The organism is Micromonospora sp. NBRC 107095 (genome assembly GCF_030269705.1).
In the GTDB taxonomy this organism is placed as follows: domain Bacteria; phylum Actinomycetota; class Actinomycetes; order Mycobacteriales; family Micromonosporaceae; genus Micromonospora; species Micromonospora parva.
In genome coordinates, this window is sequence record NZ_BSTU01000003.1 from 344759 (window position 1) to 399993 (window position 55235).

General features: G+C 70.4%; 55 protein-coding genes, 1 tRNA gene, 1 other RNA gene and 4 pseudogenes (2 of these 61 running past the window's edge). 23 read left to right on the forward strand and 38 right to left on the reverse strand.

Going from position 1 to position 55235, the window contains the following annotated elements:
* Positions 1–167, reverse strand: partial view of a YciI family protein gene (locus QSK15_RS18340; protein ID WP_285795388.1) — the 5' end (the start) only. Its footprint begins 175 nt before the window's first position; the window shows 167 of its 342 coding nt (coding positions 1–167); it begins with the start codon at positions 165–167; its stop codon lies beyond the left edge, outside the window.
* A 235-nt stretch (positions 168–402) separates the two neighbouring features.
* Here QSK15_RS18340 and QSK15_RS18345 point away from each other — a divergent pair, with 235 nt between their 5' ends.
* The 3 genes from QSK15_RS18345 to QSK15_RS18355 all read left to right on the forward strand — a co-directional run bounded on the left by QSK15_RS18345 (position 403) and on the right by QSK15_RS18355 (position 4209).
* Positions 403–873, forward strand: a complete 471-nt coding sequence (locus QSK15_RS18345; protein WP_285795389.1) for a hypothetical protein — start codon at positions 403–405, stop codon at positions 871–873.
* Positions 874–920: 47 nt separating this feature from the next.
* Positions 921–1277: a hypothetical protein gene (locus QSK15_RS18350; RefSeq protein ID WP_285795390.1), complete on the forward strand. Its 357-nt coding sequence runs from the start codon at positions 921–923 to the stop codon at positions 1275–1277.
* Between the two features lie 136 nt (positions 1278–1413).
* The gene (locus QSK15_RS18355) at positions 1414–4209 is read left to right on the forward strand and encodes a TIM-barrel domain-containing protein (protein ID WP_285795391.1); all 2796 of its coding nucleotides are present in this window, start codon (positions 1414–1416) and stop codon (positions 4207–4209) included.
* A gap of 12 nt (positions 4210–4221) precedes the next feature.
* Here the strand turns inward: QSK15_RS18355 and QSK15_RS18360 are convergent, their stop codons facing one another.
* The 3 genes from QSK15_RS18360 to QSK15_RS18370 form a co-directional block, all read right to left on the reverse strand.
* Positions 4222–5562, reverse strand: coding sequence for an MFS transporter (locus QSK15_RS18360; RefSeq protein ID WP_352232187.1), 1341 nt, complete (start codon positions 5560–5562; stop codon positions 4222–4224).
* A 258-nt stretch (positions 5563–5820) separates the two neighbouring features.
* Positions 5821–6096 carry a hypothetical protein gene (locus QSK15_RS18365; RefSeq protein ID WP_285795393.1) on the reverse strand — a complete coding sequence of 92 codons (276 nt, stop codon included), beginning with the start codon at positions 6094–6096 and terminating at the stop codon, positions 5821–5823.
* Entirely contained in the window at positions 6093–6368 is a 276-nt protein-coding gene (locus QSK15_RS18370; protein ID WP_285795394.1) for a hypothetical protein, read from the reverse strand. Before QSK15_RS18370 ends, QSK15_RS18365 begins: the two co-directional genes overlap by 4 nt.
* 242 nt (positions 6369–6610) lie before the next feature.
* Here QSK15_RS18370 and QSK15_RS18375 point away from each other — a divergent pair, with 242 nt between their 5' ends.
* Both QSK15_RS18375 and QSK15_RS18380 read left to right on the forward strand, forming a co-directional pair.
* Positions 6611–7417: a helix-turn-helix domain-containing protein gene (locus tag QSK15_RS18375; RefSeq protein WP_285795395.1), complete on the forward strand. Its 807-nt coding sequence runs from the start codon at positions 6611–6613 to the stop codon at positions 7415–7417.
* Positions 7404–7595: a DUF397 domain-containing protein gene (locus QSK15_RS18380; protein ID WP_285795396.1), complete on the forward strand. Its 192-nt coding sequence runs from the start codon at positions 7404–7406 to the stop codon at positions 7593–7595. Before QSK15_RS18375 ends, QSK15_RS18380 begins: the two co-directional genes overlap by 14 nt.
* Before the next feature lie 295 nt (positions 7596–7890).
* Here QSK15_RS18380 and QSK15_RS18385 read toward each other — a convergent pair whose 3' ends face one another.
* Both QSK15_RS18385 and QSK15_RS18390 read right to left on the reverse strand, forming a co-directional pair.
* Complete coding sequence (locus QSK15_RS18385; protein WP_285795397.1) at positions 7891–8601, reverse strand: SDR family oxidoreductase; 711 nt, start codon at positions 8599–8601, stop codon at positions 7891–7893.
* Positions 8602–8674: 73 nt separating this feature from the next.
* Positions 8675–9661 carry an aldo/keto reductase gene (locus QSK15_RS18390; RefSeq protein ID WP_285795398.1) on the reverse strand — a complete coding sequence of 329 codons (987 nt, stop codon included), beginning with the start codon at positions 9659–9661 and terminating at the stop codon, positions 8675–8677.
* Between the two features lie 128 nt (positions 9662–9789).
* On the opposite strand from QSK15_RS18390, the gene QSK15_RS18395 reads away from it, so the two are divergent.
* Entirely contained in the window at positions 9790–10638 is an 849-nt protein-coding gene (locus QSK15_RS18395) for a helix-turn-helix transcriptional regulator (protein WP_285795399.1), read from the forward strand.
* A 168-nt stretch (positions 10639–10806) separates the two neighbouring features.
* Here QSK15_RS18395 and QSK15_RS18400 read toward each other — a convergent pair whose 3' ends face one another.
* From QSK15_RS18400 to QSK15_RS18410, 3 genes and pseudogenes are all read right to left on the reverse strand, one after another.
* Positions 10807–11145: an Imm51 family immunity protein gene (locus QSK15_RS18400; protein WP_285795400.1), complete on the reverse strand. Its 339-nt coding sequence runs from the start codon at positions 11143–11145 to the stop codon at positions 10807–10809.
* A gap of 53 nt (positions 11146–11198) precedes the next feature.
* The gene (locus QSK15_RS18405) at positions 11199–12083 is read right to left on the reverse strand and encodes a tyrosine-type recombinase/integrase (protein WP_352232190.1); all 885 of its coding nucleotides are present in this window, start codon (positions 12081–12083) and stop codon (positions 11199–11201) included.
* A 10-nt stretch (positions 12084–12093) separates the two neighbouring features.
* Positions 12094–13509 (reverse strand): annotated as a pseudogene (locus QSK15_RS18410) (replication initiator); the annotation flags it as partial.
* A 95-nt stretch (positions 13510–13604) separates the two neighbouring features.
* Here QSK15_RS18410 and QSK15_RS18415 point away from each other — a divergent pair.
* Positions 13605–13958, forward strand: coding sequence for a hypothetical protein (locus tag QSK15_RS18415; RefSeq protein WP_285795402.1), 354 nt, complete (start codon positions 13605–13607; stop codon positions 13956–13958).
* A 23-nt stretch (positions 13959–13981) separates the two neighbouring features.
* Here the strand turns inward: QSK15_RS18415 and QSK15_RS18420 are convergent, their stop codons facing one another.
* Positions 13982–14287 (reverse strand): hypothetical protein, encoded by a 306-nt coding sequence (locus tag QSK15_RS18420; RefSeq protein WP_285795667.1) that lies wholly within the window; start codon positions 14285–14287, stop codon positions 13982–13984.
* Positions 14288–14325: 38 nt separating this feature from the next.
* On the opposite strand from QSK15_RS18420, the pseudogene QSK15_RS18425 reads away from it, so the two are divergent.
* Positions 14326–14599 (forward strand): annotated as a pseudogene (locus tag QSK15_RS18425) (HAD family hydrolase); the annotation flags it as partial.
* Between the two features lie 1257 nt (positions 14600–15856).
* Here the strand turns inward: QSK15_RS18425 and QSK15_RS18430 are convergent.
* Positions 15857–16678 carry a hypothetical protein gene (locus tag QSK15_RS18430; RefSeq protein WP_285795403.1) on the reverse strand — a complete coding sequence of 274 codons (822 nt, stop codon included), beginning with the start codon at positions 16676–16678 and terminating at the stop codon, positions 15857–15859.
* A 1058-nt stretch (positions 16679–17736) separates the two neighbouring features.
* On the opposite strand from QSK15_RS18430, the gene QSK15_RS18435 reads away from it, so the two are divergent.
* Entirely contained in the window at positions 17737–18126 is a 390-nt protein-coding gene (locus QSK15_RS18435) for a hypothetical protein (protein WP_285795404.1), read from the forward strand.
* Between the two features lie 205 nt (positions 18127–18331).
* Here QSK15_RS18435 and rnpB read toward each other — a convergent pair.
* An RNA gene (gene rnpB, locus QSK15_RS18440) (RNase P RNA component class A) lies at positions 18332–18747 on the reverse strand.
* A gap of 126 nt (positions 18748–18873) precedes the next feature.
* Between rnpB and QSK15_RS18445 the strand changes: the two genes are divergently transcribed.
* On the forward strand, positions 18874–19635 hold the full coding sequence (locus QSK15_RS18445) for a sulfite exporter TauE/SafE family protein (protein WP_285795405.1): 762 nt from the start codon (positions 18874–18876) through the stop codon (positions 19633–19635).
* Positions 19636–19891: 256 nt separating this feature from the next.
* Here the strand turns inward: QSK15_RS18445 and QSK15_RS18450 are convergent, their stop codons facing one another.
* Positions 19892–21124 (reverse strand): MFS transporter, encoded by a 1233-nt coding sequence (locus tag QSK15_RS18450; RefSeq protein WP_285795406.1) that lies wholly within the window; start codon positions 21122–21124, stop codon positions 19892–19894.
* A 54-nt stretch (positions 21125–21178) separates the two neighbouring features.
* Here QSK15_RS18450 and QSK15_RS18455 point away from each other — a divergent pair, with 54 nt between their 5' ends.
* On the forward strand, positions 21179–21640 hold the full coding sequence (locus tag QSK15_RS18455) for a MarR family winged helix-turn-helix transcriptional regulator (RefSeq protein ID WP_210859848.1): 462 nt from the start codon (positions 21179–21181) through the stop codon (positions 21638–21640).
* 403 nt (positions 21641–22043) lie between these two features.
* Here the strand turns inward: QSK15_RS18455 and mctP are convergent, their stop codons facing one another.
* Positions 22044–23693 (reverse strand): monocarboxylate uptake permease MctP, encoded by a 1650-nt coding sequence (gene mctP / locus QSK15_RS18460; protein WP_285795407.1) that lies wholly within the window; start codon positions 23691–23693, stop codon positions 22044–22046.
* Complete coding sequence (locus QSK15_RS18465) at positions 23693–23938, reverse strand: DUF3311 domain-containing protein (RefSeq protein ID WP_285795408.1); 246 nt, start codon at positions 23936–23938, stop codon at positions 23693–23695. Before QSK15_RS18465 ends, mctP begins: the two co-directional genes overlap by 1 nt.
* Before the next feature lie 202 nt (positions 23939–24140).
* On the opposite strand from QSK15_RS18465, the gene QSK15_RS18470 reads away from it, so the two are divergent.
* From QSK15_RS18470 to QSK15_RS18490, 5 genes are all read left to right on the forward strand, one after another.
* Positions 24141–24443, forward strand: a complete 303-nt coding sequence (locus QSK15_RS18470) for a hypothetical protein (protein ID WP_285795409.1) — start codon at positions 24141–24143, stop codon at positions 24441–24443.
* 66 nt (positions 24444–24509) lie between these two features.
* A complete protein-coding gene (locus QSK15_RS18475) occupies positions 24510–25241 on the forward strand; it encodes a hypothetical protein (protein ID WP_285795410.1) in 732 nt (243 codons plus the stop codon).
* Positions 25238–25651 carry a YbaB/EbfC family nucleoid-associated protein gene (locus QSK15_RS18480; protein WP_285795411.1) on the forward strand — a complete coding sequence of 138 codons (414 nt, stop codon included), beginning with the start codon at positions 25238–25240 and terminating at the stop codon, positions 25649–25651. The genes QSK15_RS18475 and QSK15_RS18480 overlap by 4 nt, the downstream gene beginning before the upstream one ends.
* Positions 25651–26022: a YbaB/EbfC family nucleoid-associated protein gene (locus QSK15_RS18485; RefSeq protein ID WP_285795412.1), complete on the forward strand. Its 372-nt coding sequence runs from the start codon at positions 25651–25653 to the stop codon at positions 26020–26022. Before QSK15_RS18480 ends, QSK15_RS18485 begins: the two co-directional genes overlap by 1 nt.
* The gene (locus QSK15_RS18490; RefSeq protein WP_285795413.1) at positions 26019–26261 is read left to right on the forward strand and encodes a hypothetical protein; all 243 of its coding nucleotides are present in this window, start codon (positions 26019–26021) and stop codon (positions 26259–26261) included. The genes QSK15_RS18485 and QSK15_RS18490 overlap by 4 nt, the downstream gene beginning before the upstream one ends.
* A 17-nt stretch (positions 26262–26278) precedes the next feature.
* Here QSK15_RS18490 and QSK15_RS18495 read toward each other — a convergent pair whose 3' ends face one another.
* From QSK15_RS18495 to QSK15_RS18515, 5 genes are all read right to left on the reverse strand, one after another.
* The gene (locus QSK15_RS18495) at positions 26279–27454 is read right to left on the reverse strand and encodes a bifunctional RNase H/acid phosphatase (RefSeq protein WP_285795414.1); all 1176 of its coding nucleotides are present in this window, start codon (positions 27452–27454) and stop codon (positions 26279–26281) included.
* Between the two features lie 3 nt (positions 27455–27457).
* A complete protein-coding gene (locus tag QSK15_RS18500) occupies positions 27458–28195 on the reverse strand; it encodes a zinc ribbon domain-containing protein (RefSeq protein WP_285795415.1) in 738 nt (245 codons plus the stop codon).
* The gene (locus tag QSK15_RS18505) at positions 28185–29021 is read right to left on the reverse strand and encodes a Nif3-like dinuclear metal center hexameric protein (RefSeq protein WP_502889630.1); all 837 of its coding nucleotides are present in this window, start codon (positions 29019–29021) and stop codon (positions 28185–28187) included. The genes QSK15_RS18500 and QSK15_RS18505 overlap by 11 nt, the downstream gene beginning before the upstream one ends.
* A gap of 106 nt (positions 29022–29127) precedes the next feature.
* Positions 29128–29700, reverse strand: coding sequence for a flavoprotein (locus QSK15_RS18510; protein WP_030330214.1), 573 nt, complete (start codon positions 29698–29700; stop codon positions 29128–29130).
* 16 nt (positions 29701–29716) lie between these two features.
* Entirely contained in the window at positions 29717–30946 is a 1230-nt protein-coding gene (locus QSK15_RS18515; protein WP_279519045.1) for a helix-turn-helix domain-containing protein, read from the reverse strand.
* 248 nt (positions 30947–31194) lie between these two features.
* Here QSK15_RS18515 and QSK15_RS18520 point away from each other — a divergent pair, with 248 nt between their 5' ends.
* A complete protein-coding gene (locus QSK15_RS18520; RefSeq protein ID WP_285795652.1) occupies positions 31195–31866 on the forward strand; it encodes a bifunctional DNA primase/polymerase in 672 nt (223 codons plus the stop codon).
* Positions 31867–32156: 290 nt separating this feature from the next.
* On the opposite strand, the gene QSK15_RS18525 is transcribed toward QSK15_RS18520, so the two are convergent.
* From QSK15_RS18525 to QSK15_RS18545, 5 genes are read right to left on the reverse strand one after another with little or no spacing between them, the layout of a single operon-like run.
* Complete coding sequence (locus QSK15_RS18525) at positions 32157–32879, reverse strand: FAD:protein FMN transferase (protein ID WP_285795653.1); 723 nt, start codon at positions 32877–32879, stop codon at positions 32157–32159.
* A 49-nt stretch (positions 32880–32928) separates the two neighbouring features.
* Positions 32929–33531: an FMN-binding protein gene (locus tag QSK15_RS18530; RefSeq protein WP_285795417.1), complete on the reverse strand. Its 603-nt coding sequence runs from the start codon at positions 33529–33531 to the stop codon at positions 32929–32931.
* Positions 33532–33544: 13 nt separating this feature from the next.
* Positions 33545–34963 carry a ferredoxin reductase family protein gene (locus tag QSK15_RS18535; protein ID WP_285795418.1) on the reverse strand — a complete coding sequence of 473 codons (1419 nt, stop codon included), beginning with the start codon at positions 34961–34963 and terminating at the stop codon, positions 33545–33547.
* On the reverse strand, positions 34960–36342 hold the full coding sequence (locus tag QSK15_RS18540) for a DUF1501 domain-containing protein (RefSeq protein WP_285795419.1): 1383 nt from the start codon (positions 36340–36342) through the stop codon (positions 34960–34962). The genes QSK15_RS18535 and QSK15_RS18540 overlap by 4 nt, the downstream gene beginning before the upstream one ends.
* An 8-nt stretch (positions 36343–36350) precedes the next feature.
* Positions 36351–38429, reverse strand: coding sequence for a DUF1800 domain-containing protein (locus tag QSK15_RS18545; protein ID WP_285795420.1), 2079 nt, complete (start codon positions 38427–38429; stop codon positions 36351–36353).
* A 430-nt stretch (positions 38430–38859) separates the two neighbouring features.
* Between QSK15_RS18545 and QSK15_RS18550 the strand changes: the two genes are divergently transcribed.
* Positions 38860–39117 carry a DUF3040 domain-containing protein gene (locus QSK15_RS18550; RefSeq protein WP_030330224.1) on the forward strand — a complete coding sequence of 86 codons (258 nt, stop codon included), beginning with the start codon at positions 38860–38862 and terminating at the stop codon, positions 39115–39117.
* Between the two features lie 25 nt (positions 39118–39142).
* Here the strand turns inward: QSK15_RS18550 and QSK15_RS18555 are convergent, their stop codons facing one another.
* The 3 genes and pseudogenes from QSK15_RS18555 to QSK15_RS32620 all read right to left on the reverse strand — a co-directional run.
* Complete coding sequence (locus tag QSK15_RS18555; RefSeq protein WP_285795421.1) at positions 39143–40072, reverse strand: SWIM zinc finger family protein; 930 nt, start codon at positions 40070–40072, stop codon at positions 39143–39145.
* A pseudogene (locus tag QSK15_RS18560) lies at positions 40069–42861 on the reverse strand (DEAD/DEAH box helicase); the annotation flags it as partial. The pseudogene QSK15_RS18560 and the gene QSK15_RS18555, both read right to left, overlap by 4 nt.
* 122 nt (positions 42862–42983) lie before the next feature.
* Positions 42984–43476: pseudogene (locus QSK15_RS32620) on the reverse strand (ATP-dependent helicase); the annotation flags it as partial.
* Between the two features lie 184 nt (positions 43477–43660).
* Between QSK15_RS32620 and QSK15_RS18565 the strand changes: the two are divergent.
* Positions 43661–44533: a carbohydrate kinase family protein gene (locus QSK15_RS18565; protein WP_285795422.1), complete on the forward strand. Its 873-nt coding sequence runs from the start codon at positions 43661–43663 to the stop codon at positions 44531–44533.
* 39 nt (positions 44534–44572) lie between these two features.
* Here the strand turns inward: QSK15_RS18565 and QSK15_RS18570 are convergent, their stop codons facing one another.
* The gene (locus tag QSK15_RS18570) at positions 44573–45091 is read right to left on the reverse strand and encodes a DinB family protein (protein WP_285795423.1); all 519 of its coding nucleotides are present in this window, start codon (positions 45089–45091) and stop codon (positions 44573–44575) included.
* 82 nt (positions 45092–45173) lie between these two features.
* Here QSK15_RS18570 and QSK15_RS18575 point away from each other — a divergent pair, with 82 nt between their 5' ends.
* On the forward strand, positions 45174–45380 hold the full coding sequence (locus QSK15_RS18575; RefSeq protein ID WP_030330229.1) for a DUF8847 domain-containing protein: 207 nt from the start codon (positions 45174–45176) through the stop codon (positions 45378–45380).
* An 8-nt stretch (positions 45381–45388) separates the two neighbouring features.
* Here the strand turns inward: QSK15_RS18575 and QSK15_RS18580 are convergent, their stop codons facing one another.
* The 3 genes from QSK15_RS18580 to QSK15_RS18590 form a co-directional block, all read right to left on the reverse strand.
* On the reverse strand, positions 45389–46531 hold the full coding sequence (locus tag QSK15_RS18580; protein WP_030330230.1) for a polysaccharide pyruvyl transferase family protein: 1143 nt from the start codon (positions 46529–46531) through the stop codon (positions 45389–45391).
* Positions 46532–46625: 94 nt separating this feature from the next.
* Positions 46626–47105 carry a GNAT family N-acetyltransferase gene (locus QSK15_RS18585; protein WP_285795424.1) on the reverse strand — a complete coding sequence of 160 codons (480 nt, stop codon included), beginning with the start codon at positions 47103–47105 and terminating at the stop codon, positions 46626–46628.
* Positions 47106–47192: 87 nt separating this feature from the next.
* Positions 47193–47819 (reverse strand): HAD-IA family hydrolase, encoded by a 627-nt coding sequence (locus QSK15_RS18590; protein WP_285795425.1) that lies wholly within the window; start codon positions 47817–47819, stop codon positions 47193–47195.
* Positions 47820–48056: 237 nt separating this feature from the next.
* Between QSK15_RS18590 and QSK15_RS18595 the strand changes: the two genes are divergently transcribed.
* A complete protein-coding gene (locus QSK15_RS18595) occupies positions 48057–48800 on the forward strand; it encodes an SDR family NAD(P)-dependent oxidoreductase (RefSeq protein ID WP_285795426.1) in 744 nt (247 codons plus the stop codon).
* 64 nt (positions 48801–48864) lie between these two features.
* Here the strand turns inward: QSK15_RS18595 and QSK15_RS18600 are convergent, their stop codons facing one another.
* On the reverse strand, positions 48865–49413 hold the full coding sequence (locus QSK15_RS18600) for a hypothetical protein (RefSeq protein ID WP_285795427.1): 549 nt from the start codon (positions 49411–49413) through the stop codon (positions 48865–48867).
* A 285-nt stretch (positions 49414–49698) separates the two neighbouring features.
* On the opposite strand from QSK15_RS18600, the gene QSK15_RS18605 reads away from it, so the two are divergent.
* Positions 49699–50148 carry a hypothetical protein gene (locus QSK15_RS18605; protein WP_285795428.1) on the forward strand — a complete coding sequence of 150 codons (450 nt, stop codon included), beginning with the start codon at positions 49699–49701 and terminating at the stop codon, positions 50146–50148.
* Positions 50149–50227: 79 nt separating this feature from the next.
* On the opposite strand, the gene QSK15_RS18610 is transcribed toward QSK15_RS18605, so the two are convergent.
* The 5 genes from QSK15_RS18610 to QSK15_RS18630 all read right to left on the reverse strand — a co-directional run bounded on the left by QSK15_RS18610 (position 50228) and on the right by QSK15_RS18630 (position 54408).
* A tRNA-Val gene (locus tag QSK15_RS18610) sits at positions 50228–50299 on the reverse strand.
* 76 nt (positions 50300–50375) lie between these two features.
* Entirely contained in the window at positions 50376–50840 is a 465-nt protein-coding gene (locus tag QSK15_RS18615) for a peroxiredoxin (protein ID WP_285795429.1), read from the reverse strand.
* Between the two features lie 88 nt (positions 50841–50928).
* The gene (locus QSK15_RS18620; protein WP_030330240.1) at positions 50929–51366 is read right to left on the reverse strand and encodes a DUF3052 domain-containing protein; all 438 of its coding nucleotides are present in this window, start codon (positions 51364–51366) and stop codon (positions 50929–50931) included.
* A gap of 111 nt (positions 51367–51477) precedes the next feature.
* A complete protein-coding gene (locus QSK15_RS18625) occupies positions 51478–53952 on the reverse strand; it encodes a thiamine pyrophosphate-dependent enzyme (RefSeq protein ID WP_285795430.1) in 2475 nt (824 codons plus the stop codon).
* A gap of 51 nt (positions 53953–54003) precedes the next feature.
* Positions 54004–54408: a MarR family winged helix-turn-helix transcriptional regulator gene (locus QSK15_RS18630; protein WP_285795655.1), complete on the reverse strand. Its 405-nt coding sequence runs from the start codon at positions 54406–54408 to the stop codon at positions 54004–54006.
* A gap of 277 nt (positions 54409–54685) precedes the next feature.
* Between QSK15_RS18630 and QSK15_RS18635 the strand changes: the two genes are divergently transcribed.
* Positions 54686–55235, forward strand: the 5' portion of a protein-coding gene (locus QSK15_RS18635) for an alkaline phosphatase D family protein (RefSeq protein ID WP_285795431.1). The gene runs 1097 nt beyond the window's last position; 550 of the gene's 1647 nt are visible here — the first part of the coding sequence; the start codon lies at positions 54686–54688; its stop codon lies beyond the right edge, outside the window.

The window sequence follows — 55235 nt, forward strand, 5'->3', positions numbered from 1 at the left end:
GTGGCGGTCTCCGGCGGCATCAGGTAGGCGTGGTGAGTGATCGTGTCGTGGTGGTCGGCGAACCACTGCTGCACGCGGGCGTAGGCCCGGTTGCGCTCGGGTTCGTCCATGGCGGCCAGGTCGGCGGCGAACTGTGGTGTGTCGACGAACATCAGCACGTACTTCATCGTTCCTCCAGCAGCGGTCTCCGGGACGAGGCGGGTGAAGCGCCTCCACCAACCAGACGACCAGCGAGGGCCCTCATCCGACAACCAGCCGAACCTGTTCCCGGGTACGTGTCAACGACCGGCGCGGCACTGTGGTGACCACCCCGTTCCGGCAGCGGTTGGCCTCCGTCGTCATGAACGCGGGGAGAGCGAATCCCGGTTGCGGCGGGACCGGTGGCGGCGAAACCATCGCCGTGTGGATGTGGTGGTGCAGTGGGTTCACACGTCGTGGACCAAGCGGTCGCGCGGCGGAGCCGAGGCCGCCCGGCGTAACGCCGTACCGGTGTCGTTCGTCCTGCCGGTACGCACGGCGCCGTTCGTCCAGGAGATCGTGCTGACGGAGGCCGATGGGTTCGCGCCTCGCGAGGGGGCGACGCGCCCGCCGTACCGGAGCGAGATGCGTCTCAAGAGGGTGGATGGCGGGCTTCAGGTTGAGCTGATAGCGGCGGACTGGGGTGTGCCACGCCGTCACCGCCGGCCTCCCACTGTGCTACTTGCCCGCGGCGAATGGCTGCGCTGGCACATCAACTACCGCTTCACCGGGATGAACGGCGGGGCCATGTTCTACCGCCTGGACACGCTCAACCTGGCGCACGGCGCGGTCCCGGCCGACACCTTCCTCGGCGAGCCGCCTCGGTTCATCGACGAGCGCGCGCACATCTGGTAGCCACCATCGCCGGGCCTCCGCCAGCGCACCCGGCGTACCATCCGGCGGTGATTTCGGAATCCTTCGATGCCCGGGGTGGGCTCACCTACGTGGACCGCCTCGACTTCACCCGGGGCAACCCCCTCAGAGCCGTCCGTCGACTGGCCTGGCCGACGGTGAAGCTGCACGCCGACGACAGCACAGTGACCTTCACGTGGCGTACCGGATCAGACACCCTGGAACACTTCTGGGTGACCGCGCTGGCGCACCGCCCACTCCACGGACGGTTCCCGCTGCCGGCGACGGCTGTCTCCTTCGAGGTCGAGGGGCGCGACGAGGTCCTGCTGTTCTGGACTCCCCGCGCGGGCGCGGTCCTGCGGGCACTCGAAAAGCTGGGCTGGGACGCCGAAGACGCCACCCCCTAGACCCCGTACGTGTCGAGTTGCTGGCCCGGGCGGGAAAGAGAGAAGGGACACCCTCTGACGCATGTTGACAGCCGTTTCGGGCGAGTGACAGCGTTGTCATCGACTCATTTCCTCCATATGAGACGAGGAGCGCATCTTGCTCTATCGGAACTCACCGCGTCGACGGGCGACGGCAGCCGCCGCGGCCGGCATTCTCGTCACCGGGCTGGCGCTCGCTCCGTCCGCGCCGGCCCAGGCCGGCCGCGACAAGCCGAAAGACGGGACCGTGCGGTCGGGCAACGCACGTTTCGAGGTGCTGTCCCCAACCCTGATCCGCACCGAGTACCAGAAGGACGGCAGGTTCACCGACGCCGCCACCTTCAACGCCATCGGGCGCGACGACTTCCCCCGTACGCGTTTCACCCAGCACGTCGAGCACGGCTGGCTCACCATCGACACCGGCGCGATGACGCTGCGCTACCAGGTCGGTTCGGGGGCGTTCACCGCCGACAACCTCACCGTGCAGCTCAAGGCCGGCAAGCAGCTCGTGCAGGGCCAGCCCTGGGCCGGCCACACCGCCCCGGCCTGCGCGTTCGGCGCGCTCTGCGAGGCCGAGTCGCTACAACTGAACGGCCCCGGTGTGGCCACCGACCACCAGGGACACACCGGGCGCGGCTTCGCGGCCGGTTTCGCCTCGTCCGGCGACTCGGCCACGTTCGCCCTCGACGCGGCGGAATCCGGCACCAAGCAGCTCACCGTCCGCTACGCCAACAGCACCGGCGGCGACGGCCAGAACGTGGCCCGCACCCTGACCGTTCAGGTCGACGGCGACACCGGCCGCATGCTGACCCTGCCGCCCACCACGAACTGGGACACCTGGGCCCTGGCCAGCGTGCCGGTCGACCTCACCGCGGGCCGCCACGAGATCAGCATCGTGCGGGGTCCCAACGACTCCGGCAATGTGAACATCGACAGCCTCGCGGTGGTCAACCCGGGTGCGGCGTACCCGGCACCGGCCGCGCCCCAGCCGCAGTCGCTGCGGTTCGGCACCCTGGGCGAAGCCGAGACCGGCGCGCTGACCGGCGGCGCGAGGCCCGCGAACGACCACAACGGCGCTTCCGGTACGGGATTCCTGGCCGGCCTGGAAAACACCACGTCCGCCGTCGCGCTCACCGTGACGGACGTCCCGGCCGCCGGCGACTACCAGCTGCAGATCCGCTACGCCAACGGCCAGGCCGGTGCCCAGCCGAGCCAGGCGCGCACCATGTCGGTCACCGCCGGGACGGCGGCACCGGTCACGGCGACCCTTGCGCCGACCAGCGGGTGGGACCACTGGAACACCGCTTCCGTGCCGGTCCACCTCGACCGCGGCACCACCACCGTGACCCTGGGATGCCCCACCGACGCCAGCTGCAACGTCAACGTCGACACCGTCGCCGTCACGAGCAAGGACTCCCCGCTGCTCGCCCCGCACGCGCCGCTCGGCGGCTACCGCCGCGGCCTGGACGGCGTGACCGGTGCCGCGCTCACCGCCCCGGGCCTGCTCTACCAGGACGGCTGGTACCTGCTCGACGACTCGGCCTCGGCCCTGCGCACCACCAAGCCCCGGCCCGCCCCCGAACAGGACGGCTACGTCTTCGCGTACGGGCAGGACTTCACCCGTGGCCTCAAGGACCTGTCGACCCTGACCGGGCCCACGAAGCTGCTGCCCCAGTGGGCGTACGGGGTGTGGTACTCCGAGTACTACGACCGCACCGCCACCGAGTTCCAGGACCTGGTGAACCGGGCCAAGGCCGAGGGTGTGCCGCTGGACGTGCTCGTCCTCGACACCGACGTCAAGGCCCCGGACAAGTGGAATGGCTGGAGCATCGACCCCACCCGCATCCCCGACCCGAAGGCGTTCTTCGCCTGGGCGAAGAAGCAGGGCCTGCACACCGGCATCAACATCCACCCGAGCATCCTCGGTTCGGACCCGAAGTTCGCCCAGGCGCAGGCCACCGCGAAGGGCAAGCTGCAACGCGTCGGCTGCAACGGCGGCCCGGACTGCTACACGTTCGACTTCGGCGACCCGGACCAGCTCAAGGCCTATATGCAGCTCCACGACGGGATGATTCCGAAGGGCAGCAAGGGCCTCGACCTGTGGTGGCTGGACTGGTGCTGCGACAACACCAGGTCGTCGCTCGCCGGGGTGACCGGTGACGCGTGGATCAACCAGCAGTACGCCGACAAGACCGGCTTCGCGTTCTCCCGCGCGTACGGCTCGTTGCAGGCCGGTGGTTACAGCAGCCCCACCCCCGTGGCGACCGGCCCGTGGGCCGACAAGCGCACCACGCTGCACTTCACCGGCGACACCACCAGCGACTGGTCGACCCTCCAGATGGAGGTCGGCTACACCCCGGGCGAGTCGGCAGCGACCGGGCTCGCCGCCGTCAGCCACGACATCGGCGGGCACACCGGCGGCCTCCAGGAACCGGGCACCGAGCCGGGCAGTACCAAGCTGCCCGACGACCTCTACGCCCGGTGGGTCCAGTTCGGCACGTTCCAACCGATCGACCGGCTGCACTCCAACCACAGCGACCGGCTGCCCTGGCAGTACGGTCCGGCGGCCAACGCGTCGGCCAAGAAGTTCCTGAACCTGCGCAAGGAACTGCAGCCCTACACCTACGCCGCCGCCAAGGAGGCCACCCGCACGGGCACGCCCATCGTCCGCTCCATGTACCTGGCGTACCCGAAGGAACAGGCCGCGTACGCCACCGCCGGATCCCAGTACCTGTACGGCCCGGACTACCTGGTGGCACCGGTGACGACGCCCGGCACCACCGCCACCACGTCGGTGTGGTTCCCACCGGGCAACACCTGGACCGACATCTTCACCGGGAAGACGTACCGGGGCGGCACCACGCAGAACATCACCACCACCCTGGACACCATGCCGGTGTTCAAGAAGCACTGACGGCCGCCAGCCTTACGGGGCTGGCTTCCACGGATCCGGACATCGGCCGGGTGGGGCAACCCACCCGGCCGATGGCCGTCCAAGGGTGCTGTCATCTTCGACGCGTTCCTGATGCTCAGCGAGGCCACGGCCGCGTTGGCGGCCCAGTATGCGGAGCGCGGGGATCGTGACCAGATTCAGTGCGAGCACAACGAGGAACGGCGCGCTGTGGTGGAGCGTGAACAGTGTGCCGAAGAGGATGGGGCCACCGATCTCGGCTGCCATGAACGAGTACTGCCACACGGCCAGGTAGTCGCCCCGTTCCGCCTCGGGTGCCATGTTGCTGACGATGGCGACCGATGTCGGCGCATGGAGGATCTCGGCGAGACTGAACACGAGGACCGCCGCAGCGAGAGGAGCGACCGCGAACGGAAGCGCGGAGGATGCCGCGAACGCCAGCAGCGCGCAGCCCGCAACCCATGCGACGGCCGCGGTCCGCAGCACGGCGAACGGTTCGCGGCGACCCGCTTGGCGGGCGCCGATGATGCCGAAGCCAGAGATGAGCAGCGCGTTCCCGACCAGCACGACGGAGCTGACCCATCCCGGGCCGTCCAGCGCCGTGTTCATGACCACCGGCACAGTCAGGCCCAGGAGGAGCGTCGAGATCGCGAAGACGACGTTTGTCGAAAGCAGACCGAGAAAACGCCCGTCACGCAGCACCGTCCCCTGCGCGTGCGATGCGCCGGGGATCCGTGCGCGCGCTCGCGACCGTGCGACAGGCAGCATGAGCAGGACGGATACCGCCAGACAGCCGGCGGCGAGGAGGGCGAGCACGATATAGACCCGCGTGCCCGGAATCGTGAGCGCGATGCCGGTGATGATCCCGCCTGCCGCAATCCCCGCGGTGCGGGCGATGTTCGCCATCGCGAACCAGTGCTGCTGCCTGGGCCCGTACTGCGCGTGATCAGCGAGGGCCGCGAAGATCGTCGACCAGAACAGCCGACCGCCGATCGACATGATCGCAGTGACGGCGAAGACGCTCAGCGGGTCTCGGGCGACGGCATAGCCGAGGTAGGCGAGCGCCTGAATGCCTTGCGCGATGAGTACGAGTCGGCGTGCGCCGTATCTGTCGGCCAACCGGCCGGCCACGGCGGGCACCGGCACGGACGTGAAACCCGCGAGCCCCACGAGAACGCCGAGCATGCTCAGGCGGATGTCGGTGAGCTCGACGAAGAACACCAGTGAGAGCGGTAGGAACAGTCCGCTTCCGATGGATACGAACACAAGCGAAGCAGTGAGCGACGCGTCAACAGCACGGCGCCCGGAGTGGACAGACATTGAAGACCTTCGCGGCAGAGGTGAACAGGGCAGCATCCATCGCCCGCGCGCCTCGAAGACCCGCGGGAGCTAGCCCTGTCTCACGTCCATCGCGACCTTCACGGCCATGACTGTACCCGCGCGCACGCCACTGAACGTCCGCGCCCGATACGTGCCCTGAGCAGGCGCTTCGTTCGGCAGGTACCCGCTCAGTGCGTCGCCAATGGAAGAAGAGCAGGCGGCCGATGTAGTGCGCCGCAGCTTCACCAGGTCATCGGACTCCGAGCAAAGCGCCTGTCGCGCTCACCCAGGACCTCAAGCCCGACCGGACCGGCGAGGCCGCCGGGCCAGGGACAACCGCCCGAGGAACCTAGCGTGCATCGCAGGCAGGTTCGGGCGCAGCCCCAGGCCGTACGCGTCGTCGATCGCGTCGTGCATCGACGCGGCCAGGTAGAACGCCAAGGCGATGGAGCAGCCGTAAAATTCGGCGGCGAGGGCGAGTTGAGCCGGGGTGCACGGCCAGGGTGCGGCACAGTTGCGGCACAGCCACGCCGGACGCATCGGCAGGTGCGGGCGAGGGCGGGCGGTCATCCGACGTGCACCCGGGCTCGCCGGCGTTGGGCCGGCAAGGCCTGCATCCGCACGCCCGCTCGTCGCACGTACAACTCGCGCCGCGCCACGGCGTCGCCTGCCGCGTTGAGCTGGTAGCCCTCGACCCAGACCCATCCGTCGTACGTGTGCCGCTCGGGCAACTCGCGGATGACGCGTACGAAGATCGGGCGCAGGAACTGCACGCTCGCCGCGGTGGTCAGACAGACCACGTCCCCGGCCTTCAGGAGCTTTTCGGGTTTGTCGTCGGGCACGGTCTCCCCCTTCTTGCCGTTAGGAAGGGGCCGCTCCCGTGAGTGCTCGCCCGTCAGGAGCGGCCCCGCTGCGAGCGCGACCGCCGGGTCTCGTGATCCTCACCAACCGCGCCGCCTGGTGACACTCTGCTGTGGAGACCACTACGCTCGGAAGGTGCTTCCGTCGTCCGGGCTGACCTGGCCTAACGGGGTCCCGACGTGTGGCACCTCGGGTAGTCGATCTCCGATTTGAGGAGCGTTGAATGGCTGACGTGCCGAGCCCTCTCGCGGACTTCATCGTGAGCGAAATCCGCCGCGCTCGCGGAGCGTCCGGAATGACGCAAGAGTCGTTCGGCCGGGCAGCGGGCTTCAGCGCCTCACACGTCAGCGCCGTGGAGAGCGGTACCCGAGCACTGACGATGGACTTCATCAAGGGCGCCGACCGGGCGCTGAACAACGGCGGGCTCTTCGAGCGCCTGGCGACGAAGCTCGGCGCTCCGTCGTGGTTCCTGCCCTGGCTGGATGCTGAGCGCGAGGCGACACAGCTTCGCTATTTCGAGCCGAACCTGATTCCCGGGCTGCTACAGGTGGAGCACTACGCCCGCATCGTCCTGCGAACAGTCGAAAGCCTCACCGATGACGAGGTTGAGCAGCGCGTGCAGGGGCGCATGAGCCGGCAGGCGATTCTGACCGGCGAGCGTCGGCCGCAATTTGTCGCCGTGCTGGACGAAGTCGCGATCCGGCGAACGGGTGATGGTCTGGGCGGGGTCATGGCCCAGCAGGTCGCCCATCTGGTCGCGATGGCCGAACTCCCCCACGTTCACGTCCACGTCATCCCGATCGCCAGCGGCCTGCACATCGGGCTGTCCGGACCGTTCGCGCTGGCCCGGTCCAGCGAGGGCGTCTGGGTGGGACACCTCGAAAACCAGCTTGGCGGGGACGTCATCGACAAGGACGATGAGGTGGCTACGCTTCAGGCAAGGTGGGAGAGCGTCCGAAACGAGGCTCTACCGCGCCGGCAGTCCATCGACCTGCTGAAGGAAGTTGAGAGCCATCATGGACCTCAGTAACGCCCGGTGGCGCAAGTCCACCCGCAGCGGCGCGAGCGGCGGCAACTGCGTCGAGGTGGCAAGCAACCTGCCCGGTGTTGTGGCCGTCCGCGACTCGAAGGACGTCGCCGGACCAGCACTGGCCTTCTCCCCGGCCGCCTGGGCCGCGTTCGTCGCCCAGGTCACCGAGCGGCCGTAGCGCCCGCACCCGAGGCGGAGCGGGCATGGGGTGCATTGGGTTGGCCTGCCACTTGGCGCACTGTCAAGATCCCTATGCAGTTGAGGGACGCCTCGCGCACATCGACCAGGCCCGCCGACTGCGGTTCTCGTAGCGGCGGCAGCCACCGCCTCGTCTTGGGTCCACACGACCGTCGAGACTCGGCGGTGGCTGCTGCAGCGTCTACGGACAAACGACACCGTCGCCGCAGTTCACAACAGACCTCTTGCTGGAATGTTGCGCCGCCTCACATCCCTGACGGCACGAGCTGGTGGTGTCAGCTGAAGAGGGCGGTGGAGATGTCGGCGTAGAAGAGGGCCGGGTCGCGGGAGAGCGAGGCCTTGACGTTGGCGGTGGGACTGTCGGCGATTACTTCGAGCTTGCCCGCCTCCAGGCCGTCCAGAGCCAGGGCGACCACCTCGTGGGGTGGGAGTTTGGGGATGTCGTAGGCGGCCATCATGTCGGTGTCGGCTATCGCCAGGGCCAGGGCGGTGACCTGGGTTTTCTGGTCGGCCAGCTCAAGTCTGATCCCGTTGGTGAGAGACCATTCGGCGGCTTTGGAAGCGGCGTAGCCATTGCTGGCAGGGGCGAAGGTGTACCAGCTCAGCGCTGAGATGACGTTCAGAATGGCACCCCCGCCGAGCCGGGGAGCGAAGGCGCGGATGACGTTGAGGGTGCCCCAGAAGTTGGTGTCGAACTCGCGGCGGATGTTTTCCGTGGAGGGGCCGAGCAGGGGCGCGTTCGTGGAGATGCCGGCGTTGTTGATGAGGATGTCGAGTTCGCCCACCTCGGCTGCCGCGGCCTCGATGGACGTCGGGTCGGTGATGTCCAGGTGAAGGGGAACGGCGCCGGGGATGTCGATGCTCTCGGGCCGGCGGGCGGTGGCGTAGACGGTGGTGGCACCGCGGGCGAGCAGCGCCTCGGCGAAGGCCTTGCCGAGTCCACGGTTGGCACCTGTCACGAGGGCTTTCGTACCGTTGATCTGCATGCTCCCCACGCTAAAACCTCACGTTAATGTCAGAGGCAAATATCTGCGAGGTGGGTCACTGTGCGGGTAGGCACTAGTTGCCGACGCCGAGGCTCGACATGAACGCCGCCGGGTAACGGTCACCGCGCGCGGCACCCTTCGGCACGGCCGCCTCGATCTCTTCGAGATCATCGGCCGACAGCTCCACGTCCAGCGCCGGCAACGCCTCGGCCAGTCGCTGCCGGGTACGCGCGCCGACCAGCGGCACGATGGACGGGTCCTGCGCTGCCACCCACGCGATCGCCAACTGCGCCACCATGCACCCCTTCGCGTCGGCGACCCGGCGCAACGCCTCCACCAGGGCGAGGTTGTGCGACGCGTTCTCCGCGGAGAAGCGGGGACTGCGGTTACGCGGATCGTCCGCCCGCCCCGGCACCCAGTTCCCCGAGAGCAGGCCACGGCCCAGCACCCCGTACGCGGTCAGCCCGATGCCCAACTCCCGCAGCGTGGGCAGCACATCGGCCTCGACCGCCCGCGACAGCAGCGAATATTCAATCTGAAGATCAGCGATCGGATGTACGGCGTGCGCCCGCCGGACGGTCTCCGCGTCAACCTCGGAGAGCCCCACGTACCGCACGTAACCGGCGTCGATCATCTCCTTGATCGCGCCGATCGTGTCCTCGATCGGCACCGACCGGTCCAGCCGCGCCGGCCGGTAGATGTCCACGTGGTCGACGCCCAGCCGGGTCAGCGAGTAGCTCAGGAAGTTCCGCACCGAAGCCGGGCGGGAGTCCTGACCGGCGAACCGCATGCCCGGCCCCACCTGCTGCCCGAACTTCACACTCAGCAGGTAGCTGTCCCGGTCGCGTCCCCGCAACGCCTCCGACAGCAGCAGCTCGTTGTGCCCCATGCCATAGAAATCACCGGTGTCGACCAGCGTGACCCCCGCGTCCAGCGCGGCCCGTACGGTGGCGATGCTCTCCTCGCGATCGGCCGGGCCGTACGTGCCCGACATGCTCATCGCCCCCAGCCCCACCGCGGAAACCGTGGGACCCGTGTTGCCCAGAGTGCGTGTCTGCATCGAAACTCTCCCTCATCGGTCGATGTCGGCTCCACCCTGCGCCGCTTTCCGGCCCGCCGGCAGCGGAGCGCTTATCGTGGGAGCGCCGCTCCCTGGCTCGGTGCACAGTCCCGGGGCAGCATGGAGGCATGCAGCGTGAGCAGCTCGCCGACTTCCTGCGGCGCCGGCGCGAGGCCATCCGCCCCGCCGAGGTCGGCATCGCCGACGGTCCCCGCCGCCGCACCGCCGGCCTGCGCCGCGAGGAGGTCGCCATGCTCGCCGGCATGTCTGTCGACTACGTCGTCCGTCTTGAGCAGGGCCGCAGCAGCCAGCCGTCGACCCAGCTGCTGGGTGCCCTGGCCCGGGCCCTGCGCCTGACCGACGACGAGCGAAGCCACCTGTTCCACCTGGCCGGCCACCAGCCGCCGCCCGCCGACGGCATCGCCCGCCTGGCCCGGGCCGGCCTGGTCCGCCTGCTCGACCTGGTGGGCGACACTCCCGCCATGGTCCTGTCCGACCTCGGCGAGGTTCTGGCGCAGAACCGCATGTCGATCCTGCTCACCGGCGACCACACCGGGCTGACCGGCGACCGCCGCTACGTCGCCTACCGCTACTTCACCGACCCGGTCATCCGCGACCTCCACGGCCCCGAGGAATGGCAACGCCACGCCCGCCAGCAGGTCGCCGACCTACGCGCGGTGGCCGGCCGGAGGCCCGGCGACCCGGCCGTGACCGGCCTGATCGAACGGTTGCGGGCGGCGAGCGACGACTTCCGGCGGCTGTGGGCCGAACACGAGGTGGCGGTGCGCCGGGCCGACCGCAAGACGTTCCTGCACCCGCGCGTGGGTCGCATCACCATGGACTGCGAAACCCTGGTCACCCCCGACCTTGGCCAGCAACTGCTGGTGCTGACCCCGGCCGACGCCGAGGCCCGGGAGAAGCTTGAGCTGCTGCGCGTGCTGGGGGTCGAGGAGTTCCCGGCCGCCGTGCCGCACTGACCCTGTCGCACCCAGGCGGCTTGGTGGGCGACGGACGAGTCGACCTGTACGCCGGATTATGAACGTGAGATGTGCCCTGAGCAGGGGTTTCGTTCCTCTGGCACCCGCTCAGGGCGTCGCCAGGGCGTCCGGGCCGTGCGGGGGTGGGTCAGGCCGGCCTCTTGACCCTCAGTCGTCGAACTCGAAGCCGCTCGCCTCGGCGTCCCTGATCAGCCGCCGCATGCGTTCGCCGTCGGTGGCGACCGCGTTCATCCGCGCTTCCAACTCTTCCAGCGCCCCTCGGTCGGTGCCGTGGGCGCAGAACGTGCCGCCCTCGGAGGCATAGACGAATCGACCATTGAGCGACTGATCCTCAGTGCTGACGAGAACCTGCGCCACGCCTTCCCAGAAGTACCCGTTGGGCTCGTGACCGAGTTCTTCGACCAGGTCGTCAACCGGCGTTGTCCCCGCGTTCAGCAGCAAAGAATACTCACCGGGCGTTGTCTCGATCATGAGAAGCAAGGTCATCGGGGAAGAATGGCAGCCGTCGGTAGCCGGCGACAAGAATCGCGTCGTCGCTCTCACGATCGCGCCCCCGCATCTCCTGACCCGGGCTCGAATAGGCGGTCGATGGCGTGTCGCGTGCGTTCCTCGCTGGCCGGCATCAGGTGCGTGTAGACGCGGAGGGTGAAGCCGGGGTCAGCGTGCCCGAGGTACGACGCCAAGGCCTTGATACTTTCCCCTGCGTCGAGCAGCGACGAGGCGTAGAAGTGCCGTAGCGCGTGCATCCCGGTGGCCCGGGTCGGTGTGATGCCGGCCGCCACCACAGCGGGACGCCAACTCTTGTTGTCGAAGGTGCGCCGGTTGATCGCGCCCCGCCGGGTGCTGGTGAACAGCAGCGGCACCGTGACCCGCTCGTCGTCGGCCGGGTTCTCCCACGGCAGGGTGAGCGTTACCGGGTCGCAGTCCTTGATGTGCTGCCGCAACACCTGGGCGACGGAGTCCGGCAGCGGCACCCGGCGGTCCCGGTCGTTCTTGGGTAGCCCGAAAACGAGCCGGGAGCGGACGAGCTTGACCTGACGCGAGACATGCACCCATCCCGCGTCAAGGTCGATGTCGTCGACGCCGAGCCCCAGGATCTCGCCTTGGCGCAGCCCACAGCCGGCACCCAGGTCGACCATCGCGCGGTACCGGTGGGCGAGACCACCGCGGATTGCCGAAACCTGGTCGTAGGTCCATGGCACCACCCGGCGCTGCACAGGTCGCGGCGGCTTGACCGACTTTGCCGAACACGGGTTCTTGGCGATCCGCTCGTCGTCGACGGCCGCGCCAAGGATGGTCCGCAGGTGGGCGAAGACCACGGCCCGGGTCGCCGGGGCAAGCTTGCCGACCATCGCGGCATCCCACTCCCGGATGTGGCCCGGCTTGATCTCGGCCAGCTTCCGCGAGCCGAAGAACGGCAGCAGGTGCTTGCGTACCCGATACTCCGAGGGTGTCCCGCTGGTGGACCTTGCCCTTGCAGCGGCTCGGCTTGAGCTTCGCGTGCGCCCCCCTTCGGCTGGACGCCGTAGAGCAGCCAGTTCGCGCAACGTTCAGTGCACGGGGTTAGCTGGAGTTCCTGCAACAGCCGGTCCAGGTGCGCCCGCTGCCGACCGCTGGTGATCTTGTGAACGTCGCCGGTGTGCTTGGTGATGTACTTCGTGACGTACCGGATAGTCCGCTCGGCGTCCTCGGTGCCGGGCATGACGCCGCGTGCGTCGACCTGGGAGCCGAAGCGCACCACGTGCACCGGTTCGGCGTCCGGGTCGTCGTCGATTGCGTCGAGTGCTTCCGACCAAGTGGTCAGCGGCGCGCGGGTGTCCGGGTCGACCCACGCCGCTGCCTGCTCGTCCCAGACCGGGAGCCGGTCGAGGGTGTACCGCTGCACGTCGACCGAGGGCCACCACACCTGGTGATAGGTCGCCGCCGCCACCGTCCGCAGCACGTCACGCGGGATGGTGCCCCGAATGGCGAAGTGAGCGTGTGGGGCGAGACGGCGTTGCGGCTCGACAGAGCCCGCGTACTGGACGTTCCAGCCCTCGCAGCGGCGCAGGTTCTGCCAGAACCGGTCCAGCAGTCGGGGGAAGTGCACGGCATCCCAGGCCGCGCGGCGGTAGTCGTACCGGTCGGGGTTAAGCGGGGTGCCGTCCGGGCGGACCGGGCCGTACGAGTCGAGGGTGAGCGTCAGCCACATCGACGGCCGGTAGATCGAGCCGTCCGGCGCGGTGTACGTCTTCCCGACCGTGCGGCGCTCGACCTTGCGCCGAGGCAGGTCCGGGGCATCCTGCCGTCGCCGGGTGGAGCGCTTGCGGCGCCGGCCGTTGTCCTCGTCGTCCTGGTCCTCGTCGCCGGTCGTGTGCGGCGGCGCGACCCGTCCTCGGAGCCCTTCGGCGGTGATCGCGTCTTCCACCTCGCGGATCGCCTCGTCGAGGTCGGTGGCCTGGTCCCACTGGCTCGCGCGGGACGCCTCGTCGCGGGAGAACTCCAGGTGCCCGCGCAGCAGGACGAGCGCCTTCTGTTCCTCGGTCGCCGGCTCCGGCGGCGGCAACGGTTCGTCGTCGCGGTGCCAGCCCTCCCGGATCTGCGCCTGCCGCAGCCGGCGATTCTTCTTCGCGTACGGGGCGCACTTGTCCTCACGGGTCGCCCCACAGGGCAGGTCGATGACCTCGGTCAGCCCGGTGTTCAGGTCTGTGCGGCGCATGGCGAGCGGACGGACACAGACGCCGTACTCGGCGGCGATCTCCTTGAGCACGTCGACCGAGCGGGGCAGCGCCATACGAGCCGCCCGCGACCCCGGCCGAGGTGCAACCGGGGTCGGGGCGGTTCGAGGCCGGGCAGGGTCGGAGCGGTCATCGGTTCACCGCGACCGGGCAGTGAAAGCAGTGGTGACGGTTGCGGGTGGATCGGTACTGTGCGGGCTCACGACCGACGGGGGCAGCGGAGTCAAGATGAGCAGCAGCGCGGGTACGACGGTGTTGTGGCGCCCGACCGGGCCGCAGGAGTTGGAGCTTGTCCACGCCTCGGGATGGCGAAAGTGGCCGCCCCGTCTGCCCGATCAGCCGATCTTCTACCCCGTGCTGAATGAGGACTACGCGATCAAGATCGCCCGGGACTGGAATGTGCCCGCCTCTGGCGTCGGGTACGTAACCCGCTTCCACGTCGAGACGGAATTTCTCAGCCGCTACCCCGTCCGCCAGGTCGGCGGCGACACGATCCTTGAGCTGTGGGTACCCGCCGAGGAATTGGACGAGTTCAACACACACATCGTCGGTGAGATAGAGGTCGTCCACGAGTTCCGGTAGCCGGTGAACGGCCCCGACGGCGCTCATCGAATGATCCCGACGACGTGCGGCCGGTCGGACGGGACGACGGCGCGCGGAGGCACTAACGCCGGAGCGATAGACGGCGTCGGCTCTGCCGAGCGGACCGGTTCGACGTCGACGGGTTCCTCGTACTGGTACGCGGTCGGCTGGTCGGGCTCGTCGGCCGGCGGGGTGGCCGGAGCGTTGGACAGGACGACCTTGACCAGTGCGAGGAACGCCAGTGACGGCACCGCGGCCACGGTCCAGCCCCACACCGATGGTTCTGCCTCCGCAACCTGGGCCGCGAGGGACAGCAGCGCGAACGCCACCAGGAGCGACCCGACCAGGCCGACCGGGCGACCGGCATGTTGGCCGAGCGTACGCGGACCCGGAGCGGATGAAGCCCAATCCGGCACCGATCCTGCAAGCAATACAGGCAATAGGCGAGTCGCAGAGCCGAGGTGTACTGGTCGGCGACTCACTCACGGACATCGGAGGGGCGCGGGCGGCTGGGGTGCGAGTGATCGGGTGCGCGAACCGTTTCAGCCAAGGTTGAAAGTTTCCGGTCGGCCGGAGCCGATGTAGTCGTCACAGCATGCGGGAAAGTCGCCGACGCGCTAGTCAACCGGCTCAGCATCTGACGTTGTCCTTTTCTTGGGTGATCTAGGTTCGATCATTGTGTGAAGAAGCGTGGCCACACCAAGCGCACAAGTGACGCCTTCTTGAACCGAGGTGAAGAGGCCCAGAAAAATTCCTGCACATGCGCCTGCAGCCAAGATCGATAGGATTCGCAGTGTCATTGGCTTCCTTCCGTAGCGCCATCACAAGAAGCGTGGAGGGCGACGGGAGCGGCGTTAGCCAGTTCTCCGGTGACGTGTGCGGTCGTGGACAAGCGCGCCATGCCTGCTCACCACCCCCTCGAAGATTCACAGCCGTCAGGATTAGCCGTAACGCTCTACGATGTGCCAGTGCCTGGTAACGACCGTGGATGCCAGATGTGCGGCTCTCCGCTCCCTGAGCGAAGCAGGAGAGACAGGAAGTACTGCTCCGGCCGTTGCCGACAGCGCTGGCATTACAACAAATGGCGGTTTGGCGGCATTGATCGTGATGTGTACGTTATGCAACAAAACATGCGGTATAGCCTAGTTTGGTCGGCCGCTCGACGCCTGGAAGAGCCAATTTCGCCAGCTGATATTGCGCTCGAAATCAGACGTGAATTCCGCATGCCGTTTCAGGTAGAGCGGCTACCCAAACTGTGCGCCCGGCTGGGATGCGGGGTGCCGGTAAATCCGAACTCTCGGAATGACCGCGCCTTTTGTTCCAACGCCTGCCGACAGCGCGCTTATCGCCACGCTCGCCGAAGCGGTTCCGCAAACTGAGCCGTGAACGATTGACGCTTCCTGCGACGGCAGCGACCAGGGCAAACGTGTTCACACTTTCTTTACTTGGTCAAGCGCGGGCCTGGCGGCCGGTCACGCCCCGCCACACACGAGGCAGTGCGGGGAGGCCATAGACACGGCTACGAGGCCAAGCCAGGCCGGCACGACGAGGTGCGTCGGGCTCGGGATCGCTGAGCGCATTTCCGGTTTCGTCTGTGGCTCAGTTGTGAAGACCGAGAGGCGTGGTCACCCGGTTGCCGACTCGCGGTAGCCGCTAACTCTGGCAGGGGTGCCACCACGGCCGATCTTGGCCTGTGGAGAATTCCCGCCGCTTGCCGCCTGCTTGCCGCAGGAGGTAGCCGACCAGGCCGCGCGGGGGATCCTTCTTCCGCAACCAAGTTCCTCGGCGACCATGGCATCCAGGTCGAACGTGCCAGTGGGACCGCTCTTGGGCGTCGAGAGGTAGAAGCCGCCGAAGCGCTCCGGCGAGTGCCGCAACTGCTGGACAAGGGTTGAACCTTATGGGTGCGCCGAATAGTCGTTCAAGTCTCCGGCACTCTGGCGCATTTGCGGAGGTACGGATTGCTGCATGACCCGAAGATCTATCACGCGCGGGCGGTCAGTGTGCCAACTAACTTTCGACAGGTTCGACGGAGTCAGGTCACGTGTAGATCCAATGACAACGTTCAGCGGTAGATGCACTTCTTGCAGGTCCTCGAAGGCACCTACGGCTGCTAATCTAACTCGCTCAGTTGTTGGATTTAGCCGATGCACATCAGAATCTGATCCCGGTTTATTGGAAGGGGGGCGATCATAGACAATTAGGAACACCGTGGGAATGAAGTATCTCTGAAGATCTTTTTTGGCGGCTCGCTGCGCCCGCAGCGACCAAGAAATGGCTTCATCGAGGCGAAGACGTGCGGAACTGGGTGAGCTAACCGTTCGGATGTCTACGAGGAGGTCGGGGATCCGTTTATTTGGCGATGTAATGGCGGCATCGGCAAAGGTGTTACCGATCTTAATGTCGGGCACAATGTCGACCATGCCGCCATACGTGAGCCTGAAGGCCTTCATGACCGCTGCCTCCGTTAGCTTCGCGTTTAGCTGGGCAGATGACACAGTCACCCGTGTAGGCCGCAGCTTCGGCTCATACGGCTCTGCGATGTCGCCTGGGCCAGCCTCTTGGGTAGCCTGATTTTTCCCTGACTCTTCACTAAGGACTTCCGATGTCGCCTTATCCTCGCGGACTGAGTCAGCAACATCAGGTGGCTCTTGATGTTCACGGAGCAAAATCAGCGTTTCTTGGTAAGTCTTTTCACGCTCTGTTTCGAGCTTGGCCACTTCGGCAACTTCTCGGCTGTCGGTCCGATTTTGTTGCTTCTTCCACCTTACCGCCCCCAAACGATGAGGCCTAGGCCGACCAGGATTAAGAAAGTCGATATGTATGGCCAAGTATGCAATAGGAATGCGACCTGCCCCTGCTGCATCTTTGTAGCTTTTTGCCCCTCCGGGGTCATTTCGATTAACTGCTTCTGAGTTACCTTAAAAACGGATTGACTCCGAAGGAGAACGACGGGGAGGCCCGCGCCGACCCCGCACGAGAGCCCTCCGACGCTCACAAGAAACTTGTGGAAGTCGGTGTACTGAAGCGTCGGAAGCACCTATCGAGAGTAAGGGGCATCCACAATGGCTTCAACAGGCGACACGCAGCACGCGGCTGCGTGTCAGCAATGTGATGGGTTGTCGGGAGGGCGATGAGACCGGTCCTGCAAGCCGACCAAGCCCTCGTCGGCATAACGACAGCCACCCGTGCATGCTCTGCCGCGACACTCCGACCTTCCATGCCACCTCCACAATCTGATCGCCAGCAGGACCGCCATCACCGCTGCTCCACGTCGGCATTTCCACCAGTGTCAATCTCGGCTCCCAGATCGAGTGCTACCGCAACAACACGCGATCAAGAAGCCAACCGGTGATCATGTCAAGCATCAGGTGGGAAGCGAGTGTGAAGCATCAGCCGTGACGGGACATCCGTGAGCAGTGTTGCTACTGCCGATTTCCTCTGTTCTGGATCAAGGCACCGCGCTGCGCGCGGTGCGGGGCGGCGAGCCCGGCCGGCGGCAAGCCGCCCCGGCCGCCTACGGCGCCGGGGCGGTGAGCCACCGACAGCCGCCGGGAGACCGCCCCAACCCGGAGTAGGAGCCAGCTCCAAGCCAGGCCGTGCCGGAAGCCTTCGTGGCCACTCTGCGCGGGTGGTCGGGGCTTCCGCCTGCCGCGCCAGTCCAACCCCAGGACTGGCTTGCCACCGGGTCACCGGGTCACCGGGAGCACGTCAGGAGGCACCCCGGCCCGATCGCGCTCCGCAGCCGTACCCTCGTGGTCGTCGAGGAGGTTGCCGGGTGACCATTTCGTGGAGCGCCACGTCTCCGACGTCAGGGAAGTTCGCTCCGGTGGAGCGGTCGGACTTCGCCGGCCTCATCGAGCGGTTCAACGAACTGCGTGCCCAGGGGCGCGGCTACCTCGAAGTACGGGTCAGCGCCGCGTTCCCTGTGCTGACACTCGGGTTCGCGGGTTCTGCGGCGGTCGTCCATCTCTTGACGGACGAGGATGCCGTGTCCCTCCTGGCCGCCGGTGAGCCTGCGGACGCAGATGCGGAAGTGGTGGTGCTGGACGACCTGGTCGACTTCACCGCGTACTTCGTTCTCAACCTTGAACGCGCCTGGCAGGTTGTCGAAGAGTTCGTCCGCACGGGTGATACTCGTCGGGCAGGAGAGTGGCACGAGTTGTAGTGATGGCTATGGCGGATTGCTCCCCGGCGTTGCCACAGCGGCCAAGCTGGTACGGGGCTTGCTGAGCCGGCGCTCAGGGCGTCTCCAGGGCGTCAGGGCGTCGTCAGGGCGTCAAACGCCGCCCAACGTTGACCAAGAACGACCATCGGCACCCGGACATAGAACCAGCTCAGAGCCTTGATCACGGCTCTGAGCTGGTGGGCGACGGACGAGTCGACCTGTACGCCGGATTCTGTGCCCGGCGCGTACCCCGAGGGGTTTGCGCCGGCGGCGGCCATCCATCTCGGCCTGCCGTTGCCGACAGGCTCTAGCGGCCTACCCGCAGACATCGGGCGGGCAGCCCTCAAGCGTCTGCGCCGGGTCGTCATCTTGCGGTGACGGCCCTTGCTTGGCCTTGCTCCGGGTGGGGTTTACCGAGCCACCCCGGTCACCCGGGGTGCTGGTGGGCTCTTACCCCACCGTTTCACCCTTACCGTCCCCGCTGGGGTCGGCGGTCTGTTTTCTGTGGCACTGTCCCGCGGGTCGCCCCGGGTTGCCGTTAACAACCACCCTGCCCTGTGGAGTCCGGACGTTCCTCGGCGGCGGGCCGAAACCCGCCGACGCGGCCGCCCGGTCGACTCGTCCGTCGCGCTTTCATCCTAACGACGAGCGTGCTGCCGGTATTGCCGCCCCGCCTGGGCAAGATCGCCCAGCTCATGACGGTCCGCCGAATCCGCCTCGCGGGGTGACGGCTAGCCTCGTGGGGCTATGGATCTCTCCCACGCCGCGCTGCTGCTCGCCGCCGGTCTCGCCGCTGGCACTGTCAACGCGGTGGCCGGCGGGGGTTCGCTGATCACCTTTCCGGCGATGATCGCGGTCGGGTTGCCGCCGGTGCCGGCGAACGTCAGCAACTCCGTCGCGGTGTTCCCCGGGTATCTGGCCAGTGTGGCGGGCAGCCGGCAGGACCTGCCGCGTCCGCGTGCGCTGGCCACGCTGGTGCCCACCACCATCGCGGGCACGATCGTCGGGGCGTTGCTGTTGCTGGCCACTCCGGCCCGCGCGTTCGAGTTGGTCGTACCGTTTCTGGTCCTCGGCGCGACGGCGGTCCTGGCCTTCCAGGATCCGCTGCGCCGGCTGGTCGGTCACCCCCGGGACATGTCGCCACGCCAGCGGACGGTAGCGGTGCAGACGATGGTCGCGCTGGGGGCGGTGTACGGCGGGTACTTCGGTGCGGCGCTCGGGGTGATGCTGGTGGCCGGACTGGCCCTGGTGCTGGACGCGACCCTGGCCCGGGTGAGCGCGATCAAGAATCTGCTCTCCGCGCTGGTGGGGTGCACCACGCTCGTGGTATTCGCCCTGTTCGGCCCGTTGAACTGGGCGGCCGTCGCGGTGGTCGCGCCGGCCACCCTGATTGGCGGGTACGCGGGTGCCCGGCTGGTCCGTCGGCTGCCGCCGGTGGTGCTCAAGACGGTGATCGTGGTGTTCGGTACGACGATCGGTCTTTACCTGCTCTGGCGCGCCCTGCGCTGAGCGGTACCCCCAACACCCCCGACACCCCCGCGCCCCGCGCGGCCGGTGCGCCCGGCGCCCCGGCCAAGATCCGCGCAACTTCAGGGGAGGTGCTGCCTCAATCGGCGGCGAGGCAGCAGTTTCCCCGAAACTGTCCGGATCTTGGCCGGTGAAGTCGCGGACCGGCGGGGCGGCGGGGCGGCGGGGCGGCGGGGCGGCGGGGCGGCGGGGCGGCGGGGCGGCGGGGCGGCGGGGCGGCGGGGCGGCGGGGCGGCGGTCAGTAGGCCTCACCGACCGGCTCCTCGGGGGTGTTCTCGGCACTGGCGGCACTGCGGTTCCAGCGGGACCAGAGCACCCGCTCGCCGTAGCCGGCGGCCATCACGTGCGCGAAGGCCAGGTAGACGAGCACGCCGACGGCGAGCACCCCGAAGCCCACCCAGAACGGCAGCGACAGCGACTGCTCGGCGAGCTTGCCGGAGATGATCGGTGCCGGTGCGGCGGCACCCCAGCGGACCAGGTTGAACGCGCCGGTGGCGACGCGCCGGTCGGTGGAACCGAGGCCGAGCGCCAGGTCGGTGAGGTTGGCGTTGGCCAGCCCCATGCAGAGCCCGGCGAGCACCAGGACCACGAGCGACTCGGCGGTGCTGCTGGAGGTGGCGAAGAGGACCATGCAGACCAGCAGCCCAACGATGGCCACGCCGACGGTCTGCACCGCGCCGATGCGGTGGGCCAGCCGGTGACCGATGACCAGGATGCCGGTGGCCAGGCCGAGACCCCATCCGGTGAACGCGAGCCCCAGCGGGATGATGTCCAGGCCGAGGAAGAGCGGCGTGTAGCCGAGCACCACGAAGAACACGAAGTTGTACGCGGCGGTGACCGCGCAGAGTGCGATGAAGGCCGGCCGGCGGTAGGTGCTGAAGATCTGGCCGAGGCGTACCGGGGCCTGCCGGTTGGTGGGTTCGCGGAGTTTGCGGGAGGCCACGCCGAGGGCGAGGACCATGAAGACGCCGCAGACGAAGAACGGCAGCCGCCAGCTGATCTCGCCGAGCAGGCCACCGATCAGTGGTCCGACGGCGAAGCCGAGGCCGAGGGCGGTTTCGAAGAGGCCGACCACCCATTCCCGGTCGATGGCCAGGTTGACCAGCACCACCATGGCGGTGGCGAAGAACATCGCGTTGCCCAGCCCCCAGACGCCGCGCAGCACGGAGAGCTGCACGATGTTGTCGCTGAACGAGGCGAGGATGGCGGCGAGGCCGACCACGGAGACGCCGGTGATGAGCACCGGTTTGAAGCCGAACCGGCCGCTGGCCAGCGTCGCCGGGATCATGCCGAGGGCCATGACCGCGATGTACGCGGTGAACAGCAGTTCGACCTGCCAGGCGGTGACGCCGATCGCGTCGCCGATGGCGGGCAGGATCGGGTCGACGACGGCGATGCCGGCGATGGCGAGGAAGGCCACCAGGGTGGTGGCGTAGATGGCACTGCGGTTCGGTTCGGAACGCCGATCCACTCCGACTCCTCAGATAGCTGTATCGTACAGGTACTTATTCTGTATCATACAGCTATGAGCGACGACAGTGACGAGAGCACCCTCGGCCAGATCGAGACCGAGGTCGCCCTGCTGATGCGCTTCGGCGAGGCCACAAGGCGGGCCACCGGCACCGCCGAGCACCGGGTGCTGGACCGCGCGGCGTACGTGATCCTGCGCCACCTCGCCGACGCCGGCCCGCAGAACGTCTCGGCGCTCGCCGCCCGGCTCAACCTGGACGGCTCCACGGTCACCCGTCAGGTGTCAGCGCTGCAGCGCGACGGCCTGATCACCCGTACCCCGGACCCGTCCGACGGTCGCGGCACCGTCATCTCCCCCACCCCGGCCGGTCTGCAGCGGATGGCCGCCGTCCAGGCCGCCCGCACCCGGCTCTACGGCGACATGCTGGCCGACTGGAGCGCCGAGGACCGCGCCACCCTCGCCGCCCTTTTGGGCCGCCTCAACCAGGCCCTGATAAACCGCAACCGCCCCCGCTGACCGACCCGCGACACCTCTGCCACCGGAAGATCGCGCAAGATCCTGGTTGTAGTGGCATTCCGCGCGGTCCGACACCACGACAACAATGATCGAGCACGATCTTGACAGCCGAACAGCGCCACGTCGCCGGCCCGGCGCGGCAGTCCCCGCCACCCCTGTTAGTCGCCGGCCCGGCCCGGCAGCCCTCGCTGACCCCGCCCTTGCTCGCTGCCCATGTTGACGGATGCCTGATTCGTTTGCGACATCAGCTCTAAAGCATCTGAAGGCACCTCACGGCCCCGCGACAACGCCGTCCACAGCGACGACCCGAGACGACCGACCCCGGCGACCAGCTCCAGACGACCAGCCTGGGCACAGATACGCCCGGGCACCGACCGGCGTCGGCACCCGGGCGTATCAGCGGTCAGGCGACCGGCTCGCGGGCCGAGTCGGCGTCGCGCTCGGTACCCGGGGTGACCCGAGGGTCGCCCTCGTCGGCGAAGTAGTCGTCCGGCTCGGTGCCGTCGGCCCCGTCTTCGACCTTCGCGGCCCGCAGCGCCAGCGTCAGCAGCGCCGCCACGGCCAGGTTCACCGCCACCGCCACGATGCCCACGTAGATCGTCTTGGTGGTGTCGAACCCGAACTCCGACAGCGGGAACGCCGAGCCGCCGAAGTGCTTCCGGGTCGGGCTGGCCACCTGGTAGAGCATCCACATGCCCAACCCCATGCCGACCGCCCAGCCGACGATCAGGCCGGTGCGGTGGAACCAGCGGGTGTAGAGGCCCAGGGCCACCGCCGGCAGCGTCTGCAGGATGATCACGCCGCCGATCAGCTGGAGGTCGATGGAGAACTGCGGATCGAGGAACACGATGCAGGCCACCGCGCCGACCTTCACCACCAGTGAGGTGATCTTCGAGACGTTCGCCTCCTGGGCCGGAGAGGCGTCCCGCTTCAGGTACTCCTTGTAGATGTTGCGGGTGAACAGGTTCGCCGCCGCGATCGACATGATCGCCGCGGGCACCAGCGCGCCGATGCCGATCGCCGCGTACGCGACACCGGCGAACCAGTCCGGGAACTGCTGGTCGAAGAGCAGCGGCACGACGGTGTTGCTGTCGACAGTGCCCTCCTTGGCACCGGGCAGCGGCTTCACACCGGCCGCGATGGCCATGTAGCCGAGCAGCGCGATCAACCCGAGCAGCAGGCTGTACGCGGGCAACGCCGACATGTTCCGCTTGATCACGTCGCGGTTCCGGCTGGCCAGCACACCGGTGATGCTGTGCGGATAGAGGAAGAGCGCCAACGCCGAGCCGAACGCCAACGTCACGTACTGAAGCTGGTTGTTGCCGTTGAGCAGGATGCCGTCGTTCGGGTTGGGCGAGGCGTCGAATTTCGCGTCCGCGGCGGCGAAGATGTCACCCCAGCCACCCAGCTTGTACGGCAGGTAGACGACCGCCACCAGGATCACGATGTAGATCAGGCTGTCCTTGACGAACGCGATCAGCGCCGGCGCGCGCAACCCCGACTGGTACGTGTAGGCGGCCAGGATGGCGAACGCGATGATGATCGGCAGGTGCCGGGCCAGCGCGTTGTCGCCGGTGACGCCCATCGTCTTGAGCACCGCCTCGATGCCGACCAGTTGCAACGCGATGTACGGCATGGTGGCGACGATGCCGGTGATCGCGATCAGCAGCGCCAGCACCGGCGAGTCGAACCGGTTGCGGACGAAGTCGGCCGGCGTGACGAACCCGTGCCGGTGCGACACCGACCAGAGCCGCACCAGCACCAGGAAGACCAGCGGGTAGATGACGATGGTGTACGGCACGGCGAAGAACCCGGCCGCACCGGCGCCGAACATCAACGCCGGCACCGCCACGAAGGTGTACGCGGTGTAGAGGTCACCGCCGACCAGGAACCAGGTGATCCAGCCGCCGAAGCTGCGCCCACCCAACCCCCACTCGTCCAGGTGCGCCATGTCCTTCGGTGCCCGCCACCGGGCGGCCACGAAGCCCATCACGCTCACCAGCAGGAAGAGGAACGTGAAGACGATGATCTCGGTGAGATGGTCCCGCCACATCAGGAGTCACCCCGCTTCTTTGTCATCTGGTAGACCAACGTGGTGGTGCCGACGCCGAGCAGGATGAAGGCCAGTTGCAGCCAGTAGAAACGCGGGAAGCCGAAGACCCGGGGCGAGTCGCCATTGAAGAAGACCGGGACCAGCGGCACCACGATGGGGATGAACAGCAACCAGTTCCAGGGGCTGTGGTCCTTCGCCCTGGTCGGCGCCGTGGTGGTGGGCGCCTCCGGTTCGGGTGCAGCCATCTGACACACCTCCGGGGAGTCGTGGATCTCGATGTAACGGCCGGAGGCTACGGCTTTGTGGCGTCCGTCACGTGACCCGTCAGGTGCGTCGTGCGCCGAGCGGCGAGTGCGGTGCGCCGAGTGACACCCTGCGGGCACGGGACAGCGCGGACCGTGCCTGCCTACTAGCCTGATGGCGACCAGGGGTTGCGGGGTGATTACCGTGTCGCGGTACGAAGTCGAGGCCATGCGGGCGTTGGGCACGTCCTTCAGCACGTACGCCGACGAGCTGGACCAGCAGACCAACTTGGCACTGTCCGGGTTGGAGATGCCGTCGGCGGCGTTCCCCCTGTTCGCGTTGTCCGCCGTCGACGACTACGAACGGTCCCTCTCCGCCGTGGGCGCGGTGACGGCCACCCTGCGCGAGACGTTCGAGGCGATCGGCACGGCGTTGCACCGGGTCGCCGGGCACTACGACCAGTTGGAGGCCGACCAGGCCGACGGCTTCCGGTCCCCGTACAACTGACCGGCCGTGCACGACCGACCGGCCCCGCACGACTGATCGGCCCCGCACGACCGAGAGGAGCACGAGGTGTCCGGCTGGGACGAGGGATCGTGGACCGATCCGGACAGCGACGCCTTCGACACGTTCCTGATGCGCGGTCTCGTGGTGGCCGCGACGGGCGCGTTGATCGTCGCCCTCGAACCGTCCGGGTCGGGGATGGCCGCGGCGTCGCTGACCGCCCTGCTGGTGATGCCGAACGTGGTCGACCCGGAGCCGTGGTTCGGCAACTCGGGCACCTGGGGCGAGCTGAAGAACACCTACGACAGCATGCACGCGCAGTTGCTCAGCCAGATCGAGAAGGTGAACGGCTACTGGGACGATTCGGCTGCCCGCCAGTTCCACGCGTTCGCCACCGGCGACCTGTTGCCCGCCCTGGATCGGCTGACCCAGACCTGCGCGCTGATGGATTCGTACTGCGCGCAAATGGCCGTGGGGGTCAGCACCACGCTGGTGGCCTTCCTGGTCGGCACGGCCGCGGCCATCGGTGGTGCGATCGCGGCCAACGCCTCCGGTCCGGTGTCGCCCGCGGTCAAGGTGGCGATCTTCGTCGCCTGGGCGGGCTTCGCGGTCGCTGTCATCGGCCTCCTGGTGGGTTTCGCGTTGCTGGTGTGGCAGTCGGCGAAGAGCCTCGGCGACGCGAACGACGCGCTCGCCAACAAGTTCGCCGACCAGGCCGGGAAGATCGACACCCGCAGCGTCCAGCTGCCCGAGTCGTTGAAGATCGAGATCGGTGATCCGAGCAGGTGGGAGACGCGGTGACGGGGGATGCGGAGGCGCTCGCGGCGGCGGCGCGGGAGGCCCAGCGGCAGGGCTACACGGAGGCGTCGCTGCGACAGGTGCAGAGCCGGGTGAACGAGCTCAACGAACGGGTGGCGTCGCTGCGGGAGGAGACCGTGTCCGCCAGCGACGGGACGGGCACGGTGACCGTCCGGGTGAGCGGCGACGGGGAGGTCGCCGAGGTGTACCTCAGCCCACAGGCCATTCGGGACCTCGACGCGGACGCTCTCGGCAACGCCTGCGTGGAGGCGGTCCGCGAAGCCCAGACGCGACTCGCCGCAGTGCTCGGCGAGCGACTTCGGGAGATCACCGGAAACGACGGGGTGGACCAGTCGGTCAGCCTGCGGCAGGCCCTGGACGAGTTCCGCGACGCGGCGAGGAGGGCCAGCTGATGCAGCGACCCGATCTGGGCGCGTTGACCCGGCAGATGAACGCGCTCATCACCGCGACTGTGGAGTTCGCCGAGCAGGCCGCCGACCGGCGGCACGTGGTCTCGTCGCCCGACGGGGAAGTGACAGTCGAGATGTCCGGCAACCGGGAGCTGCTCACCGTCCGGATCGACCCCCGCGCCCGTCGTACGGTCGACAACCTGACTCTCGGTGACCTGGTCGCCGAGACCATTCGGGCGGCCGGCCGCGAGGTCGACCAGGCCCGGCAGGCACTGCTGGATTCGTTGCCGATCGGCGACGAACGGGTCGGCGACGTGCTGCGCGACCCGCAGCGCCTGCTGCGGCACGGGCCGGGCGCGGAGGCAGCGGAGTGAGCCGCCGACCCCGGTCCCCGCGGGCCAACAGCGCGATCCTGCTGGTCTGGTTCGTCGCGGTGACCCTGCTGCTGGGTGGGCTCGCGCTCGACGGCGAGATGCCCGGCCTGATCCGGCTCGCGCTGGCGCTGCTCTGGGCCGGTCTCGCCCTGCCCACGCTCTACCTGCTGCGGTGGCTGCACCGCAGAGGCACCTCCGGGCAACCCGCCCGGCCGGGGCAGGACCGGACGAGCCGATGAGCCCCGACCGCCGCTGATCAGAGCGCGGCGAGGTGGGCGGTGTCGTTGACCGTCCGCACGGCCACGCCGCCGTCGGGCCACATGTCGAGCACCGAGATGCCGGCCGCGTCCAGGAAGAGCCGGTGCAGGAAACCGTCGCCGGCCGCGAGGGCGTCGCGCAGCACCAGCTTGATCGGCGAGACGTGCGAGACGACCACCACCGTCTCACCGGGGTACGCGGTGAGCAGTCCGGCGATGACCCGGTTGGCGCGTTCGGCGACGTGGGTGAACGACTCCCCGCCCGGCGGCGCGATCCGGGGTGAGGCGAGCCAGGCGTCCATCTCCCCCGGCCACTGCTCGCGCACCTCGGCGAAGGTGCGCCCTTCCCACTGGCCGAAGTCGCACTCGATCAGGTCGTCCTCGGTGCGGACCGGCACGTCGCCGAGCGCCCCGGCGATCGCCGCCGCGGTGGCCGTACACCGGGACAACGGTGAGCTGAGCACGGCCGCGGCGGACGGGGCCAGCTCCGCCACCCGGGCACCGGTGGCGCGGATCTGGGCCCGGCCACGCTCGGAGAGCGGCACGTCGCCGCGCCCGGAGTAGCGTCGCTGCTCCGTGTACGGGGTTTCGCCGTGCCGGACCAGGATCAGGCGGGTGGCGGTGAAGGTGGGCCGTGGCTCCCAGGAGGCCGGCGCGGTCGCCGGGTCACTGCCGGTGGCCGGCTGGCCGGCGGCCGGCGCGGGACGGCCCACGGTGTCAGCCGGCGCGGGACGGCCGGTGGTCGCGGTGGCCGGTGGGCGGCCGGCGGCGGCGTCCATGGCGGCGTTGGCGAGGGCGTCGGCGTGCCGGTTCTGCTCGCGCGGGATCCAGCTGAACCGGACCGCGCTGAACCGGCCCACCAGCGCGGCGGCCTGGGCGGCGAGGGGCCGCAGGCCGGGGTGCTTGATCTGCCACCGGCCGCACATCTGCTCGACCACCAGCTTGGAGTCCATCCGGACGTCCACCTCGGCGGCGCCCAGCTCGGCGGCGGCGGTCAACCCGGCGATCAGGCCCTGGTACTCGGCGACGTTGTTGGTGGCCGTGCCGAGCGACTCGGAGCGCTCGGCGAGCACCTCGCCGGTCTCCGGGTCGCGGACCACCGCGCCGTAGCCGGCGGGGCCGGGGTTGCCCCGGGACCCGCCGTCGGCCTCGACGGAGACCACGCGCGGCGCCACGACCTACAGGCCCGACTCGTTGGTGCGGACCATGATCCGTCGGCAGTCCTCGCAGCGGACCACGTCGTCGGGGGCGGCCTTGCGGATCCGGGCCAGGTCGGCACCGGACAGCTCCAGGCGGCACCCACCGCAGCGGCCCGCGGTGAGCAGCGCGGCACCCAGTCCGGTGTCCTCGCGGATCTTGTCGTAGAGGTTGACCAGCTCGGCCGGGAGGTCGGCGGCGAGCGGCTGACGGGCGCCCCGCTTGAACTCCTCCTCCTTGGCGATCTCAGCCAGCGCCTCGTCGCGGCGCTGCTCGGTAGCGGCCCGCTTCTCCCGGGTCTCGGCCAGCCGCTGCTCCACGCCGTCCAGTACGCCCTGCGCGGTTTCCCGCTGCTCCATCAGCTCCAGCTCGGCGTCCTCCAGGTCGCCCTGGCGGCGCTTCAACGAGACCAGTTCGTGCTGGAGCGCCTCCAGCTCGCGGGCCGGGCCGGTGCCGGCGGCCAGTCGGTTCTCGTCCTTCTCCTTGCGGGCCCGGACCTGGTCGACGTCCTTCTCCAACCGGGCGATGTCCCGGTCCAGGTCGTCCACCGCCACCTGGGCGCGGACTCTCTCGTCCTCCATCGACGACAGCTCACGGGCCAGCGCCTCCAGCTCGGCGCGCTCGGGCAGCGAACGCCGGCGGTGGGCGAGCTGGGCGAGGTTGGTGTCGATCGCCTGGAGGTCGAGCAGGCGGCGCTGCACCTGAGGGTCAGCCTTCACGGTCGGGCTCCTTGTCGTCCACAGCGGGTGCGGCGGCGTGCACGGTCCACGGGTCGGTGTCCAGGTCGGACACCAGCGTCTCGACGTCCAGCGCCTCCCGGAGGAAGGCGGCCAGGTCGTCCAGCCACGGTCGTTCGGTCGCCCAGTGGGCGGCGTCGATCAGGGCGGGACCATCGGCGGCGAGGTGCTCGCCGGCCGGGTGGTGCCGCAGGTCGGCGGTGAGGAACGCGTCCACCCCGGCGGCGGTCGCGGCGCCGAGGAAGCTGTCCCCCGACCCGCCGCTGACGGCGAGGGTACGAACCATACGCCCGGGATCCCCCGCCGCGCGAACTCCCCAGGACGTGACGGGAAGCACCGCGGCGGCGTGCCGGGTCAGTTCGACGAGGGTCATCGGCTCGGGTAGTTCGCCGATCCGGCCGAATCCGCGGTCGTCGCCGTGGGCGGGCGAGCCGGGCGCGGGCCGCTGAAGTGGCCGTGGATTGGTGAGCCCGAAGCGGGCAGCGAGGGCGTCGGAGACGCCTGGGGAGGCGACGTCGGCGTTGGTGTGCGCCGTGTAGAGCGCCACCCCGGCCCGGATCAACCGGTGGATGATCCGCCCCTTGAAGGTCGTCGCGGCGACCGACGACACCCCCCGCAGCAGCAGCGGGTGATGCGAGACGATCATGTCCGCGTCGGCGGCGAGCGCCTCGTCGACCGTCTCGGGCACCACGTCGACCACGCAGAGCACCCGGCGGACCGGGGCGGCCGGCTCGCCGAGAACCAGGCCCACCCGGTCCCACTCCTCCGCCCAGACCGGCGGAAATCGCCGTTCCAGCTCGGCCACCACGTCGCCGACAGTCGGGGCGGATCCGCTTGTGCTCACGGCGGGCCAGCTTACCGGCGTGGCGGCCACCGGGCGGTGACACCCGGCCCGGCCGCGTCGGGCGGACGCGCTAGGCGGCGGTCCAGGAGACGGTCTGCAGCGCGGCCAGCGGCATCGCCCAGGGGAAGGCGTGCATGTGCTGTTCCCCCGTCCCGGGCGGATGCAGCGCGATCACGTCGTCGCCGAAGAGCACGGTGACGCCCCACTCGGCCAACCGGGCCACCCCGGCCCGAAACGCCGGGTGACAGGCCATCGCCGCGTTGGTGTACGGCACTGCCACGATGGGGACGCCCTTGCCCTGGGCCTCGACCAGCAGCCCGAGGGCCAGGGTGTCGGTGATCCCGGCCGCCCACTTGTTGACGGTGTTGACGGTGGCCGGGCAGACGATCATGGCGTCGGCGGGCGGCAGCACGTCCGGGTCGCCGGGATTCTTGTAGTGCGTCCGCACCGGATGGCCGGTCTGCCGAATCAGGGCCGACTGGTCGACGAACTTTGCGCCGTCCGGCGTGGTGATCACACAGACGTCCCAACCGTCCTGTTGGGCGAGGTCGACCAGCCGACCGACGTGCCGTGCCAGCGGCGAACCGCAGGCGATGACGTAGAGCACCTCGCGGTGCCCGCTGTTGCGCGTTGTACCGGCCATCAGACCGGCTCCGCGCTCATACCCCTACTCCCATGTGCTCAGCCAACTCCGCTACCGGAGAAGGCGGCGCACCACGTGTGCGACGGAGGATGTCGGACATCACCTCGTGCGCGATCGGCCGGCAGCGGATCTCCGACGGGGCGAGCCGGTCACCGAGCAGCAGCATCTCGCCGGCGTTCGCCACGTCACCTATCTGGGCGTAGCCACGGGCGATGTCGAGCAGGTGATGGGCACGGCGCTCGGGCAGCAGCGCGTTGAAGGACGGCTCCGCGATGCGCAACTGGTGGACCTCCACGGCCCGCCCGCCGTCGCCCAGCTCCACCGCGGCGGCGGCCCGGTGCAGTTCGACGTTGGTCGGGCCGAACGACGTCCAGTAGTGGTTGTGGTCCCCGCCGAGCAGGTTGGCCGCCTCCTGCGCGCAGTTGATCAGGTCGTCGACGCTGGCCGAGTCGCCGATGCGGGACGCGGCCATCGCGCCCTGCAACAGCAGCATCCCGTAGACGGAGAGGCGGGCCGGGGAGACCTCGTTGCTCCCACCCGGTGCCAGCCGGTTGGCGATCTGGACGTTCAGCTCCAGCGCGGGACGGGCCCGCCCCATCGCGACCAGGGCGTTGCACACCCGCGTGGTGGCGATCCCGGCCAGCAGGGGGTCGTCGGCCCGCTGGGCCACCGCCATCGACCGGTCGGCGGCCAACCAGGCGAGCTCGCACTCGCCGAGCTTGCGCAGCACCGAGGAGGCGATCTGGTAGACCTGGCCCAGCAGGTGGGCCGCCTCGGCGGCCTGCTCACCGCCGTACGCGGCGTCGGCCGCCTGGGCGTCGCGCAGCAGCTTGGGCAGCGCCCGGGTGAGCATTCCGTAGCGGCCGTACTGGTAGGTGAGCCAGGCGTGGTTGACGGCCTTGCGCATGTCGTCCATCGGCGGCGGGAACGGCGCCGCGTCGAAGTACGCGCTCATCGAGTCGTAGCGTTCCAGCGCCGCCCGGATCTCCTGCACCTCGACCTGGTCGATGCAGTTGAGGGCGTCGGCGCGGCGCTCCGGATCCTTGCCCATCAGCAGCTGGACGTCCATCTGGAGGATGTCGGCGATCTCGTAGAGGACGGAGAACTTGTCCAGCCGGCGGACGCCGCGTTCGACCTTGTCCACCCAGCTCTTGGACTTGCCCAGCCGGTCCGCGAAGACCTGTTGGGACATCTTGCGTCGCCCCCGCCAGTAGGCCACTCGCCGTCCTATGGGTAGCTCGTCCATCTCCCCATCCTCCCCTGCCACCGACGACCAATCGAGTCGGGGCGATGTCCGCGGGTGCGGCGACTGCTTTTCACTTTCAGATTTTGGCTGGTCGCACAGGATGTACGTCAGCCGTACAGCTGGCCCTCGTACTTTTCGTGCAAGTTGCACGAGCCGTTCGTCAACCTCAACGATCGTGGGTTACGGCAGTGACGGTGCTCGACATGCGACCTGGCGAACGCCGGGACCGACGAGAGGAGTTGGCACACATGTGGGGGAATGTCGGACCGCGCGTCGCCGAACTGTCGCCGCTGGAACGGGTCCGGCTGCGCCGGGTCGCCATCCGGTACGCCGCACACGGCTGGCAGGTCACGCCGGGCGCCTGCCTGGCCCGCAGCCGTTTCGTCTGCGGCCGGGCCGGCTGTCCCACGGTGGGCTGCCATCCCGCGCTGGAGAACTGGGAGCTGGCCGCCAGCGCCGACCCGGCCCGGGTGGCCACCTGGTGGCGGAGCCGCCCGCACGGGGTGCTGCTGCCCACCGGCCGGGCCTTCGACGTGCTGGAGGTGCCCGCCCACCTCGGCCGGCACGTGCTCGACGCGGTCCAGATCCACCCGGCCGGCACGGGCGTACGCGGACCGGTGCTGGTCACGCCCACCGGGCGGTGGATGTTCCTGGTCCGCCCCGGCGACCCGCTCCGGCCGGAGTTGGAGCACTGCTTCCACGTGGTCCGGCACGGGCCGGGCTCGTGGATCCCCGCGCCGCCCACCCGGCTGCCGGAAGGCACTGTCCGCTGGGCGGTCGCCCCGGAGCAGGCCCGCTGGCAACTTCCGGATTCGTACCTCGTGCAGAACACGTTGATCGGTGCGCTGCGCGCCACCGGGGTGACGCTCACCCCGGACCTGCTCCCCGGTCACCTGCCGCTGCCCCGACGAGGCATATGAGAAGGGGCCGCCCGACGATTCGATCCGGTGGCCGACAGCGTCGCCGGAGCGCCGGTCCTCGTTGACAGGGGGACGGTGCCAACGCGCGCCACGATCGGGGGAACGATGTCCACCAACGACAGGGCGCCTCATCCCGGCGGCACCGAGCCGCCCCGGCGCGGCCACCGACGGCACCGCTGGGCCGGCACCCGACCGGCCGGGTCCCGCCCCGGCCGCCCACGCCCCACCGGCTCCCGCCCGGCCGGCACCCACCGACCCCTCCGTTAGGGCCTGTTTCGTAGCACTTGGCCCTAGTCGGCGAGCGGCAGATCGACGGAGAGATACTGGCGGGCGTTGTCGGTGATGGCCGCGTGGGTGTGGTCGTCGAGGCGGGCCAACCAACCGAGGCCGGGGGCACCCATGGCAAGGGCGGCGGTGGCGTACGCGTCGGCCACCCCGAGGTCGGTGCCGACCACCGTCACCGAACGCAGCCCACTGGCCGGCGTTCCCCGGCGCGGGTCCAGCACGTGCCGGCCCCGCTCGTACACGCCGGAGGTGGCCACGGCCAGGTCCGTCCCGCTGAGCACCAGGCAGGCCGCCATCGCGTCCCACGGGTGCCGGATGCCGATGCGCCACGGCTCCCCGGACGGCGACAGGCCCCGCACCCGCACGTCACCGCCGGCGTTCACGCAGTGGTTGACGGCGCCGGCGGCGACCAGTCGGTCCGAGGCGACCTGGGCCGCCCAGCCCTTGACGAAGCCGGACGGGTCGAGCCGACCGGTGGCGTACGCGTCGAAGAACCCGTCGGTGGCGCCCCACAGGTCGGCACAGGTCTCCAGCACGTACCGCAGGTCCGCGGACGCCTCGGAGAGCAGCACCTCACCCCGGTCGAAGCGGCACACCTCGCTCGCCGGCTGGTAGGTGCTGAACCGCGCGTCCACCTCGTGCATCCAGGCGAAGACCTCGTCCGCCAGCTCGCGCAGGGTCGCCGGGGGCAGATCGTCGGCGAGGTCCACCGTGACGGCCGTACCCATGATCTGTTCGACCCGGCACAGCCCGGGTCGGGTCAGCGTGGCCCGCACGTCAGAATGCCTGCTCGATGGCGGACCGCAGCGACTGCCTGTAGGAGTTGCTGGTCTCGGTGGCCCCGGAGACGGTGTTGAGGTTGGCGTTCTGCTTCTGCACCACCTCACCGCCGCTGCCGTCGTAACGGTCGCGCACGTCACTGCTGTGGATGTCGGATTCACCACCGCTGGGCAGCGACAGCGCGACGGCTTCGACGATCCGGTTACCCGAGACGACGATCTGCACCTGCACGTACCCGTACTCGTTGTCGAAGCCGCTGCCGGTGACCCGGCGGGTGGTCGGCTGGGCCGCCTTGGTGGTACGCGGGGTGCTCGGGGCCTTCGTCGTGGTCTTCGTGCCGGAGGGGCGGGCGGTGGTCTTGCCGGGCTTGGGCGTCACCGGCGCGTCGGCCGTCTTCGACGGCGTGGCCACCTCCCCGTCCGGGCCGGTGCCCGGCGCGGCCGGGTCGGCGCTCGGGTCGGCGCCCGGCGCGGTGGGGTTGACCGGCTGGGCGGTCGGCAGGTTCTGGGCGACCTGGGTGGCGCCCGGCGAGCCCTTGAACACCACCAGCGCGGTGGTGCTGGCGGCCAGGCCGGTGATCGCGAGGAGCGCGCGACGCATGGGTATGCCCTTCCTACAGCTCGAACGTGGCCAGGTGGATCTGCCGCCGGGGCACGCCGGCCCGGCGCAGCGCCCGCACCGACTGTTCCACCAACCCGGGCGGCCCGCACAGGTAGACGTCGCGCCGGGCCACGTCGGGCACCAGTTGGCGCAGCCCGTCCGGGCTCATCAGCTGGCGGGGGCCGGGGTCGTCGCGGGAACCGATGACGTACCAGAGCGAGGTGTCGCGCTCCTGGGCCAGCCAGTCCAACTCGCGGCTGAGCAGCACGTCGGCCGGTGTGCGGGCCCGGTAGATCAGCGCGGCGCCCGGCGGCAGCTCCTCCAGCATCGCCCGGATCGGGGTGATGCCACTGCCGCCGGCGATCAGCAGTGTCCGCTCGCGCAGCCGGTGCGCCGCGGTGAAGGTGCCCGAGGGGCCCTCGGCCCAGACCCGGGTGCCCGGGTCCAGGTCGCGCAGGTCGGCGGTGTGGGTGCCGACCACCTTGACGGTGATCCGCAGCCAGCGGCCGTTGGCGGCGGCGGAGACGGAGAACGGGTGCGACTGCCACCAGCAGCCCCGGGTGAGGAAACGCCAGCGGAAGTGTTGGCCGCCGAGCATCGCCAGTCGACCGAGCCGCTCCCCGGTGAGGTAGATGGAGATGGTGTCGGGGCTCTCGGCGACCACGTCGGCGACCCGCAGCTGGTAGCGCAGGTTGAACGCCAGCGGCGCGATCACCCGGCCCCAGAGCAGGGCGGCGACCACCAGGAGGTAGAGCGCGATCCAGCCGGTGCGTACCGGGCCGGGCTTGTACAGCTGCGCGCCGTGGGTGAACTGGTGGCCGAAGCCGAGCAGCAGGATCAGGTAGCTGGACAGGTGCAGCAGGTGCCACAGCTCGTAGGGCAACGCCCGCCGGATCGCCCGGATGCTGCTGAACCCGACAAGCACCATGATGCCGGTGGCGACGAACGCGGAGACCATGTCCTCGTAGTCGCCGAGCAACGTGCCGACCTCGGCGAGGATCGACTGGTTACGCAGGTCGGCGTAGCCGACGAGGATCAGCGACATGTGCGCCAGCACGGTGACGAGCAGGGTGGCCCCGATGTCCCGGTGCCAGCGGGCCGTGTGTTCGCCGCCGATCCACCGTTCCAGCACCGGCAGGCGACTCATCATCAGTACCTGCACCAGCAGCAGGTAGCCGGCGACCAGGCCGGTGATCCGGCCGGCGGCGGTGACGGTGGCAGCGGTGGTCCGCAGCGATCCGGCGGGGGTGTCCAACCACCACGGGAGCACGCTGGCGAGCAGGCCGACCAGGAGCAGCACGCCCAGCAGCCGTCGGCCGCCGGGTCCGCGCCGGGCCGGGATCTGCGGGGGTACGGGTTCCGCCGACCGGCCGCCGTGCCGGGACGAGGTCCCGGTACGACGGCCGGTGGCGTGGGTGTGCGAATACGTCACGCGTACAGCTTCATCGGGGCGTACTTCTGGCGGGGGAAGATCTTGTCGACCTCCGCGTTGGTGAGTCCGAACCGGCCCTGGGCCACCGCGCCGTAGACGTTGAACATGTTGTTGTACTCCGGCACGTCACCGGAGTCCAGCTTGCTCAGACCGTTCCAGGTGCCCAGCAGCGAACCGGCCAGCTTCTTGCCGGACAGCAGGGTGACCACGCCGCCGTGCCCGTGGTCGGTGCCGCCACCGTTGGAGCCGACGCGCCTGCCGAACTCGCTGGACACCATGATCGTCACGTCGGCGGCCTGCGGGCCGAGATCGGTGAAGAACGCGGCCATCGCGCTGGCCAGTTCGTTCAGCCGGCGGTGCAGCTGGCCGCCCTCGCGGGTGCCCTGGTTCTCGTGGGTGTCGTAGCCGCCCATGCCGACGGTGGCGACCCGCACGTTGGCACCGCCCTTGATCAGCTGGGCGAGCTGCTGGAACGCCCGGCCGACGCCCTCGTACGTGACGCCTGCGGCGGGCTGGTACGGCTTGGCGGCGAGCTTCTGGGCGGTGGCCAGCGCGCCCATGCCCTCTTGCACGGCCTCCTCGACCGGGTGGTTGATCCCGGTGAAGAGCCCTTTGATGGCCTTCTCGGTGGCCGCCCGGAACTTCTCGTCACCGTTGAGCCGCAGCGAGCCGACGCTGTTCAGCGAGAGCGCGCCGTTGTTGCCGACGAGCGAGCGGGGCAGCGTGCTGCCGATGCCGACGCTGCGGAACGCCGTGCCCTTGCCGAGGTTGTCGACGAGCCCGTCGAGCCAACCCCGGCCACCGGTCTCGTTGGGCAGCCCGCCCAGGTTGCAGGCGTCCGCGGCCTGGAAGTGGCTGCGGGACAGCCGCTCGTCCGAGACCGCCGGGATGAAGCCCAACTGACCGGCGGTGAGCCACTTCTCCAGCGGCTTGAACGCGCTGGTCAGCTTGAAGCCGCGGCCCAGGGCCAGCGAGTCGTTCCCGAGCAGCAGGTCCGGGCGGGCCTTGGCGAGCACCGGGTCGTTGTCCGGAGCGACGAGGCTCAGCCCGTCCAGCCCGCCGTAGAGGAAGACGTGGATCAGGGTGCCGGTCTTGGTCGCCGCGAACGACGCCGAGGTGGTGACGAACTGGGCGGTGGCCAGCGCGGTAGCGGTGGCCGCGGCACCGGCGACGAAGGTCCGCCGGGTCACGCCCCGCCCGTCCTGCTGGGCCTCCTCCAGGTTCTCCAGGGTGCGGTACCTGTCGAACTCGGCGGCGTTCTCGGCGGCGACGATGTCGGCCTCGGCGCGCAGCAACGCCTCGGCCGGGTTGTCGGCCAGCCGTCGCACGTCCGGGCATTCGGGGTGCAGGGGGAAAGAGTTGTACACAGTCTTCTCCATCGGGTGCCTCACCGGAGGTGGTGCTGGGGGGAAGCGAGGATCGCCCGCGCGACGGCGGTGATGGCCCCGTTGAACGTGGCGTCGACCTTGGCGGTCGCCGTCACACCGGCCACGCCGAGGATGAGGTTCTTCTCCCGCGTGCTGAACTTCTGGCCCACCAACCGCAGCGATAGCGCGTCCACGTACGCCCCGGCCGTCGCCGGCGGCTTGGCGACCAGCTTCTCCGGCGCGGTGTACGTGAAGGTGGTGCGGTAGCCGGCGAGGATCTCGCCCGCCTCGTTCCAGCCGTTGACCATGGTGCCGGCCGAGGTCCAGGCGACGTAGACGTCCGGGTAGCCGTCCGGAGTGGGCTGGCCCATCGGGTAGTGGCCCAACTCGCGCAGCTTGTCGTTGATCTGGCGCAGCCCACGGGCGTACGCGGTGCGCTTGCTGTCGCCGTTGTTGTGCTTCGGCGACGCCTCGGGCGAGACGCCCAGGGTGCGGTACGTGGCCACCAGGTACTCCATCGGCCGGCGCACCTTCTGGCCGACACCGGCCCAGAACTCCGAGGAGCAGAAGAGCGTCATCAGGACCGGCTTGATCATGCCCTTGTTGGTGGTGTACGTCTTGGCCAGCCGGTCCACCAGGGACTTGGGCGGGGTGTCCGAGACGAACCGGGTGGCCAGGCTCTGCGCCACGTACTTCGCCGTCGACGGGTGCGTCGCGATGTAGGTGATGTACGCGTCGATGGCCGCTTCGGCCTTCTTCGGGTCGGCCGAGTTGTTCGCGTGGGTGAACCCGAGGATCTTCACCTTGCCGACGTAGTGCTGCTCGGGACGGAAGACGTACTTGCCGTCCTGGACCCCACGGCCGGTCTGGAGCATGGCGGCCTGCCGGACGTCCGGCTCCTTGTAGCCGCCGTCGACGCCGACCGAGTAGAGCTCGAGGTTCTCCCGGGCGAGGTTCTCGTTGATCGCGTCCTTGCGGGAGTCCTTCTGGTTCAGGTAGATCAGCAGCGCGGGGTGCTTGTTCGCGGCGACCAGCATCTCCGGGTAGCTGCCCAGGGCGTGCTTGCGGATGACGTCCTGGTCGAACGAGTTGCGGTACGCCTCGCCGCCGTCGAAGTCCGCGGCGACGTGCAGGAAGTCGTTCCAGAAGTCGACCATCACCTCGAACAGTTGGCGCTTGGACCAGATCTGCCGGGCGATGGTGGCGTCGACCATCTCCTGCTCCGGCTGGGCACCCTGCTCGTTGAGCTTGTCCCGCTGGTCACGCAGCTGCTGCACGGAGAGCTTCTGGGTCGGCAGCTCGGCGAGCTTCAGCTCACCCTTGCTCGGCTCCAACTTGTCCGGGTCCAGCTGGGCGCGGATCCAGGCATCCATGCCCTCGCGCTTGATGTCGGCGAGCAGCGCGGGCGTCACACCGAAGGTGGCACGCCGGGCCAGGTGCAGGATCGGATCCTTGGCCAGCACCGTCTTCACTGTCACCTTGGTCGCCGCCGCCGCCGCGGCCGGACCGGAGTAGGTGCGGCCACCGGCCGGCGCGTTCTTCTTCAGCGCCTCACCGGCGCGCGAGCCCATGTAGCTCTCGTTCTGCTCGGTGTAGGTACGCACCGTGCTGGGCTGCTGGCCGCTGGGCCGCGCCGCGGTGCCGTCGGTCACCGTGCTGCCGGTCGCGTCACCGGCCACCGCCTCGTCGCCGAAGAGGCCCCGCAACTGCGGGGTCATGGCGAGCGCCGCGCCACCGGCGACGACGGCGGCGGTGCCGCCGAGGGCCACCATCGCCTTGCGGCGGCCGACCTTGCGACCCGGTTCGTCGTCATCGTCGAGGGTGGGCAGTCCGGTGCCGGCCGGGCGGGCCGGAGTCGGGCGGCCAAGGCCCTCCGGCCCGATCCACTGCGGACCGCGCGGGGCGGGTGCGGGTTGCCCGGCGTACTGCTCACGCGGGTCGACCGGCGCGGCGTAGCCGCCCTGCTGGGGGTGGGGCGATTCGTAGCCGTAGGGCGCGGGCGGGTGGGGGTCGCCGTAGCCGTCAGCGTTGTGGTGCTGGCGTCCGTCCCAACCGCGGTCGTCCCGCGGTCGACGTGGTGGCACATTCTGGTCGGCCATGTACCAATCCCGATTTCTGATGAGCGCCGGAAGCTGCTACCGGGCAGGTGCGGCAGTGCGGCGACTGTTGCCTGAGGGAGTTGCTACGGCAAAGTAACCAAGGCCCCAGGGCCCTTCAAGGTGGCCGGAACACCCCCGTGAGGGCACTTAAGACAGCGTTCAGTGCGACCTCGGCGGCGGGCGGTGGGCGAGGGCCGACCGCAGACTCTCCCAGCAGGGCGTACGCGTGCCAGCCGAGTACGGATCGGACCACTTGCCGGTAGCCGACACTTTCGGCGCCGTTCACCACCAAAGGCAAACTTAAGGTCCGGGTAAGCCGGACATGAGGGGCGCTCGTGTGGAGGAAAAGTAGCAGCAGCGGGCGAGCGTGAGCCGCCACCGCAGCGGGTATGCCGCCGAACCGCTGAACGCGTGAGGGGAAGGCAGCGCCATGCTCAGCAAAGAGGATCAGCGCAGATTCGACCAGATCACCCGTCAGCTCCGGGAAAGTGACCCGGCCTTCTTCAAGAAGCTGGACCACCGGGTGCGGGCCCGCAGGGGCCGCTACCTGATGTTGTTGACCATCGTGCTGTGGGCGTCACTGCCGGCGATAGCCGTATTCGCCGGTCGGCTCACCGGCGCGATCTGCGCGGTGGTGCTGGTGGCCAACGCCGCGATCATGTGGCGGTTCCGCCGCCGCTGGACATGACTGCTGCGCCGCTCGACGGGACGGCTCACCGGTCGGCCGGGCCGAACGCCCGGTACGCGCGACGCAACCGTTCGAGCGTTCCCGGCCCACCGATGGCCGCAGCCGGCGCTCCGAGCTGGCGCAGCAGCAGGTCGGTGCCCGTCACCAGTCGGGGCGGCCGGTCCGGCAGCGGCACCGGCGTCGACCAGAACCGGTCCGCCGCCTCGGCCAGCGGCGTCGCCGACAGCCCGGCGAGCGCACGGGCGGCACCGACCGGCGTCAGGACGTCCGCCGCCGACCCGGCACCGTCCGGTTCGGACGGTTCGTCGACCGGCGGGGGCGGCGGGGTCGCACCGGTGGCTACGGCCCGGCGGGCGCGGAGTTCGTCGAGCAACTCCGCGCGGGACCGACCGCGCCAGTGCAGCAGCTCGAACGGGTCCGCGTCGAACGCCTCGGCCAGCAGGTAGAACGTCGCCGCGAGGTGCTTGCAGGGCACCGCGAAGTCCGGGCAGTTGCAGCGCTGGGTCAACTCGTCGACGGCCGCCGGGAACAGCGGCGCGCCGGCGGCGGCGAACAGCTCCTCCAACTCGTCGGGGAGGTCCCCGGCGAGCAGCCGGGCGCTGAAGAACGCCTGCCCGGCCAGCTCGTTCTCGATTCGGGACCAGAGCGCGGCCGGGAACGGCCGCATCCCGATCGACACCTGGTACGGCTGCGGCCGGGAGCCCTGCACCACCGCGCTGACCCGCCCGGGTGTGATGTCGAGCGTGAGCACCTGACCGGCCCGCGCGTACGACCGGCCCCGGGTCAACCGGGTGCCCAGCGCGAACGACTCCAGCACCTCCAGGAAACGCCGCGACCACCAGGACCGGCCGATGGCGCCCCGGGCGCTGCGGGCCCGCAGACCCCCGTCGACCTTGCGGGGGCGCCCGTAGTCGGCGAACCGGTCCGTGCTCACGCGCTCGCTCCGCTCGCTCACTCCACCACCGCCCCGGCCTCCAGGGCGAACAGGTCCCGCAGCTGGCCGGTGGACAACTCGGTGATCCACTGCTCGCCGGTGCCGACGACCCGCTCGGCGAGGCTGCGCTTGTCGGCGATCAGCGCGGCCACCTTCTCCTCGACCGTGCCGGCGCAGACGAACTTGCGGACCTGCACCCGTCGGCGCTGCCCGATCCGGAATGCCCGGTCGGTGGCCTGGTCCTCGACCGCCGGGTTCCACCACCTGTCCACATGCACCACGTGATTGGCGGCGGTCAGGGTGAGGCCGGTGCCACCGGCCTTGAGGGACAGCACGAACAGCGGTGGACCGTCGGCGGACTGGAACCGCTGCACCAGGGTGTCCCGCTCGGCCTTACCGACCCCACCGTGCAGGAACAGCACCTCCCGGCCGAACCGCGCCGACAGGTGACCGCGCAACATCGCACCGAACTCGGCGTACTGGGTGAACAGCAGCGCCCGCTCCCCCGCCGCCAGCACCTCCTCCAGGATCTCGGTGAGCCGGGCCAGCTTGCCGGAACGGCCCTCCAACGGCGAGCCGTCGCGCAGCAGTTGGGCGGGGTGGTTGCAGACCTGCTTGAGCCGGGTCATGGTGGCGAGCACCAGGCCGCGTCGCTCGATGCCGTCGCTGGTCTCGATCCGGGCGAGCATGTCGTCGACCACCACCCGGTACAGCGCGGCCTGCTCGGCGGTGAGGTTGCAGAGCACCTCCATCTCCAGCTTCTCCGGCAGGTCGGAGATGATCGACGAGTCGGTCTTGAGCCGGCGCAACACGAACGGGCCGGTGATCCGGCGCAGCCGCTCGGCGGCCTCGGCGTCGCCGTGCCGCTCGATCGGTTCGGCGAACCGCTTGCGGAACGTCGCGGCCGGCCCGAGCAGGCCCGGGTTGGCGAACTGCATGATCGACCAGAGGTCGGCGAGGCGGTTCTCCACCGGCGTACCGGTGACCGCCACCCGTTGCCGGGCGGGCAGCGCACGGACCGCCTCCGCCTGCCGGGTCGACGCGTTCTTGATCGCCTGTGCCTCGTCCACCACCACCCGGTGCCAGTCGATGCCGGCCAGGTCGGCGGCGTCGCGGGCGGCCACCGAGTAGGTGGTGAGAACCAGGTCCGCGCCGTGCGCGGCCGCTGTGAACTCCGCCCCCCGCGCCCGCTCGGCACCATGGTGTACGTGCACCCGCAGCCCTGGGGTGAACCGCGCGGCCTCCCGCTGCCAGTTGCCGACCAGCGACATCGGACAGACCAGCAGGGTCGGCCCGGCCTCCGGTGGGTCCCCGGCGAGCAGCGCGAGCAGTTGCACCGTCTTGCCCAGCCCCATGTCGTCGGCCAGCACACCGCCCAGGCCGAGGGAGCGCAGGAAGGCCAGCCAGGCCAGCCCACGCTGCTGGTACGGCCGCAGCGTCCCCTGGAAGCCCGGGGGCGGGTCCAGCGGGGTGAGCCGCCGCTCGACCGCGCCGGCGAGCAGGTCGCCCAACGCCCCGTCGGCGGTCACCTCCAGCACCGGCAGCGCGCCGGTGGCCTCGCCGTCGGCCAGCCCGAGACGGAGCAGGTCGGCGACGGTCAGCTCGCCTGCGGAACGGAGCAGGCGCAGACCGGCGGCGAGCCGCCCCGGGTCCAACTCCACCCACCGGCCGCGCAGCCGGACCAGCGGGGTCTTCATCTCGGCCAGCGCCGCCAACTCCTCGGCGGAGAGCGGCTGGTCGCCGAGGGCGATCTCCCAGCGGTAGTCGACCAGGGCGTCCAGACCGACACCGGCGTCGACGCCACCGACAGTGCCCGGCGCGGTACGGCTGCGGGCCCGCAACCGGGCACCCAGGCGCGCCGACGGACGCTGCCACCAGGACGGCAGCAGCACCCCGAAGCCAGCCGCGTGCAGCACCGGGGCACCCGCGCTGAGGAACCGGTGGGCTCCCTCGACGTCGAGTTCCATCGCCTCCGGGGCGGCGGTCCGCAGCGCGGCGTCCAGGTCCGGCCAGAGCCGGCTGGCCCGGCCCAACTCGGCGAGCAGGGTCTCCTGCGGGCTGGTCGTCCGGCCCGCCAGTCCACCGAGTGTCTGCGGCCCGCGCCAGACCTCCCCGGCGTCGATGTGCAGGCCGGGCTCGTCTGCGGCCTGCAACCCGAACTCCAGCCGCCAGCGCCCGCCACCGGTCGACCCGACCGGCACCGACGCGGTGTCGACCAGTGCGGGCGCGGTGTCGGCCACTGCCGGCGCGGAGGCCACTGCCGGCGCAGAGGCCGGTGCCGGCCGGGTGGCCAGGAACGGTTCGGTGACCTCGTCGGGGGCCGGCTCGACCAGTCGGAAACTGGCCCGCACCGGGCCGCCGGCGGCGTCGCGCTGCCAGGTGTCGAGTTCAGCGCGGAGGGTGTCCAGCCCGGCCGGGTCGATGGTGAAGTCCCGCTGCGGGCCGGCGAGGGCAGCCAACCAGGCCGGCGCCGGACCAGCCGGGCGCAGCCCCCGGGCCAGCGTGGTGGTAGCCAGCGCGGCCCGCGCGGCGGCGTCGGTCAACGCGTCGAGCGCGTCCGCGATTAGCGCGGCGGCGGTCAGCTCACGCTCACCAGAACCGGCGGTCGCAACGGCCGCACTCTCGCCGGACCGCTGAGCAGCGGCGGTAGCACTCTCGCTGGACCGCTGAGCAGCGGCGGTAGGCATCGGCGAGCCGGCGGCCGTGGCCGGCAGGACGACGGCGCGGGCGGCGGGTGGCAGGGCCAGCGCCAGCGATCGCGCCCAGGCGGCGTCGGTGCCGGTCAGCAGCGGACGCCAGACCGCCTGCGCGGGCACCTGCGCGGCAGCCCCGGACGCCACGGTCCCGTGAGCGCCGGAGGGCTGGTCGCCCGCCGTCGCATCGGGCGGCTGGTCGTCCGTCGTCGCACCAGCGTCGGGCGGCTGGTCACCCGTCGTCGTGCGTACGCCGGGCAGGACCCGGCCACGGGTCACCAGGTCGGCGGCGAAGTCGGCCAGCTCGGCGAGGTACCGCAGGGTGGCCCCGGCCACCGCCGGGATGTCGTCCAGGGTGTGCAGCAACGACAGGGCGTCGTCCGGGGCGTACACCAGAATGGGCACCCGCCACCCGGCCAGGGTGAGCCGGCCGCGGGTCGCCGGTGCGACGGTGGTGCGGATCAGCTCGGGTGAGTCGGTCGGTGCGCCCGCCAGGGTGGGCAGGGTGAGCAGCGCGGTGTCCAGTCGGGTCGGGTCGGCGGCCTCGGCGAGGACGGCGGCCAGCTCGGTGTGCCCGGCGGCGAAGGGGTGCGGGCGGTCCCGGGCCGGGCGGCCCGCCCGTGCGGCGGGAATCGGCGCCGCGCTGTCCTCGGCCCAGACGGCGAGGCCACCTGTCGAGCTGGCACCTGTCGAGCTGGCACCGGGCAACCACAGCCCGTGGATGACCAGCACCCGTTCCCCCTCGTCGTCGCCCGCGACCAGGATAGGTGGCCCAACCTGGCCGGACCGACACCCCCACCGGCGCGATCGTGCGGTTGGTGTCGGTGTTCGGCGAAGAGTGCCCCTCCTGTCGCCGCAGAAAGTGCACGATCGCGTGGCCTGGAGGCTCGGCCGGCAGCAGGTTAGCGTCGGCGGCGTGGTCGATCTGGTGGTACTTGGCGGGCTCGGGGTGGATGTGCGGGTCCGGGTGCCCGCGCTGCCGCTGCCGGCCGCCGACTCGCACACCGTCGAGCCGATCGAGTTGCGGATCGGCAACACCGGTGCCGGGGTGGCGCTGGCCGCCCGGGCGCTCGGCCTACGGGTGCTGGTGGTGGACACCCTCGGCGCGGACCCGGCCGGTGAGCTGGTCCGGGCGGCGTTGACCCGGGCCGGGGTTCCGGCGGTGCTGGCCGAGAACCGGGACGGCACCCGCCGTTCGGTGAACCTCGTGGACCCGGGCGGGCGACGTACGTCGCTGTACGACCCGCGCCCGTGGCGGGGCGGTCCGCCGTTCTCCGTACCGGAGTTGGCCGCGCTGGTTCGTGACGCCCGGCACGTCCACCTCTCGATCATGGATTGGGCGGTGCCGCTGCTGCCCGCCGTGCGGGCTGCCATTGCGGCAGGTGTGGCGCTCTCCACCGACCTGCACGACTGGGACGGCGAGAACGCCTACCATCGGCCGTTCGCCGACGTGGCCGACCTCGTTCTGGTGAGCGGGGTGCGGCTGGGCGACCGGGCCGCGTCGCTCGCCGGCACGCTGGCCCCCCGGACGGTGCTGGTGACCAGGGGCGCGGACGGCGCCGAGCTGTTCCCGGGCGACGGCACGGTGACGCCGGTGCCGCCCGCCAGCGCACCCGGGCCGGTGATCGACAGCAACGGAGCGGGCGACGCCTTCGCGGCCGGGCTGATCGCGGCCCGACTGCGTGGCGAGCCGCTGGCGGACGCGGCCCGGTACGCGGCCCGGGTCGCCGCCGCGGCCTGCGCCCATGACGGGATGGAGTACCCGCCGGGTCTGCTGCCCAGCGGCTGATGGCACGCCGCCGCGCCGACGGCGGGCGGCGGGCTGGGCTCAGAACGCGCCGCACTCGCCGTCGGTCAGCTCGCGCAGGATGTCGGCGTGGCCCGCGTGCCGGGCCGTCTCCTCGATCAGGTGCACCAGGATCCACCGCACCGACACCTCACCGAGCTGCGGATGCGGCACCACGTGGTCGAGGTCGACGCTCGCGGCGACCGCCCGGGACCGCTCACAGGCCCGCTCGTACGCCTCGACGAGCCCGGCGACGGTCTCCTGGTCGTCGAGCATGAAGCTGGCGAGCGCGTCCTCCTCGGAGGTCAGGTAGACGTCGCCGGGCTCGGGGGCCAACAGGGTCGGGAACCAGTTGCGTTCGACAAGGGTGAGGTGCTTGACCAGCCCGACGAGCGTGGTCGCCGAGGGCACCAGCCGGCGGCGGGCGTCGGCGTCGGAGAGACCGCGCAGTTTGCGCAGCAGCACGGCCCGGTGGAAGTCGAGGAACGAGGTCAGGACAGCGCGCTCGTCGCCGGTGCGGGCGAGCACCGGACCGAGCGTGGGATCGATCGTCTGCTCCATCCGCCGACCCTAGCCACCGGCCGGTCGCCCCGCTGCCCCGCTATCCGCTGCGAGCGAGCGCCGCGCCGGGCAGGATGGGCGCATGGCTTCCTCCGTGCAGATCCCTCTCGTCGGCGGCACGGCGGACGGGCAGACCATCACCGTCGAGCTCGACAGCAACGGTCGCCCGCCGCTGACCCACCATCACCTCGGCTCCGGTGGGCTGGCCGACGCGCAGATCTACGAGTTGGAGAACTTCCGCGAGGACGCCCGCGAGTGGCGCTACCGGTGGACCGGCCCGGCGGTGTGACAGCCCGCTCAGACCCGGGTGAGGGTCTGGCTGCGCAAACTCTCCAACACGCCACGGGTGACCTCCGAAGTGCCCCGCGCCTGATCGCACACCTCCGCCACCCGTCGTGCGGTGGCGTCGGCGCGTTGCTCCCGCTCGTCCCACAGTCGGTCGACCTCGGCCAGCAACGGCCCCTCGACCTCCCGCTCCACGCCGCGTAGCGCCGGCACACCGAGCCGCTGGGCCAGGTCGAAGACCTTCCCGGCGTACGGCAGGGGCAGGAACGGCGTACCGACCATCGCCGCGAAGATCAGGAAGTGCAGGCGCATGCCGACGGCCAGGTCGAAGTGGCGCATCAGCCCCAGCACCTGCTGCGGAGAGTAGGTGCCGTGCAGGATCCGACCCCGCTCGGCGGCGACCATGTGCGACAGCACCCCGTGGGCGTGCCGGATGTCGTCCCGCTCCATGGGCACGAACAGCACGTACGCGTCGATCCGGTGCACCAGGAAATCACCGATCTGGGCCAGCAGCCGGTGGTAACCGTCCACGTCGAGGCGTTCGGCGGCCCGGCCCGGCTCCCGCACGCTTATCCCGACCAACCGCTTGCCGACCGGCACCCCCTCCTCGGCCAGCAGGTGGGCCGGGAACTCCTCCGGTTGCAGGAGGAACGCCGGGTCCGCGGTGACAGTGATCGGGTTGAGCAGGCCGGCCTCCTCCAGCACCATCCGGGACTCCTGGTCCCGGACGGTCACCTGGGTCGCGCTGGAGAGCGTCTCCCGGACCATGCCGGTGTCCACCCCGTCGCTGAGCGGGCCGACCCCCACCGCGTACGTGATCAACGGCAGGCCCCGCTCCTGGGCGACCCGGACCACCCGCAGGTAACGGCGGGCCTCCCGGTCGTAGAGGATGCCGCCGCCGCCCAGGATGAGCAGGTCGAGCTGGGCCAGGACCAGGGCCGAGTCGGTACGGCTCACACCCTCCCACGGCACCGCTTCGACGTCCGGGTGCGCGGCCCGGGTGTGCTCCGGGTTCCGGGAGAAGACGATGATCCGGGCGTTCGGTTCCTGCGTCCGCAGATCGGTGAGCAGGCCGGTGAGGATTGCCTCGTCGCCGAGGTTTCGCCCACCGTACGAGCCGAGCACACCGATGGTCAGTCCGGCGCCGTGCGTCATCCGTCGCTCCTCCCCAGGTGCGGTCCGCGCCGGTTTCCCGCTGGGCAGGTGAACAGTCCTGCCGGGAGGACCGACAGTGCCGGGCGTCGGCGGTTCAGCCCGCCGGGGTGATGCGTTTCGCCATCTGCTGCGAGGTGACCTCGAAGCCCAGACTGCGGTAGAGGCCGAGCGCCACGGTGTTCGTACCGAAGACGTTCAGACCCAGCTCCGGCACGCCGAGCTGGGCGAGTTCGGCCTCGATGAGCTGGATCATCCGCCGTGCGTACCCGCGTCCCCGATGTTCCTCGTGCACCTCGATGTTGTGGATCCACGCCTGGTTCGGGGCGGCGGCCGTCGGCACTGTCACCCAGATCCAGCCGACCTCGGTGTCACCGTCCCGGGCCATCCGCAGCAACGCTCCCTCGGTGTCCACGCCGGCCGGCAGCGACTCCGCGATCTGGGTGACCGTCCGCTCACGGGCCGCCTCCGGGGTCATCCCCCGGTGGGCCACCAGGTCCTCGGCGTACCCCTGCTCCAGTGACCCCAGCAGGCGGGCCAGCTCCGGTGCCGTCATCGGCGTCAGCGTCAACTCCACCGCGTCTCCCCCTTCATCGTCGCCAGCGGGTAGTGCAGCAGAACCGGCCCGGACGCGCCAACAGGTTCACCGCCGAGGCGGGCGGGGTCAGGATGTCGGCGGCGGGTCCAACTGGCGGGCCAACTGCGCCAGGTCGTGCAGCCGCAGGTCGCCGTCGAGTCCCTTCAGCGCGGCGGTCATCGCCCCGGCCGCCCGCCCGGCCCGCAGGCCGACCTCGGCGTCCTCGACGACCAGGCACCGCGCCACCGGTACGCCCAGCAGCGTGGCGGCCCGCAGGTAGCCCTCCGGGTCCGGCTTCCCGACGCTGACGTCCTCCACCGTGACGAGCACCGGCGCCTTGATGCCGGCGGCGTCGAGCCGGGCCTCGGCGAGCCGCGCGTCGGCGCTGGTCACCACCGCCCAGGGCAACCCCAGTCGGACCAGCACGTTCAGCAGTTCGTGCGCACCGGGGGTGGCGGTCACGTCGGACAGGTCGTCGTACTGCAACGCCAACTGTCGGGCGGCAGCGGTGGCGACCGCGTCGTCGTCGAGCGCGGGCAGCAGCCGGCGGATGGTCCGGTCGGCCGGGCTGCCGTGCGCGATGGCCAACGCCGCCGCCGGGTCGACGGTGTACTCGCCGGCCCACCGCTCCCAGGCCCGCTCCACGGCGGCGTCGGAGTCGACGAGGGTGCCATCCATGTCGAACAGCACTGCGCCAATGCCCGCCAGTTCCACGACCACTCTCCCCGTATCGCTCGCCCCACCCTCCCCCACCTGGCAAGATCCGCGCAACTTCGGTGATCCTGCTGTCTCCTCGCCGGGTCAGGCAGCAGGATCCGTGAAGCTGCGCGGATCATGGCGGCCTGCCGCGTCCGCGGGCCGTCGAGGGTCGCGGGTACCGGACCTGACGATCGGGACGAGGGGTCCGATAGCCGCCAGACGGCAGGCCGGCGCGGCCAGATGATCGTTTGCATGACGACGACACTCAACGACAGGGTCGCCCTGGTGACCGGAGGTTCCCGGGGCATCGGGGCCGGCATCGCCCTGCGTCTGGCCCAGGACGGGGCCGACGTGGCGCTGACCTACCGGCAGGACGCCGAGCGGGCCGCGACAGTGGTGAAGCAGATCGAGGCGCTGGGCCGACGGGCGCTGGCCATCCAGGCGGACGGCGCCGACCCGGCCGCCGTGCGGGGCGCTGTCGACCGGGCAGCCTCCGAACTGGGTCGGCTGGACATCCTGGTGAACAACGCCGCGGTGTTCCTGGTCGGCGCCCTGGACGAGCTTGGCTCGGCCGAGGTGGAGCAGACCGTCGCGGTCAACATCCGGGCACCGTACGTCGCCGCGCAGGCGGCGCTGCGGCACCTGGGCGAGGGCGGACGGATCATCAGCATCGGCAGCAACGTCGGTGAACGGGCGGTCTTTCCGGGGCTGAGCCTCTACGCGATGAGCAAGACCGCTCTGGTCGGGCTGACCCGGGGCCTGGCCCGGGAACTGGGCTCCCGAAACATCACCGTCAACCTGGTCAACCCGGGGCCGACGGACACCGACGCCAACCCGGCGGATGGGCCGAACGCGGCGGTGATCAGCGGATTCACCGCCGTCGGCCGGTACGCCCGCCCCGCCGACATCGCGGCCACCGTCGCGCACCTGGCCAGCCCCGAGGCCGGCTACGTGACCGGTGCGGTGGTCAACGTGGACGGCGGCTTCACGAGCTGAGGAACCCGGGCGGCGTCGGCGCCACCCGACGCCGTCCGGGCTCAACCAACCGAATGCCGGCTCGTCAGCCGTCGTGGCCCAGCACCGGGCGTACCGCGTCGACGAACGAGGTCCGGTGATTCGTGCGTACCTCGATCGCCGCGAGCCAGCGCTCCCGGTGCCGGTCGCGTAGCGGCGCGCCCCGGTCGCCCGGCTCGTCACCGAGCCGGCGCTGGTCGGCGTGCTCCGCGGTGAGGCTGGTCAACACGGCCCGGCCGACCGCCGCGACCTCCGCCGGGCCTTCCAGCAACACCAGGTTGTACGCCTCGTCGACGGCGCGCATCGCCGCGTACGCCTCGTCGTAGCCGGGCACCGGCTCGCCCCCGCCGGGTTCGAGCCACCGCCGGTCCAACTGCCGGTACGCCTGGTCGCAGGCGCCCAGAAACCCGACGTACGCGTCGCGGCGCAGCTCGTCCCGACGCGTCGCCCACCGCTCGACGCTCTCCTGGCGGGCGACGGTGAGTTGGTGGGTCAGTTGCCGGCGGGTGCTGAGCGCGCCGACCAGCCCGGTCAGGGTGGCGGCGGCCAACGTGGACAGTGAGGTGATCAGCGCGACGGCGACGGTGTCCTGCACCCGCCCATCATGGCGCGCTCCAAGAAGCCCAACGGATGGCAGTCCCCGTCGCCCCCGATCGGCGGTTCGGAGTGACAGTGCTCGTCACCGTCCGCCTCGACTGCGGCCTCATGCAGATCACCGCCGGCGGCGTCCCGCGTCGAGCTTCCTCCTCACCGCGGGCCAGTCTTCGGCGGTGACGCATGCCGATGCCGTCATGTTCCGATTACCGGCGGTGGACTACAACTGAGCCGGATGGTGGGCCGCGCCGGTCTCTGCGGGCCCACACGATCGGGGGAGGTAGCGGTGAGACGACAGGCCGAACGGGACTCTGTTTGGCCGGCGGTGCTGGTGGCGGTGCTGCTGGTCTGTGGCGCTGGTGCGCTCGTCTCCTGGGAGGTGATGTGGCGGCACTTCCGGAAGACCACCGAGGCCAGGGAGGCGGCGGAGGAGGCGGAGTGGCATCGGCACATCCGGCTCTATGGGGACGCAGTGATCGCCAACGGGGAGACCGCGCCGAGCGACGAGCAACTCGTCGCCCTTGGGCAGCCATGGCACTTGAAGGTGTGGGAGATCCGCCGGGTGCCGTCGCTCACTGTGGTCGTCTACAACCTGGGGTACGGCGCGTCCGGCTTCCGGTGTGACCAGGTCACCTTCCTGGACCTGGGTCGACCGGGCGCCACCGCACGGATCGAGACACTCCCGGCCTGCCCGGCCGCCACCGGGCCCCCGACCCCCACGAGAACCGGCCCCTGACCGACCGTCGGCCCCGGTGGGCGCCAGCACCGGCCCGAGGAGTGATCTTCCTGGGGCGGTTTCTGCTGATGGTGAAGGGTGGGCGCGGCAGGTTTCGAACCTGCGACCCCTCGCTTGTAAGGCGAGTGCTCTCCCACTGAGCTACGCGCCCGGATCGCCCGTGTGGCGGGCCGGTGGCTGGCAAGCTTACCTGCCCGCCACCGACCCGGGCGCACGGCGTACCCCGGTCAGTTGGTCGCTTCGGCGACGGCCTTGCGCCAACCCTGCTGGTCGCGGGCCTCGCCCGGACCGTTCATCTCGGCGAAGCGGACCACGCCGGCCCTGTCGATGACGAAGGTGCCCCGGTTGGCGAAGCCGGCCACGTCGTTGAAGACCCCGTACGCCTGGGCGACGGCACCGTGCGGCCAGAAGTCGGCCAGCATCGGGAACTGGTAGCCCTCACGGTCGGCCCAGATCTTGTGGCTGTAGACCGAGTCGACGCTGACGGTCAGCACCTGGACGTCGTCGTTCACGTACTCGTCGAGGTTGTCTCGGATCTCGCTCAACTCGCCCTGGCAGATGCCGGTGAAGGCGAGCGGGTAGAAGACCAGCAGCACGCAACGCCTGCCCCGGAAGTCCGACAGTCGGACCTCCTGGTTGTTCTGGTCCTTGAGCACGAAGTCCGGTGCCTCGGCACCAACCTCGATGAGCATGCGCACTCTCCTCGGGTCGAGTCGGGTGAACGGCAGCGGCCTGCCACCCGGCGGTGGGCGGACCGTCGGGCGCGCGGAGCGGCACTGGCTACTTCTTGGCCTTGGCCCCTCGGCGCAGCACCAGACGTGCGCCGCTCCAGTCCCGGCCGGCGTTCACGGTCGAGGTCTGCTGAAGGCCGGCGGTGGGCGCGGACTCCGCGACCTCGCTCGGCTCGACGTGCCCCTCGCGCCCCGCCTTGGGGGTGAGCAGCCACACGACGCCGTTGTCGGCCAGCGGGCCGAGGGCATCGACGAGCAACTCGAAGAGGTCGCCGTCGCCGTCCCGGTACCAGACCAGCACCGCGTCGACCACCTCGTCGGTGTCCTCGTCGACCAGATCTCCACAGCGGTCGGTCAGGGCGTCTCGGAGATCCTGGTCGACGTCGTCGTCGTACCCCATCTCCATGACGACCATCCCCGGTTCGATCCCGAACCGGTCCGCCAGGCTGCGTACCCCGTCGGCGGCCTGACCAGCGGTCGCGCTCACTGTCGCGTGCCTCCTCATCTCGTCCCTGCTCGCGGCGTCGGTCCGACGCCGTCAGGCAAGTCCACACAGTTGTTGGTCCCTGCGCAAGTGGCGCACCGGGTGGAACGGAATTTACCGTGCCAGCAGCGTACGGGCACCGTCGGTAATGGCTTCCGCGGAGACCAGTACGTGACGTGCTGCCGGACCTAATGGTACAAACGAGTCAACTCCCGCCACTCGCCGCGCGGCGCCGACGTACCCGGCGTCGACGAGCGCGGCGATCACGCCCTCGCCGACCCCGCCGGAGCGGCGTGTCTCGTCCACCACCAGCACCCGGCCGGTCGCCGAGGACTCCCGGATGATGTCGGCCACCGGCAGCGGGGCCAGCCAGCGCAGGTCCACCACCCGGGTGCCCACCCCCTCCTCGGCGAGGACGGCCGCGGCCCGCAGCGACATCCGCACCCCGTTACCGAAGGTGATGATGGTGAGGTCGTCGGCCGAGCCGACCCGGTAGACCCGGGCCCGCCCGATCGGCACGTGACCGGCCACCCATCCGCCTGGCTCCGGGTAGCCGGCCAGCCACTCTCCGTCACCGTCGGCGTACAGGTCGCGGGTGTGGTAGAGCGCGATCGGTTCCAGGAACACGCACACACTGCCGTCCACCGCCGCGCTCGCCAGGCAGGTTCGCAGCATGGGCGCGGCGTCGTCCGGCCGCGCCGGCACCGCGATCACCAGACCGGGCACATCCCGGAGTACGGCCACCGAGTTGTCGTTGTGGAAGTGCCCGCCGAACCCCTCCTGGTACGCCAGGCCGGCCACCCGCACCACCATCGGGTTGCGGAACGCCCCCTGCGAGAAGAAGCGCATGGTGGCCGCCTCACCCCGCAGCTGGTCCTCGGCGTTGTGCAGGTACGCCAGGTACTGGATCTCCGGCACCGGCAGCATCCCGGCCAACCCGGCACCGAGGCCCAGCCCGAGCACCGACGTCTCGTCGAGCAGGGTGTCGAAGACCCGGGCCGCCCCGAACCGGTCGCGCAGCCCCTTCGTCACCCCGTACACGCCGCCCTTGGCGGCCACGTCCTCACCGAAGACCGCCATCTGCGGGTGGTCGAGCATCCCGTCGGCGAGCGCGGCGTTGATGCTCTGCGCCAACGTCATCGGGCCGGCCAGCTCCGGCGGCTTACCGCCGAACGCCTCCGCCCGGGCGGCCGCGCCCGGCCCGCTGGCCCGCGCCGCGGCGTCGGCCACCGCCCGCGCCACCCGCACCGGACGGCGGGGCGCCAGCGCGGACACCACGTCGGCCGCGCCGGCCAGCTTCGGCTCGCCCAGTACCTCCTCGGCCAGCCGGCGTACCTGCCAGCCGGTCTCGTCGTAGCGGGTCAGCAGTTCCTCGCCGGTCGCCACCCCGGCGTCGACGAGCAGGCGCGCGGTCGCGGCCACCGGGTCCCGGTCCAGGTCCTCGGCCAGCTCGGCCGGGCTCCGGTACGCCGTCTCCGCGTCCGCCCCGGCGTGCCCCATCAGCCGCACGGTGCGCAGGTGCAGCACGGCCGGCCGCCGGTTGCGGCGCACCCACGCTGCGGCTTCCGCCGCCACCGCGTACGTCTGCACCGGGTCGCTTCCGTCCGCGCTGAAGTAGCGGATGCCCGGCTTGGCGCGCAGGGTCGCCTCGACCCAGCCCTCCGGCGAGCGGACGCTGATGCCCAACCCGTTGTCCTCGCAGACGAAGAGCACCGGGATGCGCAGCCCGGCGTGGTCGTACCAGCCGGCGGTGTTGAAGGCGGCGGTGGCGCTGGCGTGGTTGACCGACGCGTCGCCGAACGAGCAGACGACTATCGCGTCCGGTGGCCAGGGGGCGTGCGTGGCGCCGGCGCCGCTGCCCACCCGCACTCCGGCCCCGGTACGCCGTCCGGCGCTGTCCAGCCGGCGCAGCCGCTCCACGGCGAGCCCCATGCCCACCGCGCGGGGCAGGTGCGAGGCGATGGTGGAGGTGGTCGGCACGATGGCCAGGTCGGCGCGGCCGAACACCTTGTGCCGGCCACCGGCGATCGGCTCCAGGCTGGACGCGACCATCCCGCGCAGCACGTCCCGGGCCGCGTCGGCGTACGCCGTGAAGCCACCGGCGGCCTCGGTGACCTGCTCGGACCCGGACGGCTCCGCTTCGGACACCACAGCGTCGGCGGAGGGCACCCGAGCGGAGGTCGGCTCGGTCTCGGTGGTCGACTCGGACTCGGTGCTCGGCTCGGTGCTCGGCGCGGGATCGGCGGCGACCTGGGCGGCGCGGAGGCAGTAGAACGCTCCCGAGCGGTAGTGCAGCAACGCCGGATCGGTGGGACGCAGCGCGGCGGCGACGGCGGCGTTGGCCTCGTGGCCGGCCGAGCCGATGGTGTAGAAGCCCTCCCCGAAGCTGCGCAACCAGCGACCGGCCAGATCGAGTTGCCGGCTGGTCACCTGCGCGTCGAACAGGTCCAGCAGCTGCGCGCCGGTCAGTGGGGCGTCGTCGGTGACCGGGTCGGCGGGGTCACGCCGCCGCTCGGCGGCGGGCAGCGCCGCCAGCGTCTCCCGGAACCGGTCGTCGAGATCTTGCGGGGTGGTCACGTCCGACAGCATTACCGACGGGAGCCCGGCTCGCCCAGTGGGACACGGCCAGCCGGGGTGCGCTCACGGTGACTCGAAGGACTCCGGGCAGCCGCCGTCGGACACCTTCCAGACCAGGTCACGAAGGGTGTTCAGCTCCTCGTCCGTCAGCCCGGACAGCAGTCGGGAGTCGGACATCACCTCGATCACCCGGGCCCGTACGACGCGCCCCTCCCCGGTCACCAGCAACGTCTTCTGCCGGCGGTCGGTGGGATCGGTGCGGCGCTCGACCAGCCCGGCCTGTTCCAGCTTGTCGACCAGCACTGTCACGTTCGACCGGTCACAACCCAGCTGACCGGCGAGGTCGCGGGCCGGCAGCGGGTGGTCCGGGTCCAACTCCTGCAACGCCCGGGCCGCCGCCGGGGTGAGGCCCAACTCGGCGAACGCGGAGCCCTGCCGGTGTCGCAGCGCGGCGGTGACGTGCGCCATCCGGCGCACCACGTCGAAGGCGAGACCGGCGCGATCCACCGGTGCGCCTGCCGCGGGACTCACCTCCTGCGTCACTGCCACATCGTACGCAGTGACGGGTGTCGTCGGGCCCCGGCGCGGCCAGCCGGAGCACCCGCCGGTCGGCGACCAGCACGAATCGACTGTGGTCATCGGTGTTCGACTGCCGGCGACGAGCAGGGCGACTCGCTGTCACCTGTCGGCCACCGGGGCTCGCGAGGCTCCCGGAGTCACGAAGATCGGACTCTGGGGAGGATTCGTGTCACTGTCCCGACGTACCATCCTGCTGTCCGGCGCCGCGATCGGCGCCGCGGGCGCGGTCACCGGGCTGCCGGCGGCGGCCGGCGCGGCGGCGGGCCGGCCGCTGGCCTACCCGTTCACCCTCGGGGTGGCCTCCGGCGACCCCGACCACGAGGGGTTCGTGTTGTGGACCCGCCTGGCCCCGCAGCCACTGGCCGAGGACGGCCTCGGCGGCATGCCGGACCGCGACGTGCCGGTGCACTGGGAACTGGCCGCCGACGAGCGGTTCCGACACGTGGTGCGCCGCGGGATCGCTGTCGCCCGCGCCCGCTCGGCGCACAGCGTGCACGTGGAGTTGGCCGGCCTGCTGGCCGGGCGCGAGTACTTCTACCGGTTCCGGGCCGAGCGCCACGTCTCGCCGACCGGACGCACCCGCACCGCCCCGGCACCCTGGACCATGCCCGCCGCCCTCGCGATGGGCTTCGCCTCCTGCTCCCAGTACGAGCACGGCTACTTCACCGCCTACCGGCGGCTGGCCGAGACCGAGCCGGAGCTGATCCTGCACCTGG

Coding starts and splice junctions, on each gene's coding strand:
- QSK15_RS18360 (WP_352232187.1), bottom strand. CDS start 5,562: ATGCTGCCCTGTTCACCTCTGCCGCGAAGGTCTTCAATGTCTGTCCAC.
- QSK15_RS18365 (WP_285795393.1), bottom strand. CDS start 6,096: ATGACCGCCCGCCCTCGCCCGCACCTGCCGATGCGTCCGGCGTGGCTG.
- QSK15_RS18375 (WP_285795395.1), top strand. CDS start 6,611: ATGGCTGACGTGCCGAGCCCTCTCGCGGACTTCATCGTGAGCGAAATC.
- QSK15_RS18380 (WP_285795396.1), top strand. CDS start 7,404: ATGGACCTCAGTAACGCCCGGTGGCGCAAGTCCACCCGCAGCGGCGCG.
- QSK15_RS18385 (WP_285795397.1), bottom strand. CDS start 8,601: ATGCAGATCAACGGTACGAAAGCCCTCGTGACAGGTGCCAACCGTGGA.
- QSK15_RS18390 (WP_285795398.1), bottom strand. CDS start 9,661: ATGCAGACACGCACTCTGGGCAACACGGGTCCCACGGTTTCCGCGGTG.
- QSK15_RS18395 (WP_285795399.1), top strand. CDS start 9,790: ATGCAGCGTGAGCAGCTCGCCGACTTCCTGCGGCGCCGGCGCGAGGCC.
- QSK15_RS18400 (WP_285795400.1), bottom strand. CDS start 11,145: ATGACCTTGCTTCTCATGATCGAGACAACGCCCGGTGAGTATTCTTTG.
- QSK15_RS18415 (WP_285795402.1), top strand. CDS start 13,605: ATGAGCAGCAGCGCGGGTACGACGGTGTTGTGGCGCCCGACCGGGCCG.
- QSK15_RS18445 (WP_285795405.1), top strand. CDS start 18,874: ATGGATCTCTCCCACGCCGCGCTGCTGCTCGCCGCCGGTCTCGCCGCT.
- QSK15_RS18455 (WP_210859848.1), top strand. CDS start 21,179: ATGAGCGACGACAGTGACGAGAGCACCCTCGGCCAGATCGAGACCGAG.
- mctP (WP_285795407.1), bottom strand. CDS start 23,693: ATGTGGCGGGACCATCTCACCGAGATCATCGTCTTCACGTTCCTCTTC.
- QSK15_RS18465 (WP_285795408.1), bottom strand. CDS start 23,938: ATGGCTGCACCCGAACCGGAGGCGCCCACCACCACGGCGCCGACCAGG.
- QSK15_RS18485 (WP_285795412.1), top strand. CDS start 25,651: ATGCAGCGACCCGATCTGGGCGCGTTGACCCGGCAGATGAACGCGCTC.
- QSK15_RS18510 (WP_030330214.1), bottom strand. CDS start 29,700: ATGGCCGGTACAACGCGCAACAGCGGGCACCGCGAGGTGCTCTACGTC.
- QSK15_RS18515 (WP_279519045.1), bottom strand. CDS start 30,946: ATGGACGAGCTACCCATAGGACGGCGAGTGGCCTACTGGCGGGGGCGA.
- QSK15_RS18520 (WP_285795652.1), top strand. CDS start 31,195: ATGTGGGGGAATGTCGGACCGCGCGTCGCCGAACTGTCGCCGCTGGAA.
- QSK15_RS18525 (WP_285795653.1), bottom strand. CDS start 32,879: ATGGGTACGGCCGTCACGGTGGACCTCGCCGACGATCTGCCCCCGGCG.
- QSK15_RS18530 (WP_285795417.1), bottom strand. CDS start 33,531: ATGCGTCGCGCGCTCCTCGCGATCACCGGCCTGGCCGCCAGCACCACC.
- QSK15_RS18540 (WP_285795419.1), bottom strand. CDS start 36,342: ATGGAGAAGACTGTGTACAACTCTTTCCCCCTGCACCCCGAATGCCCG.
- QSK15_RS18545 (WP_285795420.1), bottom strand. CDS start 38,429: ATGGCCGACCAGAATGTGCCACCACGTCGACCGCGGGACGACCGCGGT.
- QSK15_RS18550 (WP_030330224.1), top strand. CDS start 38,860: ATGCTCAGCAAAGAGGATCAGCGCAGATTCGACCAGATCACCCGTCAG.
- QSK15_RS18570 (WP_285795423.1), bottom strand. CDS start 45,091: ATGGAGCAGACGATCGATCCCACGCTCGGTCCGGTGCTCGCCCGCACC.
- QSK15_RS18575 (WP_030330229.1), top strand. CDS start 45,174: ATGGCTTCCTCCGTGCAGATCCCTCTCGTCGGCGGCACGGCGGACGGG.
- QSK15_RS18580 (WP_030330230.1), bottom strand. CDS start 46,531: ATGACGCACGGCGCCGGACTGACCATCGGTGTGCTCGGCTCGTACGGT.
- QSK15_RS18595 (WP_285795426.1), top strand. CDS start 48,057: ATGACGACGACACTCAACGACAGGGTCGCCCTGGTGACCGGAGGTTCC.
- QSK15_RS18615 (WP_285795429.1), bottom strand. CDS start 50,840: ATGCTCATCGAGGTTGGTGCCGAGGCACCGGACTTCGTGCTCAAGGAC.
- QSK15_RS18625 (WP_285795430.1), bottom strand. CDS start 53,952: ATGCTGTCGGACGTGACCACCCCGCAAGATCTCGACGACCGGTTCCGG.
- QSK15_RS18630 (WP_285795655.1), bottom strand. CDS start 54,408: ATGGCGCACGTCACCGCCGCGCTGCGACACCGGCAGGGCTCCGCGTTC.